This window comes from Zunongwangia mangrovi, assembly GCF_900112105.1.
In the GTDB taxonomy this organism is placed as follows: Bacteria; Bacteroidota; Bacteroidia; order Flavobacteriales; family Flavobacteriaceae; genus Zunongwangia; species Zunongwangia mangrovi.
In genome coordinates, this window is record NZ_FOKV01000006.1 from 57,672 (window position 1) to 115,342 (window position 57,671).

The window sequence follows — 57,671 nt, forward strand, 5'->3', positions numbered from 1 at the left end:
ATACCAAGGCGCGGTTCGATATGCTCTATAAAACTTACCATATTGCCCCGTAAAATCTTCGTGATGCAGATGCAACCAATCGTATAGAATTAGTGCATCGTTTAAAACTTCAGTATCATAAATGGTTTCATACGGAATTTCAGCATACGTAAGCGCCATTGTTACCGCATCATCCCAGGGCTTGTTCCCTTTTGGCGAATACACCGCAATCTTTGGGGCTTTTTCTAAAATTACGCTTTCCATATTTTTAGAAGGACTCGAAATTTCATCTAATATCGACTTCGCATCATTATCGGTTAAAATTTCAAAAGAAACACCTCTAATCTTACATTCTCGCTCTAAGCTTTCTTCAGCTTCAAAAAGAAAAGAGCCGCCACGATAATTTAATAACCATTGAGCTTTGATCTGATTTTCTAGCGCGAAATATGTAATTCCGTAGGCTTTTAAATGATTTTCCTGGGCTTCTGGATCCATTGGCACCAGAATTTTATTGGCAAAACCGGAAAAACCTAAAAAGAAAAAGACAGTAAAAAGCAAAGCTGCTTTAAACTGTCTTTCGTTATTTTTTAAAGTATTTCTGAATTTAGAAAGGAACGTCACTATCATCATCCTGATTAAAATCATTCATAGAACTTCCAAAAGCTTCATCTGCACTTGGACTTGGAAGATTTGAGCTTCCAAACTCGTTATCATCACCATCGTTCATTTTAGAATGAAATTCGAAAGGAGAATCAAAGTCTTCTAAGTTATCAAATTTACCAAGATGACCAATAAATTTAAGACGGATATTTTCTAAACCACCGTTACGGTGTTTTGCAACGATAAATTCACCTTGTCCTTCAGTTGGAGAACGCTCTTCATCATCCCATTCTTCAATTTTATAATATTCTGGACGGTAAATGAACGATACAATATCGGCATCCTGCTCGATCGCTCCAGATTCCCTAAGATCTGAAAGTAATGGTCTTTTACTACCTCCACGAGTTTCTACCGCACGCGATAGCTGAGAAAGTGCAATTACCGGTACATTTAATTCTTTTGCCAGCGCTTTAAGGTTACGTGAGATCGTCGAGATTTCCTGTTCACGATTTCCTCCTTTTTGCGTTCCTCCGGCCGTCATTAACTGAAGGTAATCGATCACGATCAATTTAATACCGAATTGCGATGCTAAACGACGTGCTTTTGCTCTAAGGTCGAAAATCGATAAAGACGGTGTATCATCTATAAAAAGTGGTGCTTTTTCAAGGTCTTTTACCTTCACATTAAGCTGTTCCCACTCGTGTTTTTCTAGATTCCCTGTTCTTAATTTTTCTGAAGAAAGCCCAGTTTCCGAAGAAATTAAACGCGTAATCAACTGTACCGAAGACATCTCTAGAGAGAAAAAAGCCACCGGTATTCCCTGGCCAACCGCAATGTTTCGTGCCATCGATAAGGTTAATGCGGTTTTACCCATACCAGGACGCGCTGCAACGATAATCAAATCTGAAGGCTGCCATCCTGAAGTTAGCTCATCTAATTTATCGAATCCTGAAGGAACACCACTTAATCCTTCTCGATTTGATATGTCCTGAATTCGTGCCTTTGCTTGAATAACCAAACTTTGGGCAGATTCGGTTGATTTTTTAATATTACCCTGGGTAACCTCGTATAATTTTGCTTCTGCTGAATCTAAAAGATCAAAAACATCTACACTTTCATCGTAGGCTTCTTCGATAATTTCCGCAGAAATTTTTATCAAACTACGCTGAATATATTTCTGAAGAATGATCCTTGCGTGAAACTCGATATGCGCAGAAGATGATACTCTTTGTGTTAGCTGGATAAGGTAATAGTCACCACCGGCTTTTTCGAAGTTCCCATCTTTCTTAAGTTGATTGGAAACCGTTAATAAGTCGATCGCCTCGGTATTTTCAAAAAGCTTGAAAATAGCTTCATAGATAAGCTTGTGCGAATTTTTATAAAACGCATCGGGGTGTAAGATATCAATAATTTCGTCTACCCCCTTTTTATCGATCATCATCGCACCAAGCACAACCTCCTCTAAATCAACAGCCTGCGGAGGTATCTTTCCTTTTTCCAGACTAATGACATTAGAATTTTGTTTGTTATATGCAGGTGATGTTGCGATTTTTTCCATAGCACGAATGTAACCAATTTGTTAACTAGCTCTTAAAAAAACAGAGATTTCTAGTTCACTAATAATAAACAATTTGGTTGTTGAAAACTTTATTTTTTTGTTGATAAGGCCAAAAAAATCCGAAACACAGGTTTCGGATTTCCGTTATATCGTATGATTTAGAACGGATTAATCTTTATAGACTCCCATATCTAAATATTTATCCATTCTAGAACTTATCAAATCTTCCTTTGATAAGTTTTTAAGCTCTTCAAAAGATTTTAAAATAGATTTTTCCACAGCTTTAAAGGTTCCTTCTCGATCGCTATGTGCTCCACCAAGTGGCTCTTTTACGATCTCGTCGATAAGCTTTTGTTTCTTCATATCTTCAGCAGTAAGCTTTAAAGCTTCAGCAGCGGTCTCTTTATATTCCCAGCTTCTCCATAAGATCGAAGAACAGGATTCTGGAGAGATCACAGAATACCAGGTATTCTCTAACATTAATACCTTATTTCCTACACCTATTCCTAAAGCACCACCACTGGCACCTTCACCAATAATTACCACAATAATTGGTACGCTAAGGCGAGTCATTTCCATAATGTTACGAGCGATCGCTTCACCTTGTCCTCTTTCCTCGGCCTCTAGTCCTGGGTAAGCTCCCGGAGTATCTACAAAACAAACTACAGGAAGATTAAATTTCTCTGCAGATTTCATTAAACGTAAAGCCTTGCGATATCCTTCTGGATTTGCCATCCCAAAGTTACGGTACTGTCGTGTTTTAGTGTTGAATCCTTTTTGTTGACCAACGAACATAAAACTTTGATCACCAATTTTTCCAAGACCACCAATCATGGCTTTATCGTCTTTTACACTACGATCCCCGTGTAATTCTAAAAATGTATCACCGCAAATCGCATTTATGTAATCGAGCGTGTAGGGACGGTTAGGATGTCTGGACAACTGTACGCGTTGCCATGCAGTAAGATTTTTGTAAATCTCTTTTTTCTTCTCCTTAAGTTTTTTCTCGATCTGTTTACAGGTGGCAGTTACATCAACTTCGCTTTCTTCCCCAATATTACAGGCGCGATCGTACTGCTCTTCCAGTTCTTTAATCGGTAATTCAAAGTCTAAATATTCCATAAGTAGCTATGGTTGTTTTTATTTGAGCCTACAAATATAACAAACTTTAAATCGAAGAATTAAAGCGAAAGCTCAATAATTTTTATTAACGTTTTGCTTTTAACAATAAAAAGACGGCCAGTATACCAAATGATATATTTGGGATCCATACTGCTAGTAGCGGCGAAAAGGTTGATTGCTCGGCAATTGTACCAAAAACCTTATCGAAAAATATAAAAATAAAAGCCAGCGAAATTCCTACAGCCAAATTAACTCCCATTCCTCCGCGACGCTTCATCGAGGAAACTGCAACTGCAATAATGGTAAGAATAAATGCTGAAACCGGAATGCTTACACGTTTATAAGCTGCTACCAGATACATATTCATATTCCCAGATCCACGGCGACTTTCTTTTTCTATAAATTCGTTTAATTCTGAAAAACTTAAAGTTTCAGCGATATAAGTCTCTGGAGTTAATTCATCAAATTCGAAAGGTAGAATTGTATCTAATCTTGTTTCTTTACTAATTTCATCCCCAAACTCACCTACAACCCTTCTATCGACATTCGATAAAGTGTAGGTAGAATCTTCAGTATTAAATTTTAACCTGGAAGCACTAATCTTGAATTTAAGTTCATTGCCTTCAAAATGCTCTAAGGTGAAATTACTAGCTGTATGTGTTTTTGGTCTAAAATGACTGGCATAAATAACCTCATTATCATTTACCTGGCGATATACATCTTTAGTTTCCTGAGTTTCGTGGCCTCTTTTTAAATATTCGTACTTAAATTCATTAAAACCTTTACTCGCTTTAGGCGCTAAGAACATACTTAATCCTAATGCAGCGATACAAACGATCGTTGCACCAATTATATAAGGCCTTAAAAATCGATAAAATGAAACGCCACTACTTAAAAATGCAATAACCTCTGTATTATTAGCCAGTTTAGATGTGAACCAAATTATAGAGAGGAAAAGAAAAAGCGGAAATAAAAGATTAGCGAAATAGATTGTAAAATTTAGATAGTATTCGGCTACCTCAACAAAAGGAACTTCATTTTCTAAAATCTTATCGATTTTTTCAGCAAGATTAACTGTAATCCCAATAGGAATAAACAGCAACAACATCATACTGAAGGTTCCTAAATAGCGCTTTAAAATGTACCAGTCTAAAATTTTCAAACTACGATTTTTTTATAGTCTTTTATCCATTTGCTTCACCATCATATCTTTCCAGGTTCTAAAATCTCCTGCTAAAATATGCTTTCTTGCTTCGCGTACCAACCAAAGATAAAATCCGAGGTTATGGATGGTTGCAATTTGCTTGCCAAGCATTTCATTAACGGTAAATAAATGACGAACGTATGCTTTAGAATATTGCGTATCTACAAAAGTGATACCCATATCATCGATTGGTGAAAAATCATCTGCCCACTTCTTATTTTTGATGTTAATGGTACCATGAGCGGTAAAAAGCATTCCGTTTCTTGCATTTCGGGTAGGCATTACACAATCGAACATATCGATACCTAGAGCGATATTCTCTAAAATATTGATAGGAGTTCCTACTCCCATTAGGTATCTTGGTTTTTCTTCAGGAAGAATTTCAGTAACCACCTCGGTCATTGCATACATTTCTTCTGCAGGTTCTCCAACAGATAAACCTCCAATAGCATTTCCTTCAGCATTTCTTGAAGCAATATATTCTGCAGATTGTCTTCTTAGATCTTTATACGTGCTTCCCTGAACGATTGGGAATAAGGTTTGATCGTATCCATAGAGCGGCGGAGTTTCAGCAAAATGTTTAATACATCTATCTAACCAGCGATGCGTCATATGCATCGATCTTTTTGCATAATTATAATCACATGGATAAGGAGTACATTCATCAAAAGCCATAATAATATCTGCACCTATCTCTCGCTGAATTTCCATTACATTCTCTGGAGTAAAAACGTGATAAGAACCATCAATATGAGATTTAAACTTTACCCCTTCTTCTTTAATTTTTCTTCTACCAGAAAGTGAATACACCTGGTAACCACCACTATCGGTTAAGATATTGCGATCCCAGTTCATAAATTTATGAAGACCACCTGCTTTTTTAAGAATCTCGGTTTTAGGGCGTAAATAAAGATGATACGTATTTCCTAAAATAATATCTGGATTGATCTCTTGCTTTAGCTCGGTTTGATGCACTCCTTTTACAGAAGCTACAGTGCCCACAGGCATAAAAATTGGTGTTTCTATTACTCCGTGATCTGTAGTTATCTTACCGGCTCTGGCTTTACTAGCGGGATCGGTCTTTAAAAGTTCGAATTCCATATAAAAAATTAATGGCTGCAAAGATACTTAACATTTCTGCAAATTAAAGTATTAAGATATTCCAAAAATAAAGTGTAACTTTAACACTTATATAAAATACTCACTCCTTTTCGTTTTGAGAAAGCATATTATTAGCTTATTTTAGCATTAAATATTCACAACAATAACTATATAATGGCAAACATTGAAGAATTAAAAAGTTTTGCTACCCAAGTACGCAGGGATATCGTAAGACAAGTTCATAAAGTTAGCTCTGGACACCCTGGAGGTTCTCTTGGTTGTACAGAATTTTTTGTAGCACTTTATCAGGAAATCATGGATCACGATCCTAGTTTTAATATGGATGGTGTAAATGAAGATCTTTTCTTCCTTTCTAATGGTCACATTTCTCCTGTATTTTATAGTGTACTTGCTCGTAGCGGATACTTTCCTGTTGAAGAATTAGGAACATTTAGAATGATCGATTCTCGCTTGCAAGGACACCCAACAACTCACGAAGGCCTTCCAGGAATACGAATTGCTTCTGGATCATTAGGTCAGGGAATGTCTGTAGCCTTAGGTGCTGCGCAGGCTAAAAAATTAAATAAAGATAGTAAACTGGTTTATACACTTCATGGTGATGGTGAATTACAGGAAGGACAAAACTGGGAAGCTATTATGTATGCTGGAGCTAAAGGAGTAGATAATATTATATCTACTGTAGATGTAAACGGCCAGCAGATCGATGGTAGTACAGATACAGTACTTAACATGGGAGACCTAAAAGCTAAATTCGAAGCTTTTGGTTGGGACGTTTTAGAAATTGCAGAAGGAAACGACATAGAAAAAGTAATCGAAGGATTAAACGAAGCTAAAGAGCACACTGGTAAAGGTAAACCTGTTTGTGTTCTTATGACTACCGTAATGGGTAACGGCGTAGACTTTATGATGCACACACACGAATGGCATGGTAAAGCTCCAAACGACGAACAACTAGAAAGTGCGCTTGCACAAAATCCGGAAACTTTAGGTGATTACTAAAACTCTTTTCCAAAAAAGAATACAATGAAAAAATACACTTATACTGAAAAACAAGATACAAGAAGTGGTTTTGGTGCAGGGCTTGCAGAGCTTGGTAAAACCAATGATAAAGTTGTAGCACTTTGTGCTGATCTTACCCCTTCTTTAAAAATGGCCGACTTTATCGAGGCTAATCCAGAGCGTTTTTTCCAAACAGGAATTGCTGAGGCAAACATGATGGGAATGGCAGCAGGATTAACTATTGGAGGCTACATTCCTTATACTGGTACTTTTGCAAACTTTTCTACAGGTCGTGTTTACGATCAGATTAGACAGTCTATCGCCTATTCTGGGAAAAACGTAAAAATTTGTGCTTCTCACGCCGGCTTAACCCTTGGAGAAGATGGTGCAACTCACCAGATTCTTGAAGATATTGGTCTTATGAAAATGTTACCAGGAATGACGGTTATCAATCCTTGTGACTATAACCAAACAAAAGCAGCCACTATTGCAATTGCAGAGCACGAAGGTCCTGTTTACCTACGTTTTGGGCGCCCAAAAGTGCCAATATTTACACCTGCCGATCAAAAATTTGAAATTGGTAAAGCTATTATGCTTAATGAAGGTACCGATGTTACTATTATCGCTACAGGTCACTTAGTATGGGAAGCCATCAAAGCCGGTGAAGCTTTAGAAGAAAAAGGAATTAGTGCTGAAATTATTAATATTCACACCATAAAACCTTTAGATGAAGAAGCTATCATTAAATCTGTAAAGAAAACTGGTTGTGTTGTTTCAGCTGAAGAGCATAACTTCCTTGGTGGTTTAGGAGAAAGTGTTTCCAGAACATTAGCTGAACATTTCCCAGCTCCACAAGAATTTGTAGCTACCAAAGACACTTTTGGTGAAAGTGGTACGCCAGAACAATTAATGGAAAAATACGGACTTAATGCTGAAGCTATAGTTGCTGCTTCAGAAAAAGTTATAAAACGTAAATAAAAGCTTAAAAAGCGTTAAAATACTGTAAAACAAAGCCTTTTAAATTCATTTTAAAAGGCTTTGTTATTTTTAGCTAAAATTTTACTTCTTAACTTGCGTTTAATTGCTAACTAATAATTATAATCATGAAAAAAGTTTTAATCATTATGCTTTGCCTGGCTTCTACAGGACTTTGGGCGCAATCTTCTGAATTTGGTATAAAAGGAGGTTTAAATTATGGATCTACTGGTGATATCGATGGCTTTCAGGATGCCGTAGATGATTTTCCAGACATTACAGAAGGAGAAGCAAAAGCGGGATATCACTTTGGTATCTTTGCAAAATTTGGGATTTCTTCAGTATTTATTCAGCCAGAGCTTGTGTACACCAAGCTTACTACAGATTACGGTGCTTTTGACTATAATCTAGACAAAATAGATTTACCTGTATTATTGGGAATCGATATTCTTGGACCTTTAAATATAAAAGCAGGTCCTTCATTTCAATATATTACCAATAACGAAATAGATAATGGTACTTTTGAAATTAACGATGTAGAAAACGATATTACAGTAGGTTATCAATTAGGCGCTGGCCTAAATTTGGGCAATCTTGGTATCGATGTAAGGTATGAAGGTGCTTTTACAGATAATACGGCATTCAGCGACACTGCAAGTGATAACTTCAGTATAGACTCAAGACCGTCACAATGGATTTTGAGTTTATCTCTGGCTCTTTAAAAGAATCTTTTACACCCCAAAAACAAAAAAGGCTCCTTAAAAAGGAGCCTTTTTTCATATAATCTTAGCTTAAATTTTATTCTTCTACAGGCTCAAAAGAATCTGCATCTAAATAATTAGGAGTTCCGTTATTGTTGGTATCCGGGAAAGTTAAACTACCATCGGCATTAATGATAATTTCCTGGCGTGTTGGTAATCCATCACCATCATCATCCGTATCTGAATGATCTGGTAACCCATCTTCATCTGAATCATCATCAAATAAACTTCCGTCACCATCTATATCTTCCATCCAACTTGGGATACCATCACCATCATGATCTGCTTCGTTTACATTCAACAAATGAAATGTAAAAATTAATGGACTATATCCATACCCAGGACTGGTACCATTAAAATATCCCAATCCAGATGGTGCAAATAAAGCACCTATTCCGTAATCATTAGACCATTCTACCGTATTATCTGGGTTAACGCTATAATTTGAAGCTCCTCTAAACTCGATCAATGCCTGTTGAAAAGCCTCTACAACACCACCTCTTCTTACTAAGCTTCCATCACTTTGAATTCCTACAAATCCTTCAAGATCAAACCAAACTGGTGAGTTAATACTATTGTCAAAAACTTCAGCATTAATTAATTCCCCCTTATATCTTACATATGTAGAGTCTGAAAAGTGTGGTTGGTCTCCTGCTCCTTCTCTAACCTCTAACAGGTATAGGTTATAATCTAACTCAGTTTCGTTAGCCTGATAGGTAACTGTTTTTGTTGAAAAATTTGGGGATTCCCAAATAGAGACTTTATCACTATTCTCACCAGCAATGGTATCAAAAACGATATTGTAATCGAAATCTGCTGCTGGATTTTCAAATTCTTCGTAATTATAAAAGTGAGTTTGTAAATATTCTACAAGACTATCATCATCGGCCGTTCTTTGCTCCTGCTCGTCCCTTAATTCTATCGGATCTACTGTACCGTCGTCATCGTCATTACAACTCGTAAAAATAAGGCCGGCCAAAGCAATTCCGGCTAAAAAATATTTGTTCAATCGCATTGTCTCGTTTTTTAAGGGCGCAAGATACAATAATCTTGTATTTTTGTTTATGATTATAGAACAGTTTTAAGGACCATTTATTATGAGAGTTGATAAATTTTTATGGAGTGTGCGGTACTTTAAAACCCGAAGCATTGCTACGAATGCCTGCAAGCAGGGTAAAGTAAAAATGAGCGGTAGTAACATGAAGCCTTCAAAAGAAGTTTTTCCTGGGGACAGGCTAGTAGTTAGAAAGAATCAAATAGACTATCAGTTAGAGGTATTAGACCTTCCTCCCAGCCGGGTGGGTGCCAAGCTTGTGAGTATTTACGTTCAGGACCATACCCCGAAAGAAGCTTTTGAGAAATTAGATCTTCTAAAATATTCAAAAGATTATTACCGTAAAAAAGGTACCGGAAGACCTACAAAAAAAGATCGCCGAGATATCGAAGATTGGTTTGATAATGCCAGCGATTCTGAAAATAAAGATCAAAACACTTAATAGAACTTAGATGAAAGAAAAGGTTCAAATTTTAAATCACGCTGAAATTGCTCAAAAAACCAAGCGAATCGCATTTCAGATCTACGAAAATAATATTAACGAAGAAGAAATCGTACTGGCAGGTATCGCTAGGAAAGGTTTTAAATTAGCGAAGAGAATCCAAACCGAATTAGAAAGGATCTCTCCGCTAAAAATCATTCTTTGTGAGGTGAAGATCGATAAGAAAAGTCCACTAAGTGAAATCACTACTTCTATCCCTTCACAGGACTATAGCGAAAAATCCATAGTTTTAGTGGACGACGTATTAAACTCTGGCACCACTCTAATCTACGGAGTACGCCATTTCTTAGACGTACCATTAAAACAATTTAAAACTGCGGTACTTGTAGACCGTAATCACAAAAAATATCCCGTAAAAGCCGATTTTAAAGGTATTTCTCTTTCTACTTCTTTAAATGAAATGGTAAAGATCACTTTTGAAGAAGGAAATGACAGAGCCGAGCTTATTTAATCAAGTTTAGATTTTATTTTTTCCACGATCGCTGTGGGTGTAGCCCCATCTACATCCACAATGATGTTGGATTGATTGTAATAAAAAGCTCTTTCAAACAAGTGCTTTCTAATAAATTCTTCTAATTGCTCTTTAGTATCTAAATGGCTAATCACCGGGCGATGCACTTTTTCTAAGAACAACCTACTGGTTAATTCTTCTACCGAAGCTTTTAAGTAAACAGTTTTATTATTTTCATCTGCCTTTAAAAGCTCAAAATTATTTCCGTAGCATGGAGTTCCGCCTCCAAGAGACACGATCATGTTATCATTCTTAGCTAAAATATCTTTTAAAACCTGATTTTCTAATTTTCTAAAATATAATTCTCCTTTTTTTTGAAAAATTTCATGGATGCTTCTTCCTTCCATCAATTCTATCTGATCGTCCATATCTACCAAAGGATAATCCATTGATTCAGAAAGTTTTTTACCTATAAGAGACTTCCCAGACCCCATGTAACCATTCAGGAAAATTTTCATATCGTAGCCGTTTTTTTCGAGTTAATTTCTACTGAAAGCAAATTTAATTTAAAATAAGCTTGAAAAATAAAAAATTGATTATATATTTGCACCCGCATTCGCAAAACGATGGATGCTGATTTAATGATCTGGTAGCTCAGTTGGTAGAGCATCTCCCTTTTAAGGAGAGGGTCCTGGGTTCGAGCCCCAGCCAGATCACTTTTTTGTTCTTATTTTTATTAAATATAAATTTGATCTGGTAGCTCAGTTGGTAGAGCATCTCCCTTTTAAGGAGAGGGTCCTGGGTTCGAGCCCCAGCCAGATCACTTTTTTATTTAGAGTTTCTCAAACTCATTTTTTAGCCCGTTTATTGCGGCGCATTTGCCCAGGTGCTGGAATTGGTAGACAGGCATGGTTGAGGGCCATGTGTCCATTAGGGCGTATGGGTTCGACTCCCATCCTGGGCACACAAACACTTTCCTCTTTCTTCATTATTTTTATTCAAATTAATTTAAATAAATATTAAAGCTGAGTCTTTTTATAGATTTCAGAAAAAATACTCTTTAAAATTCAACAATATTAGCAAGTATTTTAAACTTGATGATATTATTGTGAAGCCGAGATTTTCACGCTTCAGCTATAAATGTTGTAGGATAATGCAATGTTAAAGCATAGCGCGAATTTTATTGAGTGAGGTCATCTATACAATTCAGCTATCCGTTTTGACGGTTCAGTAAAAGAATTATAAATTTTATTCTATTTATATCCATCTTTAAATCAAATTCTTTAGAGATGCCACACGATATAATTGGATGGACACATACTATCTTCGCCATAATAGCTTTAATTACAGGAAGCTTAATATTAATTAATCCAAAAGGATCTTTATTTCATATAAGAACAGGAACAATTTATGTTATCTCCATGATTATAGTATGCGCATCGGCGTTTCTAATATACCGCGTTCACAAAACCTTTGGAATTCTTCATTTTTTCGCGATTATCAGTACAGCAACTTTAATTATGGGAATGACACCTATGTATATAAAGAATTTTAAACAACCTATCGTATCCCATTTATCCTGGATGTACTGGTCTGTCATTGGACTTTATTGCGCATTTGCAGCAGAACTTTTTACACGTTTACCTATAATTCTAAATATCAAAAACAACTATGGTGTTTTCTATTTAGTTGTTGGCCTATCTACTGGGATAGTTGGCATGACCGGAAGTTGGTTTTTTAAAAAGAAGAAGAGCTATTGGGAGGTCAAATTTAGGAAGCCACAAAATAAATTGAATGATAACTAAAGAGCTGTCATGAAATAGCTAATATCTACTTTCGAATTAAAAGGCGTTAATAGTTGAAAAACCAACCTATTAAATTAGGCACATATTTTCAAACATAGCATCAGCAAATCTTCATATTAACAACACTTCAAAATTCTTAATCATCAACATAAAAGGCTTATCTATTTGCTCATTTTTAATTTTGTTTAATTAATTAACCACTAGATTAAACATTTTAACTTTTTCCTATGGAAATTACAGATTCTATTTCTTTAGATTTGTTTAGCATCATAGGATTATATGGAATTAATTAAACAAAACTTCAGCATAAAAGATCTCGAGAATCTTAGTGGTATTAAAGCTCACACCATAAGAATGTGGGAAAAACGATACAATATTTTAAAGCCAGAGCGTACAGAAACTAATATTAGAATGTACGATAGCTCGAGTCTTCAAAAGATATTGAATATCGCCTTTCTTAACGAAAATGGTTATAAGATCTCTCGAATCTCGAAACTTAGCGAACAGGAAATTACCGCAATGGTTCATCGCATTACCTCTAGCATTAGCGAAGAGAATAGAGCTATCAATCAATTTAAGATGGCAATGATGAATTTCGACGAAGCACTTTTTGATAAGACATACAAAGCTTTGATCGAAAAAAAGAACTTCAAGCAGATCTTTAACGATATTTTCCTGCCGCTTCTAAATGAGGTTGGAATGCTATGGCAAACCGATACCATAAAACCTATACACGAGCATTATATTGTAGATCTAATAAAACAGAAATTATACCTTAATCTGGTTGAAATTAAAAGTTCGAAAACACCTACTAAGGATGATCTATTCATTCTATTTCTACCAGAAAATGAAATCCACGATATAGGAATTTTATACATTCAATACCTGCTTTTAAATGAGGGTTACCAAACCATCTTTTTAGGCCCAAGTTTACCACTTTCTAATATGAAGTTTTTATTAGAGCGTTATCCTAACGTTCGATTTTTGAGTTATTGTACCATCGCTCCTATTAATATGCCAGAATTTATTGAAGAATTTCAGGAAATTATCTGTGATGGACGCCAATATGAATTGAATCTTTTTGGTCATAAAGCGAATTCCATTAAAGACTCTTCATTACCAGAAAATATAAAAGTATATCGCGACTTAAATAATTTTATAAAAACGATTTAAAATGAAGCAAAAAATTAGCATCATAGGATCTGGATTTGCTTCGTTAGCAGCATCCTGTTATCTGGCTAAAGAAGGTTACGATATCACCATTTACGAAAAGAATGCTGAAGTTGGTGGTAGAGCAAGACAACTAAAAAAAGAAGGATTTACATTTGATATTGGCCCAACATGGTATTGGATGCCCGATGTTTTTGAACGCTTTTTTGCCGATTTTGGCAAAAAACCAGAAGATTTTTATACGCTTGTAAAACTAGATCCTGCTTACCGCGTTTACTTCGAGAAGGGTTATTACATAAGTATTGAAGACAGCTTGGATAAGATTTATGCTGCTTTTGAAAAAGAAGAACCAGGAAGCTCGAAACCTTTAAAGAAATTTATAAAAGAAGCTCAGGAAAACTATGACATCGCTATCAAAGATGTAGTATATCGCCCGGGCGTTTCTCCGCTAGAACTTGTAACCCCGCAAACCGCTGCAAGGATTGGTCAGTTTTTTAGTACAATTTCAAAAAAGGTTAGAAAAGAATTCAGCAATGAGAATTTAATCAAGATTCTTGAATTCCCGGTACTTTTTTTAGGAGCAAAACCAACCGCTACTCCGTCCTTTTATAGTTTTATGAATTATGCTGATTTTGGGCTTGGTACCTGGCATCCAAAAGGCGGAATGTACGAAGTTATTCGTGGCATTCAATCTTTAGCCGAAAATCTGGGAGTTAAAATAAAAACAAACAGCAATGTTTCTAAGATTGAAGTGGAAAATGGGACTGCAAAAGGTCTCTATGTGAACGATGAATTTATTGCTAGCGATATTGTACTTAGCGGCGCAGATTATCACCACAGCGAACAATTACTTCCGCAAAAGCATCGTCAATATTCAGAGAAATATTGGGAAAGCAGAACTTTTGCTCCTTCTTCTCTCCTTTTTTATGTTGGTTTTGATAAAAAATTAAAAGATACCGTGCATCACAGTTTATTCTTTGATACGGACTTTGATGTGCACGCTCAAAATATTTACGATACCCCACAGTGGCCAGAAAACCCGCTTTTCTACGCCAGTTTCCCTTCAGTAACCGATGATAATGTCGCTCCTGAAGGCAACGAAGCAGGGATTTTCTTAATTCCGCTTGCCCCAGACATCGAAGATACTCCAGAACTTAGAAATAAGTATTTCGAAAAAATCATTACCAGATTCGAGAATATCACCAATCAAAGTGTTAAAAATAATATTATATTTAAAGAGTCCTTTTGTGTGAACGATTTTAAAGAAGCTTATAATTCTTACAAAGGCAATGCATACGGACTCGCAAATACACTGCTTCAAACAGCTTTTTTACGACCTAAGCTTAAAAGCAAAAAAGTAAAGAATTTATTTTTTGCAGGACAATTAACGGTACCTGGCCCGGGAGTTCCACCATCATTGATCTCGGGAAAATTAACCGCCGGGCTAATTACAAAAAACAAAATTTAGTGCTATGAAATCTATTTTTGACGTTGTTTCGAGAACGTGCAGTAAAGAAGTTACCAATGCTTACAGTACTTCTTTCTCTTCTGCAACAAAAATGCTAGCTCCAAGCATACGACAGGATATCTATAACATTTACGGCTTTGTGCGATTTGCAGATGAAATCGTAGACAGTTTTCACGATTACGATAAAGAAAAATTATTCAACGATTTCGAGATCGATCTTTACAAAGCCTTAGAGGATAAGATTAGTTTAAATCCTATTCTAAACGCATTTCAAGAAACGGTACATAAATACAACATCGATAAAGATCTGTATGTAGCCTTTATGAAAAGCATGCGCTTAGATCTTCACAAATCAGATTACCTTACTATCAACGAGTACAAAGAATATATCTACGGAAGCGCAGATGTTGTAGGTCTTATGTGTTTAAAAGTATTTGTAAAAGGCGATCAAAAAAAGTATGACGAGCTTAAAGAATCTGCCATGAGCTTAGGTTCTGCTTTTCAAAAAGTGAATTTCTTGAGAGATCTTAAAGCCGATTTTGAAGATTTAAACCGAAGTTATTTCCCCAACACAAATCTGGATCAATTAGACGAAGCCAGTAAAAAACGTATTATTGCTGAAATTGAAGAGGATTTTAGAAAAGGCTTAAACGGAATTATACATTTACCGGTTGAAGCGAAATTCGGAGTTTACACGGCTTATATTTATTACAAAAAACTACTTTACAAACTAAAACAAACGCCTTCTTTAGAAATTAAGAAAAAGCGAATTAGAGTATCAGATTATCAAAAAGCAGGATTACTTGCAAAATCTTATATCTCTTGCCGTCTTAATCTTATATAATTTGTAAATTTAGACTATGACTACAATTCTTTGGATCGCTATATTTTTAGCCACCTTCGTTGGTATGGAAGGTATGGCCTGGTTTACACATAAATATATTATGCATGGTTTTTTATGGAGTCTGCATAAAGATCATCATCAAAAAGATCACAGCAGCTGGTGGGAGCGTAACGATCTGTTTTTTGTTTTTTACGCTGCCGTAAGTATTGGTTGCTTTCTTTTATGGCGCTACGAAAATGTTTGGTTCACGTTACCTATTGGCCTTGGAATTTTAGCTTACGGAATCGCTTATTTTAGCGTTCATGATATCTTTATACATCAGCGTTTCAAGATCTTTAGAAACGCAAATAGCACCTACGCAAAAGGAATTAGAAGAGCGCATAAAATGCACCACAAACATATTGGTAAAGAAGATGGCGAAAATTTTGGGATGCTATTTGTTCCTTTTAAATACTTCAAAAAATCTAAGTAAATATCCCGTATGCTAGGCCCTGTTTATTTTTATGTGATTGTTGGGGGCGGCCTTGCAGGACTTCAATTGGCTTTGCGTCTAAAAGACGATGTCTTTTTTAAAGGGAAGAAAATAGCCATTATCGACCCTTCTTTTAATATTTCTGAAGATAAAACCTGGTGCTTCTGGGAACAAGGAAAAGGACGATGGGATTCTTTAATTTCTGCGGAATGGAAAACTGGGAAATTTATATCTACTACTAATGAAGAAGATTTAGATTTACAGCCCTATTCCTATAAAATGCTGACTTCAGAAAAGTTCTTCGAATATGCTTTAGCTGAAATTCGTAAATCTGAAGACCTTTTTTTAATTGAAGACGAAATTTCAAAGATCGATCCCGTGACAATGAAAGCTGTAGGGAGAAAGAAAACCTACAACGCTACACATTTCTTTGATAGCAGAATCCCTTCAGAATATTTCGAAACTCAGGATTACACAAAGATCTATCAACATTTTAAAGGTTATCACGTAAAAACTGAAACACCTGTTTTTGATCCAGATCAATTTACAATGATGGATTTTAGACTGACTTATAAAAACAGTACGAGTTTTACCTATATTTTACCATTTTCAGCAACTGAAGCGCTTGTAGAATATACGTTTTTCACTCCCTTTCTTACGGAAGAAGAAATTTATGATGAGCAGCTGAAAAAATATCTTTCAGAATATTTGAATATAGATACTTACGAAATTTTAAATGAAGAGAAAGGAAATATCCCAATGACAGATTTTCCTTTCGAAAAAAATAATAGCTCCAAAATCACCAAAATCGGTACTGGTGGTGGTTGGGTAAAAGGTTCTACAGGATATTCTTTCAAGCATACAGAAAAAAAGATCACAAAGATCATCGAAAACATCAAATCTGGATACGAACCTTCAAAAGATCTCTTCCGAAGTAAATATAAATTTTATGACGCTATTTTCTTAGATGTTTTAGCTCGTAGAAATGAAAAAGGAGAGCAAATATTCAGCAAATTTTATCAGAAAAATTCAGTTGAAGAGATTTTCGCTTATTTAGACGAAGAAACATCATTTGCTGAAGATCTAAAGATCATGTTTAGTCTTTTTGACCCAGAATTTATTGTTTCTTTCTTTAAAAAATTCCGCCTCTAATTCGCCAAAAGCTCCTCCAAGGTATTCCTAAAGCCCGTGCTATTCCAATCGGCTGCGCCTTCTTTTTTAATCACAATTCGTCCCTTTTTATCAATAAGATAAGAAGTTGGTAGCTTATACCCTTCTAAAGGATCTGGATAATTAGTTTTCATGCGATAAACCGGTAGATCATATCCTTTGGCATTCATAAATCCCTGGCTGGTTTCGAATTCTTCTCCGCTTATAAAAAGGAAAACCACACGATCTTTATAATCTTGATAAACTTTGTTTAAACTGGGCATTTCTGCAATACACGGTGGGCACCATGTAGCCCAGTAATTTATTAAAATTACTTTGCCCTTAAATTGTCGAAAATCGACTTCATTTTTAAAACGATCTTCTAAGATCCAGTTATAAGATTCGATCTCTGGCCGTTCTTCTTCATCGGTAACACTTGGATTCGAAGCTATAATTTTATTAAAAACAATGGCGATTGGTTTTCGGGTTTGCGGCATCACCATCGCGATAATAATCACTACCAAAATGATATTGGTCCATTGATTTTTAAAAAGCTTTTTCATACCAGGCAATTTTTCAGCAAAAATAATTGAATCTATTTTATCGGCATAGGATTTATGTTGAAGTATAGACTGTACTAAAAACAAAAAACTCTCGCCAAAAGCGAGAGTTTTTAAAATCATCTATATAAATCTTAATTAAGCAGCGTTTTGCTTTTTGATTAAGTTTAACGCTGAACCATGCTTATACCATTCGATTTGTGGCTGGTTGTAAGTATGTTCAGCTTTGATTGTATCTTTAGAACCATCTGCATGAACGATTTCAATTGTAAGATCTTTATCTGGAGCAAACTCCTCTAGATCTATAAAGTTGAAGGTGTCATCTTCCTGAATTAGATCGTAATCTTCTTCATTTTTGAAAGTAAGTCCTAACATACCTTGTTTCTTAAGGTTAGTTTCGTGAATACGAGCAAAAGATTTTACTAGTACCACTTTAACACCTAAGTGACGAGGCTCCATAGCAGCATGCTCACGAGAAGACCCTTCACCGTAATTGTGATCACCTACTACTACTGTTGGAATTCCTTCTTTTTTATACTCTCTTTGTACCGCCGGCACACCATCATACTCCCCGGTGATTTGGCTTTTTACAAAGTTAGATTTCTTATTAAATGCATTAATTGCCCCGATAAGACAGTTATTAGAAATGTTATCTAAGTGACCACGGTAACGTAACCAAGGACCAGCCATAGAAATATGATCTGTAGTACATTTACCCCATGCTTTTATAAGAAGTTTTGCTCCTGTAAGGTTTTTACCATCCCAAGGCTCAAAAGGTGTAAGTAATTGTAAACGCTCGCTATCTTCAGCAACTTTTACTTCTACATCACTACCATCTTCCTTAGGTGCTACATAACCAGCATCTTCTACAGCAAAACCTTTTGTTGGAAGTTCGATACCTTGTGGCTCATCTAACATAACTTCCTCTCCATTTTCGTTGATCAATTTATCACGAGTTGGATCGAAATCTAAACGACCAGAAATTGCGATTGCAGCAACTATCTCTGGAGAACCAACAAAAGCGTGAGTATTTGGATTCCCATCTGCACGCTTAGAGAAGTTACGGTTAAAAGAATGCACGATAGTGTTTTTCTCTTCACCTTTACGATCACTACGATCCCATTGACCGATACATGGCCCACAGGCATTTGTAAATACAGTCGCATCTAGATCTTCAAAAATTTGAAGTAATCCATCACGCTCTGCAGTAAATCTAATTTGTTCAGATCCTGGGTTAATTCCAAAATCTGATTTTGATTTAATTTTCTTGTTAACCGCTTGCTGTGCGATAGAAGCAGCACGCGTTAAATCTTCGTAAGAAGAGTTAGTACAAGAACCTATTAATCCCCAATCTACATTGATTGGCCAGTCGTTTTCTTTAGCCTTCTCTCCCATTTCAGAAATTGGAGTCGCTAGATCTGGAGTAAATGGCCCATTTAAGTGAGGTTTTAATTCTGAAAGGTTGATCTCGATAACTTCATCGAAGTAAGTATCAGGATTAGCGTAAACCTCATCGTCGCCAGTTAAATGTTCTTTAACCGCGTTAGCAGCTTCAGCAACATCCTCACGGTTAGTCGCTTTTAAGTAACGCTCCATAGACTCGTCATAACCAAAAGTTGAAGTGGTTGCACCAACCTCAGCTCCCATGTTACAGATTGTACCTTTACCAGTACAAGACATAGAACGAGCACCTTCACCAAAATATTCGATAATTGCACCAGTACCACCTTTTACAGTCAAGATACCTGCAACCTTAAGAATCACATCTTTTGGAGCAGTCCATCCAGAAAGTTTACCAGTTAATTTAACACCGATAAGCTTAGGGAATTTAAGTTCCCAGGGCATACCTGCCATTACATCTACAGCATCGGCTCCACCAACACCAATAGCTACCATACCTAAACCACCTGCATTTACAGTGTGAGAATCGGTACCAATCATCATTCCTCCTGGGAATGCATAATTTTCTAATACTACCTGGTGAATGATCCCGGCTCCTGGTTTCCAGAAACCAATTCCGTATTTATTAGAAACAGATTCTAAGAAATCGAAAACTTCGCTACTAGATTTGTTGGCACTTTGAAGATCGATTGCAGCTCCCATTTTCGCCTGGATTAGGTGATCACAGTGTACTGTGGTAGGAACGGCTACTTTCTTTTTACCAGCCTGCATAAATTGCAATAAAGCCATTTGCGCAGTCGCATCCTGACAAGCAATTCTATCTGGAGAGAATTCTACGTAGTCTTTCGCTCTCTCGTAAGCTGTAGTTGCTTCACCATCCCATAAGTGAGAGTAAAGAATTTTTTCTGCAAGAGTTAAAGGTCTACCAACAACGTCACGTGCTTTTGTAACACGATCTGCCATCTGGTCGTACACCTTTTTGATCATATCAATATCGTATGCCATCGTTTTAAGAGTTTTTGTTCTAAAAAAGTCCGACAAAAATAAGAAATTTAAGCGGATTTTGAAAATGAAAAGCGCTTCTAAAAGGTTTGAGTAAATGGCTTTCCGAAGGTTGAGAGCTCAAAAAATTATTCAAGAATATCTATTTTCAAACCAACTAAAAAGCAAGGTTCGCAATTTTAGAAGGTAATTTATAAGAATTCGATAAATAAATAAAAGAATCGAGTGCTATTGGTTTTATTTATAGCCATTCTTAATTATCTATAATGCAAAAAATAGGGAGAATTGAAAGCTAAGCTACTTCCACTGAAAAATGTCAATGTAAAAACTGGATTATTAAAGAAGTTCCTTAATTAAAGTTTCTATGGTAAGACCTTCAGCCTCGGCTTTGTAGTTTTTGATAATTCGGTGACGCAAAATACCTATCGCTACCGCCTGAACATTTTCTTTATCTGGAGAGAATTTCCCGTTTACTGCAGCATGAGTTTTAGCCGCTAGGATAAGATTTTGCGAGGCTCTTGGACCAGCTCCCCAATCCAGATAATTCTTTACAACTTCTGGAGCTGCTTCTGAATTTGGTCTAGTTTTACCAACCAGTTTTACAGCATATTCGATCAAATTATCAGCCACCGGCATTTTTCTAATTACCTGCTGAATTTCACTAATTTCAGCTGAAGTAAATAGAGATTGTACATCGTACTGCTTATCTGTAGTAGTATTTTTAACCACGTTCACCTCTTCCTCGAAAGTTGGATATTCCAGGTTTATGGCAAACATAAAACGATCTAACTGTGCTTCAGGCAAGGGATAGGTTCCTTCTTGTTCTATCGGGTTTTGCGTAGCCAATACAAAATAAGGTGAATCTAAATGATAACGATGTCCCGCTACTGTTACAGATCGTTCTTGCATGGCCTCTAAAAGAGCCGCCTGGGTTTTTGGTGGGGTACGATTAATCTCGTCTGCCAGCAAAATATTGGTAAATACCGGCCCTTTTATAAACTGAAATTCGCGCTTTTCGTTAAGAATTTCAGATCCCAATATATCACTGGGCATTAGATCTGGTGTAAACTGAATGCGTTTAAAATCGAGTCCAAGCGCTTTTGAAATGGTATTTACCATTAAGGTCTTTGCCAAACCAGGAACCCCTATTAACAAAGAATGCCCTCCGGAAAATACGGAGAGCAGTATTTGATCTATTACTTTTTCCTGACCTACAATTACTTTGCTTATTTCACTTTTTAAGCTTTTATGCTTTGCTACAAAATTCTCTAGTAATCTAACGTCAGACATTCAATAATCTATTTTATTTTTTTAACCAGTTGCTAGTATACTCACAATCTCTGTATTTTCCACTAATTTTAACGTAAGTATCCTGGATTTTTTCTTTTTGCCATTCCTGAATGGCTTTAATTCTTTTATCCTGAAGTGCAAGATCCTTGATCTTCATATAATCTGTACCGTAATCTGCAGTATGCTCTGGAATCCTTTTATCGATTTTTACAATCTTAAAAATTGGTCGTCCCATATCGTCCTGCTCGGTAAGTCGGTAAGAAATTTCTCCTTCATCCAAATCCTGAATCTGGCTATAAAGTCTTGGAGGTAAATTCTTTTGATCGAAACCTAGATCTCCCGTAGTTGGATTTCTCATTTTACCACCGTCAGATTTTGTTTCATCTCTATCTGAAACTTCTCTTGCTGCCTGCGCAAATTCTACTTCGCCATTTTCGATCTTTTCTCTTACAGCATCGATTTCTTCTTTAGCTTTTTCTACAGCTGCATTATTAACATCTGGAATTAAAAGTATATGACGAACATCGATTTCCTGACCTCTAATTTTAACCAATTGCACAATATGATACCCGTACATAGTTTCGAAAGGCTCACTAATCTCTCCTTCTCTTAAAGAGAAAGCTACATCCTTAAATTCTTTTACGAAAGCATCTTTTCTTCCTAAGCTTAAAATATCTCCACCAGTTTGAGTATCATCTGAATAAAGGATCGCTTTTGTTGCAAACTTAGATCCGTTTTCTAGCACATCTGCTCTAAACTGGTTTAAACGATCGATCGTTTTTTGCTTTTCTTCTTCGGGAACTTCAGGTTTTACTACAATTTCTGAAATCTCAACTTCATCACCAAAAACTGGTAATGAATCCTTAGGAATATCGTTGAAATAAGCTCTCACTTCTTCCGGAGTAACCTCAATATTTTCAACGATCTTTTGTCTCATTTGCTGAGCCAGCTGGCTTTGTTTATTCAGCTCGAACAATTCGTTTCTAAATTCAGCTTCAGAATCTCTTTTATAAAATTCTAATACATCTTCTATAGTTCCCAACTGTCTTACCATACCAGCAATTTGCTGATCGATATAATTATTGATCTGTGCATCTGGCACAATAATACTATCCTGAATTGCCTGGTGAGCGTATAGCTTATTTTCCATAAGCGATCCTGCCAACTGGCAATCGGTCACATTTGCAGTACTACCTCCCTGAGACTGGATATCTTTTCTAGTTAGATCTACATCACTATCTAAAATGATATAATCACCAATAACAGCAGCAATACCATCTACCTTTCTGCGCGCTCCTTCTTCTTCAGCTACAGGTTGGTTTTGTACCAATTCGTCTTCCATTTGTATAGAAGTGCTATCTGTAACAATGATCTCCTGCGCACCTGCATTAATACCAAGCAGTAAAGCTGCCAGCATCAAACCTCTTTTAATTGTAAATCTCAAATTGATTGTTTTTAATTGCATCTTTTGTAATATCCTTTTCTAATTGCTTCACCAACTCTAATTTCTGCTTGTTGAGCAAAATCTGTTCCACCGTTGGTTTTGCATATTCTAACGGCGCCTGATCGTTTTTCTTTAGCGCATCGTTTACATAGATCAAATAAGTTTCTATAGAATCCTTTAACTCTATGTAATTATCTTTTCGTAACAACTTAGCTCTATCTTCTACACTAAGTGGAGTTACTTTATCGTAAACCGTTGCTGTTTTTATCCAAACAGAATCATTAAACGAATAATTTTTGAATTGCAATGCATTTTCCTGCAATTTTACTTTATCCTCTTCATTAAAACGAACAAACCAATCTTTAATTTTATCAAGATTGGTATTATTTGCTTCTAAATTTATGTACCTAAGCTTCACAAGATCCTGGCTAAGCTTAAAATTCTCTTTATTTTGCTCGTAATAACTGGCAATTATAGTATCTGTAAAGACCGAATCCAACTCTTTAGATACTACCGCATCTGTGTAAGCATTGGTATATAATTCGTTCTTATAATTCTCTACAAGCTCATTAAATTCCTTTTGCCTGGCTTCTGGAAGATTTAGTTTTGCACGGTCGATCAATAATTGCTGTGTTGCCCATCGATTAATGTAGCTATTTACAATGATCGTGCTATCTTCAGCAGAAATCCCGTCTCCAACAAGACTTTTAATATCTTCTTCATACAAATAAGAATTATTTACCCGAACAACAACTTTTCGGTTATCCTGAGATTTAAAAAGATCACAGGAAATAACCAAAATCGGCACGAAGCCAATTAAAATTGCCTTAAATATTTTCTTCAAACCTGGTAAACAATTCTATTAATCTCAGTAAAAACGCCGTTTTCTGAAATTTCTTATTAAGTGCAGCAAAAATAAGAATTCCTAAAGGTTCTGCAAGCTATAACCTTACTGATTATCAAGCACTGTTTGTATTTTATCGAAAATAGACTGGTAATACCAATCGCCGAAAATGAAAAACTATCATTTTCCTAAAAAATCCTATGTTTAATTGATACTCACTGTTATATTTGCGCAAAACAAGAGATAAAAAATGAAGAAATTTAGCGTATTAATTACATTTTTATTTTTCGCAATTGCAGCGAATGCACAAAGTAAGATAGGAACGATAGATGCCGAATACATTATTAACAAAATGCCAGAGATTAATGATGTGAATAATGGTGTACAGGCTTACAACGAATCTTTACAGGCAGATGTAGAACAGGCAATTAACACTTACGAAGGATTAATTAAAAATTACCAGGACAGTACTGCTGTTTTTACTGAAGATGTAAAGAAACAACGCGAAAACCAGATTCTTGGATTAGAAAACGAAATTAAACAATTTCGCCAGCGTTCGCAGGTAATGATGCAAATGAAGCGTAATGAACTTACGCAGCCATTATATCAAAAAATAGATGCTGCCATGCAGGAAGTAATTAAAGAAGAAGGATATACACAGATCTTTCATGCAGGTGGTGGCGCTTTAGCATACTCACAACCTGGAAGTGATATTACTGAAAAAGTGATGGAGAAATTAGGAATCTCGATCGAAGAAGTAAATACCACTCAGCCTTCAGCAGATAGTAACAATACAAACTCAAACTAAGTTAGCTAAAGAGTTTGAAAAATATAAAATAAAAAAGCCCGCGTTTGCGGGCTTTTTTATTGATCAAAATTCGTCGATTATCGACTATAATTTGGTGATTCTTTAGTGATCGTTACATCGTGAGGATGACTCTCATGAATACCTGAAGAAGTAATTTTCACGAATTTAGCATGTTCTTTAAGTGCTTCGATATCTTGCGCACCACAATACCCCATACCAGCTCTTAAACCTCCAACAAATTGGTGAATGCTTTCTTCTAATTCTCCTTTGTAAGGCACACGACCAACGATTCCTTCTGGAACCAATTTCTTAATATCATCTTCTACATCCTGGAAATAACGATCTTTAGAACCTTTTTTCATCGCTTCTACAGATCCCATTCCGCGATAAGATTTGAATTTTCTTCCTTCGTATATAATGGTTTCACCAGGAGATTCTTTTGTTCCTGCTAAAAGAGATCCTAGCATCACACAATCTGCTCCTGCAGCAAGTGCTTTAGGAATATCACCGGTATAACGAATTCCACCATCTGCGATAACCGGCACACCGGTTCCTTTTATTGCAGCCGCCACTTCTAAAACTGCTGAAAATTGTGGAAATCCAACTCCTGCTACAACTCTTGTTGTACAAATAGAACCTGGCCCAATTCCTACCTTTACAGCATCTGCACCTGCTTCTACTAAATACTTTGCAGCTTCACCGGTTGCGATATTACCTACAACCACTTCAAGGTCTGGAAATTTAGCTTTAACTTCTTTAAGTACATAAACCACTCCTTTGGTATGGCCATGTGCAGTATCTATGATAATAGCATCTACGCCGGCATTGTGCAATGCTTCTGCTCTTTGTACTGCATCTGCAGTAACGCCAATAGCAGCCGCTACTCTTAATCTTCCGTAGCTATCTTTATTTGCATTAGGCTTTTGGGTAAGCTTAGTGATATCTCTAAAGGTAATTAAACCAACAAGTTTATCTTCTTTATTTACTACCGGAAGTTTCTCGATTTTATTTTCCTGAAGAATATCTTCTGCCTGATCTAAAGAGGTTCCTTCCGCAACAGTTACAAGATTTTCTGAAGTCATCACTTCTGAAATAGGGCGTTGATTGTTCTTTTCGAATCTTAGATCACGATTAGTTACAATTCCTATCAATTTCCCTTCATCATCAACAATTGGAATTCCGCCGATGCTATGCTCTCTCATTTGATCTTTAGCATCCTGAACGGTAGAAGAAATTGGCAAAGTAACAGGATCGATAATCATTCCGCTTTCTGCACGTTTTACTTTACGCACTTTTAAAGCCTGCTGCTCTATCGTCATGTTTTTATGAAGAACACCTATACCTCCCTCTCTGGCCATGGCAATTGCCATACGAGATTCTGTTACGGTATCCATCGCTGCTGAAACAATAGGAACGTTAATCGTAATGTTTTTGGTAAATTTTGTCTGGATATTTACTTCGCGTGGTAAAACCTCAGAGAAGGCAGGGACTAAAAGAACATCATCGTAAGTAAGCCCTTCTCCCAGAATTTTGGATTCGTGTGCAACCATAGCAATTAAGAATTTAATTGCATGCAAATATACACAGTTTTCGGTAGAATGCGTTAGGTTTAGGTGAATAAATCCTTAATCATTGTTTTTTCTGAAACAAACGATAAATTCAGATCCTTCCCCCGGATAACTTTTAATTTCCAGACGTGCGTTATTCAGCGTTAAAAATTGTTTCACCAGCAACAAACCAATCCCTGTACCGGTCTCCATTTCCGTTCCCAGTTCAGACATGATCTGTGTATTAAAATTCTTAATCTGCTCGATGCGCGCTTCAGAAATTCCATCACCACCATCCCTTATCTTGAAAAGCACACATTTAGGTTCTTCAGCATAATGAATTTTAATTTCGCTACCTGGATGCGTAAACTTAATGGCATTACTAATTAGGTTATGAAGTATGATCGAAAGATGCCCATTATCAACAAAAATCGGACTCAAATTTGAAGGAATTTCGTGGGTAATCTGAATATTTTTTGACTTCGCAACCAGATAATGCGCCTCCATAATCTCTTTAACTCGCTTTGCCAGTATCACCTCTTCGATGTACATTTTAGCACCTTCTAGCTGCGAATTGGCCCATTGCAATAAATTTTGAAGCATAGTTGACGTTGCTGATACCTGCTTAAGCATTTCATCCAAAAGCTCGGCCTGCTCTTTCTCGGTAAACTCGCCAGTTTTTATAAGCTCTAATAACTTTTGAATAGAACCAATTGGCGATTTTAAGTCATGCGATAAAATAGAAAATAATCGATCTTTACTTTTATTGATCTTCGCAAGTTCTTCGTTACGCTCTGTGATCACATCATTTTTCTGAAGTATAAGTCGGTTTTTCTCTTCAAGTGTTTTTCTAAACTTTTCTTTTTGGCGATAACTTTTAATTCTGAAAAATAAAACTAACAATAGGACAAATCCGGCGAATAAGAGAATGGCAATAATGAGCTTATTTTTAGAAAGCTCTTTATCTTTCTCCATCTTCTCTGAACGCAAACGTCGATTATCTGCTTCCTTTTGTTCCAGGTTCAGAAGATTTATGGCTCTAATTCTTTTTTGATCGTAAAGGGAATCTCTATACGCTTTGTTTTCTTTCGAAAATAGTACTGCATTTTCCAATTCTCCTTGTGCTTCATAGATATCGAATAAAACCCCGGTAATTCGTTCTAATTCAAAAAAAGAAGCATTAGTTTTTCCAAACCCAAGTGCTTTTAACCCATATCCTTCGGCGGTATCCAGATTATTTAAAGCAAGGTTGGTTCTTGCCAGGCCGTAATAAGAAAACGCTTTTTCCCAATTATTGGGTGCTACCGTATCATTTAAAACGCGTTGATAGTAATTTTGTGCTGTTTTGATCTGGTCTTTTTCGTAAGCTAAATTTCCTAACTGATTTAAAGTAAGATGCTCGATATCTTTCCTTTTCGATGCAACAGCCAAAGTAAGCGCACTATCCAAGGTCACTTTAGCACTTTCTAACTCTCCAGATTGAAGTTCTGATACCCCAAGATTAATTATAGCAGGAGCTGCAGCATATTCATCTTCGGCTAAATTATAATAATCGATGGCCTGTTTAAAATATTCAATCGCTTCATTGTGACGATCGATTCCTTGCTGAATAAGCCCAAGACCATTTAGACATTTACCAATTCCTTCCCAGTTTTCGGCTTCTCGAAAAAGTTTTTCTGCTTCAAGAAAATGAGACAAAGAAAGATAGTATTCCCCTTTTACATAAAATGCAACTGCATATCTATGCTGAAGTTTGCCCTTTAGGTTCGCGTCATCACTCTGAGTTACAAAAGTTTTGGCTTTATCTAGTTTGCTTTCAGCAAGTTTAAAATCATTGAATATGAATTCGTTGGCTTCTTTCAAATAAAAAGAAGCCGAATCGGCTATTTGCTCTTGTGAAAAATCTGACTGAGCCAATGCCAATTTTGTAAGAAAAAGAAAGAAAATTCCTAAAAACCTGATTCGCAAAACTTAAAGCTATTAATCCTGCACAATAATAAGAAGAAAACTAAAAATTCTCCTAATGATAAGCCTTGAAGATTTCACTAGCTTTATTAAAAGCCGCCTCAAAACTTCCCATTCTAAGATTTGTGTTCTGTTTTTTGGTGTTGAAATAGGAGTACATTTTTTCTGTAGGCATATTTCCTGTAAGCTCATCTTTCGCCATCGGGCAACCACCAAATCCCTGAATGGCCCCATCAAATCGAGTACAACCCGATGTAAATGCCGCGTCTACTTTTTCGAACCAGGTTCCCGGCGTGGTGTGTAAGTGCGCACCAAACTCGATATTGGAAAATTTTGGGATTAATTCTGAAAAAAGGTACGTAATCACTTCTGGTGTTGAAGTTCCAACGGTATCAGACAGTGATAAGATCTTTACTCCCATTGCCGATAACTTTTCGGTCCATTCTCCAACAATTTCAACGTTCCAGGGATCACCGTAGGGATTTCCAAATCCCATAGAAAGATATGCTACGACTTCTTTATTAGCTTGACCTGCGATGTCTAGAATTTCCTTCAAGATTTCTACCGATTCATCAATGGTTTTATGCGTATTACGCATCTGGAAATTTTCTGAAATTGAAAATGGATATCCTAAATAAGCAATTTCAGGAAATTGAGCAGCATCTTCAGCGCCGCGCGTATTTGCTACGATCGCCAAAAGCTTACTTTTTGTCTTACTAAGATCGAGCATCGAAAGCACCTCAGCCGTATCGCGCATTTGAGGAATTGCCTTTGGAGAAACAAAGCTACCAAAATCGATAGTATCGAAACCGCATTGTAATAAAGACTGAATATATCTTGCTTTAGCCTGTGTTGGAATAAAATCTTTAATTCCCTGCATGGCATCACGCGGACATTCGATAAGTTTTATTTCTCCCATGCTTCCAAAGATAGTTTTTTAGATTTTGATAATAAAATCTAATGTTTATTCAGAAATAGATAATTGGTTCTGAAAAAATTGGTGCTATCTAGCAGATCGAAATTGTATAAATTCTGGCGTCATTTTTATACAATCATGGCAAATAAAGAACCTCTGGGAATTAAATAAGAATAAAAACTCCAATTCCTATAAACACTAAAACCTGAGTCCATTTTAAAACCACACCCGAATTTCGGTGTTTTTGAAGATATTTTGAAATACTTCCGGCAAGGATCGCAACCAATACAAAGATCAAAAACCCCTGAAGCATAAAAATGAGTCCTAAAATATAGAATTGCAGCACCGTATTTCCTTCAGGTTCCCATAAAAATCCGGGGAAAAGCGCTAAAAAAAAGATCGTCACTTTCGGGTTTAAAACATTCATTATAAATCCCTGTCTATATAATCCAAACAGACTTTTTTGTTTAATTCCTTCCGTAGAAAAAGCTATTTCAGGATCACTTTTAAAGACTTTGTAAGCCAAAAAGAACAAATAAGCCGCACCAAGACATTTTATAACCAAATAAATAGTTTCCGACTGTTTTATTATTGCTGAAACGCCAAAAGCCACCAAAGTGGTATGCACTGTTACTCCAGAAACTAGTCCCAAAGCCGTAATAATAGCATGCTTTTTCCCATTCGCCATTCCCTGTACCAAAACATAAATAATATCTGGTCCCGGGGCAAGCGTAAGTAAGATCGTTGCGGTTAAAAATGGAATGATCTGTTCTAACAAAAGCTCTTTAAATTATGATTTTGGATAATTTTCGAGGATCTTTTTATTGATCGCTTTAATTAGCGCAGGACCTTCGTAAATAAAACCAGTGTATAATTGCACCAAACTTGCGCCGGCTTCTAACTTTTCGATAGCATCCTCTGCGGTATGAATTCCGCCCACACCAATGATTGGAAAAGCTTTATTACTTTTTTCTGAAAGAAATTTAATCACCTCGGTAGATCTTTTGGTAAGTGGTTTTCCGCTAAGACCACCGGTTTCATTTTTATCTTCAGATTGTAAACCTTCTCGAGAGATTGTGGTGTTTGTTGCAATTACTCCGTCGATCTTAGTTTCCTGAACAATATCGATAATATCTAAAAGCTGAGAATCGGTAAGATCTGGTGCGATTTTTAACAATATTGGCTTTTGTTTTGTCTTCGCATTATTTAGCTCCATCAAAGTTTTCAGCAGATGCGTTAAGGGTTCTTTATCCTGAAGCGCACGTAAATTTGGTGTATTTGGCGAACTTACATTTACCACAAAATAATCTACATAATCAAATAAAGCTTCAAAACAGATCTTATAATCTTCTACAGCTTCTTCATTTGGCGTCACTTTATTTTTACCAATGTTCCCTCCAATTAAAACATCGGTATTTTTCTTAAGTTCTTCAACCATTTGCTCAACACCCCCATTATTAAAACCCATTCGGTTAATGATTGCCTGATCTGCTTTCAATCTAAACAAGCGCTTTTTATCATTACCGGGCTGTGGTTTTGGCGTAACCGTACCAACTTCAATAAACCCGAAACCAAGATTCGATAATTCCTTATATAATTTTGCATCTTTATCGAATCCAGCTGCCAATCCAACCGGATTTTTGAACTTGAGCCCAAAAACCTCCCGACTTAAACGCGGATCGTTATTGCTGAATTTTGATCTTAAAATTGCGGATACACCCGGAATTTTATTTAATTTCTTTAAACTATTAAATGTGAAATGATGAATTGCCTCTGGATCGTATTTAAAAAGTATCGGGCGAATTAAAGACTTGTACATATTCGGCTGGTTTGTGCAAAAATAAATGAATTGTAAAAATGAACATACTAAATCTTAAAAGGTTTTGTACCCGAATGTCAATTCGCTAATTTTGATTTGATAAACGAGATTTATTTCAGGGAAAAATCCTTTAGAGAATCAAGTAATTTTAGACAACTAACACCAACAAACATGATCAATAAACAAGAAGTTTTAGATCGATTTATAAGCTATATAAGCATTGACACCCAAAGTGACCCCGAAAGCAAAAGCACGCCTAGCACAGAAAAACAATGGATTCTTGCCAATAAACTGGCCAAAGAACTGGAAGAAATGGGAATGCAGGAAGTAAGTATCGACGAGAATGCTTATGTAATGGCCACTTTGCCTGCTAATGTCGATAAAGAATGCCCCGTGATTGGTTTTGTATCACATTTTGATACATCACCAGATTTTAATGGCGCAAATATTAATCCGCAGATCATCGAAAATTACGATGGTGGCGATATCGTTCTTAATGCTGAAAAAAATATTATGCTGTCTTCGGAATATTTTGACGATTTGAAACAGTACGAAGGGCAAACTATTATTACCACCGATGGAACTAGCCTTTTAGGCGCCGATGATAAAGCCGGAATTACTGAAATCATGTCGGCCATGAGATATCTTTTAGAGCATCCAGAAATTAAACACGGCAAGATTAAAGTTTGCTTTACACCAGATGAAGAAATTGGTCGTGGAGCACATAAATTTGATGTTGCAAAGTTTGGAGCAGACTGGGCATACACAATGGATGGTAGCCAGATTGGCGAATTAGAGTACGAAAACTTTAATGCCGCCAGCGCTAAAGTGACCGTTACCGGAAAAAGCGTACATCCCGGTTATGCCAAAGATAAAATGGTAAACAGCATGTATATTGCTCAGGATTTTATCAATTCGCTGCCAAGATTAGAAACCCCAGAACATACAGAGGGCAGACAGGGTTTTTTCCACTTAAGCAATATCAATGGTGATGTTGAAGAAACGGTGCTTCAATACATTATTCGAGATCATGATAAAAAGCATTTTGAAGCTCGTAAACAAATGATCCAGGATCTAGGTTTAGAGATTTGCAAACAGTACGATAGCGAATGTGTAAAGGTTGAAGTTAAAGATCAATATCGCAATATGCGCGAAAAGATCGAACCAATGATGCATATTGTGGATCTGGCAAAAGAAGCGATGGAAGCGGTTGAGGTAACACCAATCATTAAACCTATTCGTGGCGGAACAGATGGTTCTCAACTAAGTTTTATGGGACTTCCCTGCCCTAATATTTTTGCCGGCGGACATAATTTCCACGGAAAATATGAATATGTACCATTAGAAAGTATGCTAAAAGCTACTGAAGTTATCATAAAAATTGCCGAACTTAATGCCAGGTAATTCTTTAATAAATCAAGATTGGTGATTTGAGACACTGATTTTTTTATTTCGCGGAATCCTGATAATTATTGGAACTAGAGCATTTAATCTCGATTATCGAGTAAAATTGATCACTATGGCAGTAAAAGACGTAGATGAATACATTGAAGTTCACGAGTATTGGCAAACCGAATTAAGACAGATTAGAGAGATGCTTCAGGAAACCATTTTAGAAGAAACTATAAAATGGGGAGCGCCAACTTATACGCTAAAAAATAAAAATGTTGCAGGACTTGCGGCCTTTAAAAATCATATTGCATTGTGGTTTTTTAACGGAGCTTTACTTCAGCAGAACACAGGATTGCTTGCAAATGCCCAAGAAAACAAAACCAAAGCTTTACGGCAAATTCGATTTGAAAAAGGCGAAAAAATTAATACTGAAATTTTGCTTCCGTATGTTTTAGAAGCGATCGAAAACCAGAAGCTTGGAAAAACGATAAAAGCTTCAAGAAAAAAAGATCTTATCATTCCGCCTGAATTGAAATTGGCTTTAAAAAATGATGCCGAATTAAACGAATCTTACTGCCAGCTCACTTCAGGAAAACAAAGAGAATATGCCGATCACATTAGCGAAGCCAAAAGAGAAACTACACGAGCAAAGCGATTAGAAAAAATTATCCCAATGATAAAACAAGGCGTAGGATTACACGATAAGTATAAAAATTGCTGATTTATATTATTGTAACTTCTGCTTTTTAATGCTCCAGACATTCTTAAAAATCTTATCAAAAAATTAGATTATATTAGCTATATGAATCTGAAAGAATCAATTAAATATAGGATGTCTGATTTTTTGACGTTATGTAAAACTCATAACGTTAAAACATTATACGCTTTTGGTTCTTCTACAACAGATCATTTTAACGAAGATACAAGTGATATCGATCTTTTAATTGAAATTGAAAATAACGACCCTATTGAAAGAGGCGAAAATCTTATAAATATTTGGGACAAACTCGAACAGTTTTTTCAAAGAAAAGTTGATTTACTTACCAACAACTCCATTAAAAATCCAATTCTTAGACAGGAAATCGAGTCTACCAAAATTTTAATCTATGATGGACAAAAGCAGGAAATATCTATCTGATATTTTAATCGCTATTGATTTAATAGAAGATTTTATCATAGACATTTCAGATTTTAATGACTATGAGAAGGACCTAAAAACACAAAGTGCTGTAGAAAGGCAGTTGGCTATTATAGGTGAAGCTCTAAATAAATTTAAAAAAGTTGCTCCTGGTATAAATATCGAAAATGATAAAAGAATAATTTCATTTAGAAATCGACTAATTCATGCTTACGACAGCATCGATAATTCCATCGTTTGGGCAATAATTAATAGAAATCTGAAACCGTTAAAAAAGGAGATTAAAGATTTTTTAAACTAAACATTGCTTTATATCTATAAAAAAATCCCTTTAGAAATTCTAAAGGGATTTTTTTATTATTAAAAGAAAAAGTTACTTTTTCTCTTCTTTTAGCTTTTTATCTTCCTTAGCAGGTTTAGCCGGCTCGTTAAGCTTTTGGCTCATTTCAAGAGATATTGAAGATTTGTCGAAAGTGATCTTTCCAGCACCGGTTTCAATAATTACCGCGTTGTTTTTCTCACTAAAATCGACAATTTTACCATGCATTCCGCTTTTGGTAACTACTCGATCTCCTTTTTTTAATTCAGCAATAAAGCTTTTCTCCTGTTTAGCCTTTTTCATTTGCGGGCGTATCATAAAAAAATACACTACGGCAAACATTAAGATTAAAGGAAGAAACTGTTGTATTTGATCCATATAAATTTAATTCTCGCTATTTAGCTTGCGTTCTCTGCTTCTACAAAAGCTTTAATTTTTATTTGCTCTTGCCCATTTTCTGTATTTGCAGAAATGGTTACTGTTTTTTGAACCTGTCCTCTACCAGAACCATTGTATTTTACAAGCATTTCACCTGTTTCTCCTGGCTGGATAGATTCGTTTTTATGATATTCTGGCACAGTACATCCACAAGTACTTTTTGCATTAGTAATTACTAATGGCGCTCTACCAGTATTTGTAAAAGTAAATACATGTTCTACTGGCTCTCCTTGAGGAATGTTCCCAAAATCGAACTCAGTTTCATCGAATGATAGCTCTGGATATACAGTTGCTTTAGAATCACGTGCTGCTGCTGCATCTACGTTTTCAGCTTTCACTTTTTCTGAAGCGCTGCTTCCAGCATCTTTGCAAGAAGTAAAGAACATTGTTCCCACTGCTGCTATTAATAAAATTCCTTTTTTCATAATATGTATAAATTTGAGGTTTAAAATTAAGAAAAAATCTAGACTACATAAGGCCGCGCCCTATTTTATTTAATTTCCCGTCGGTTTTATATTCTTTTGAAAGCTTATCCAAAATACCGTTTATAAAAATACTACTTTTTGGGGTACTGTATTCTTTACTGATCTCCAGATATTCGTTAATTGTAACTTTCACCGGAATCGATGGAAATTCTAAGAACTCGCAGATCGCCATTTTAATAAGCACTGTATCTATCTCGGCAATCCTGTCTTTATCCCAGTTTGGTGTTTTTCCCTGCATTTCTTCAGAAAGCTTCGCATCTTTTAAATATGTTTTTCTGAAAAGATTCACTGCAAACTCTTTATCATCTATAGATTTAAAAAGCTTAGGAAGTTTATCCTCTGGCGAAGCTGTTTCCTTCAATTTCTGAAGCATTTTTACCACCGCCGTATTTACTAAAGGAAGATCATCTAACCAGGTTAGTTTTTTATCTTCAAAATAATCGTAAATCTTGTCGTTTGGCGCAATTACCTTTTTAAAGATGGCAAGAATAAAATCTTTATCCTCTTTAAACGAGTTATCTCTCGTTTCCATATAATCTGCAAACGCATCGCTTTCTTTGATCTCGTTCCATAAAATAGCAACATACTCATCGTCAAACTTCCAGTGATTAAGTTTACGATCGTCGACAATTTGCTCTAATTGGGTGTTTTGCTCTAAGATTTCAAAAACTGAATTCTGAACAAACTTCCTGTTAGGATCTTTATCTTCCTGTGTTGCGAGATGTTTTTGTTGGGAACGTTCTAAAAAAGTTTCGGCATGCGCTTTAATTTCGGTTAACAAACTTAGCTGAAGCACAAAAAGATCGTACATCTCTTCCATGCTTTTTAGCAGGAATTTCTCCTCGCTCGCAAGATTGTCATTTTCACTTTGGTTGAATGCGTATAAGGACTGCATTACCTTAACTCGAATATGTCTTCTTGTCAACATAACTGTAAAAGAACTTTTTTAGAATTTAAAAAGGGCGAAAGATTATTCTTTCGCCCTGCAAAAATACCAATATTTTGATTCTGGCTACTTCAAACTTGATTTTTTTCTATCTTCAATTCTTTGCTTGGCAATTTTAAGCGCTGCAAAGTGAGTTGTCATGTCCTCTCTTGCCGCAGTTTCAAGGATTTGCAAAGTAGTATTGTAGATATTTTCAGTCTTCGTCATAATATCCTGTCTGCTGTATTTTTCTAATTCAGCATACACATTTATAATTCCACCGGCATTAATTAGAAAATCTGGTGCATAAACGATCCCACGTTCACGTAAAATTTGCCCATGTTTTACCTCATCGTATAATTGATTATTGGCAGCACCGGCCACAACTTTACAGTTTAAACGGTTCACGGTATCATCGTTAATCGTTGCCCCTAACGCACAAGGAGCATAAATATCTACATGAGCGCTATAAACATCTGCTTCATCAAAAATAATCGCACCATATTTATTGCGAACTTCCTGTAAACGCTCCTCGCTAATATCACTAATATATACTTTAGCTCCGTCGTTAGTTAAGTATTCTACTAAGGTTTCGCCAACATGACCAATTCCCTGTACCAACACAGAACGACCTTCTAGCTCATCTGTACCAAACTGATATTTGGCAGCAGCCTTAATTCCCATAAAAACACCATAAGCAGTAACTGGCGATGGATTTCCTGATCCTCCTCTTTCTTCAGAAATTCCGGTTACATAAGGAGTTACATCTCTTACCAAATCCATGTCTGCAGTTTCCATCCCAACATCTTCAGCAGTAATATATTTTCCTCCAAGAGAATCTACATACTCACCAAACTTCATCATTAACTCTGGAGTCTTTTGGGTTTTAGCATCACCAATAATCACTGCTTTACCTCCACCAAGGTTTAAACCTGTGATCGCACTTTTAAACGTCATCCCACGAGATAAACGCAATACATCATTTAATGCTTCCCACTCGCTGGTATAATTCCACATTCTGGTACCACCTAAAGCTGGTCCCAAAACTGTATTATGAATACCTATTATTGCTTTTAATCCTGTATCTTTGTCGTTACAAAAAACAACCTGTTCATGATTATCGAACGAAAGCTGTCCAAAAACTGGTGCAGCTTTTTTAAGTTCTTTAGCATTTAAAACATCAACTTGCATAATTTGCTGGTTTTATATTAATGTCATTTTTTTAATTATCCTTAAAATGACGGCACAAAAATAAGAATATTTTAATTTTACACCATTAAAATTTGGTTAAAATATCATATCCTTAAAATTAGAGATCTTTTTTAAGAATGAAACATTTAAGAACGCTCAATAAATTCTTTCTAAAATATAAGTGGAAACTGCTTCTGGGATTGGTAGTAACGATCATCTCCCGGATATTTGGTTTGTACTTTATACCGCTTGTAGGAAATTCTACAGATGCTATACAACAATACCTGAATGGAGAACTCACCAATTATGATGCTTTTAAAGCAGAATTGATTCAGAATATCCTGCTGTTGGTAGGAACCACCTTGATCTCGGCATTTTTCACTTTTCTTATGCGACAAACATTTATTGTGGTTTCTCGTCATATCGAATATGATCTTAAAAATGTAGTGTATAAACACTACCAGGAATTGTCGCTTAACTTTTACAAAAAGAATCGTACCGGTGATCTAATGAACCGTATTAGTGAAGATGTCACTAAAGTAAGAATGTATTTAGGGCCGGCAATTATGTACACGGTTACTACATTAACTTCTACAGTTGTGGTATTGATCTTTATGATACAGGCAGCACCAGTGCTTACACTGTATACTGTAATCCCACTACCTATTTTAAGTTTTGCGATCTATAAGTTGAGTGTTGCAATACAGAAGAGAAGCACAATTGTTCAGCAATACTTATCTAAATTAAACACTTTTACCCAGGAAAGTTTCAGCGGAATTGCTGTTATAAAATCTTATGGTTTAGAACAACAAACCGATAACAACTTTACAGAACTTTCGAATTCGAGCAGGGATAAAAATATTGATCTTGTAAAAGTTCAGGCATTTTTCTTTCCGCTTATGGTTTTGCTTATCGGGATAAGTAATGTTCTTGTAATTTATGTTGGTGGTCGCCAGTATATCACCGGCCAGATCGATAACCTTGGTGTTATTGTAGAGTTTCTACTTTATGTAAATATGCTTACCTGGCCTGTGGCTTCTATTGGATGGGTTACTTCTTTAGTAAAACAGGCAGAAGCTTCACAAGAACGTATCAATGAATTTTTAGATAGTGATCCAGAAATTAAAAATCATAAAGAAACTGAAGACCAGATAAAAGGTAAAGTCACATTTAAGAATGTAAATTTTACTTATGAAGACACCAATATCACGGCTTTAAAAAATATCTCTTTTGAAGTAAATCAAGGAGAAACTTTAGCCATTATCGGTAAAACCGGATCTGGTAAATCTACGGTTCTCGATCTTATTGGCCGACTTTATGATGTGGAAGAAGGTGCTATAGAAGTTGATGGTAAAAATGTAAAAAACCTGAATCTTGATAGCCTTAGAAGAAATATTGGATACGTGCCGCAAGATGCCTTCTTATTTAGCGATTCGATTAGAAACAACATCAAATTCGGTAAAGAAAACGCGACAGATCAAGATGTGATCGAAGCCGCTAAAACAGCTTCTGTACACAAAAATATCCAGAGTTTTAGCAAAGGTTACGACACCGTTCTTGGTGAACGAGGAATCACCTTATCTGGCGGGCAAAAACAGCGAGTTTCTATTGCCAGGGCGATTATCCAAAATCCGCAAATCCTGCTTTTCGACGATTGTCTTTCAGCTGTAGATACTGAAACCGAAGAAGCAATTCTTAGCAATCTTTTCAAAATATCTCGTGATAAAACGACTATTATTGTGAGTCACAGAATTTCTTCAGCAAAAAATGCAGATAAAATAATTATTCTTGAAGACGGAAATATCGTACAACAGGGAACTCACGAAGAATTAATCAAAACAGACGGATATTATAAAGAACTGTACGCAAAACAGTTAAATGAGAAAGAAATGTGAAAATTTCTTGTAAGATGTTAATTTTTTTTAGATTTTTGAGGGCAACTTTACTAAACCATTTAAAGAATTATATTTTATGAGCGACAAGGGATTGATGGAGAAAGAAGAAATATTCTCTAAAGTACTAAGAGCGGGAAGAAGAACTTATTTCTTTGATGTGAGAGCGACTCGTGCCAACGACTATTACCTAACCATCACAGAAAGTAAAAAATTCACCAACGACGACGGATCTTTCTATTACAAAAAACACAAAATTTACCTTTACAAAGAAGATTTTGCTGGTTTTACAGAAATCCTACAGGAAATGACAGATTTTATTCTGGACGAAAAAGGTGAAGAAGTGATAAGCGAACGTCATCAAAAAGACTTTAAACCTTCTTACGAAGGTACCGGTGCAGTAGAAACCAAAACTGCTCCAGAAAATTTTACTGATGTAAGCTTTGACGATATCTAAAAAATTACTCTTAAATTGTTAACCGCCTCTCAACCAGAGGCGGTTTTTTTATTTTATACCTCAAAATTTTAAACTATGAAGAAAATTTTTATTCTCTTTTTTCTTATTTCAAGCATTAGTTTTCAGGCTCAGGATTTCGATACCTTAAGCTTGGATTACTATTTACCAAAAAACATTACCTACAATGCCGATATTCCAAAACCACAGGATGTTATTGGATTTGTGCCAGGGCAATATCACATTAGCCACGATAGATTAGTAAATTATATGAATAAACTTGCTGAAGTTTCCCCCCGCATCAGCATAGAAAATCGTGGTACTACTTACGAAGGAAGACCGCTTTTACTGCTTACCATTTCTTCTGAAGAAAATATTCAGAATATCGACCAAATTCAGCAAGATCATAAAGCTTTAGTTGAAGAAGGCTCTGCAAATATAAATACTGAGAACATGCCAATTGTGGTAAACCAGGGATTCTCGATTCATGGGAACGAACCCAGCGGAACCAATGCCGCGCTACTTGCCGCCTACTATTTAGCTGCAGCTGAAGGTGATGAAATCGAAGAATTATTAGACAATACCATTATTCTTTTTGATCCTTCTTTTAATCCAGATGGATTGCAACGTTTCGCCTATTGGGCAAACACCAATCGTAGCGCGAATATCAACGCAGATCCACAAGATCGCGAATACGATGAAGTTTGGCCAGGCGGAAGAACCAATCACTACTGGTTTGACTTAAACCGTGACTGGCTACCGGCACAATTACCAGAATCCAGAGCGAGAATTAAAACCTTCCATAAATGGTATCCTAATATTCTTACAGATCACCATGAAATGGGTTCTAATTCGTCGTTTTTCTTTCAACCTGGGATTCCGTCGAGAACGCATCCTTTAACGCCAGACCTTAACCAGGAATTAACTCAGGAGATCGGAAAATACCACGCAGCAGCTTTCGATAAATTAGGTAGCTTTTATTTTACTGAAGAAAGCTACGATGACTTTTACTACGGAAAAGGTTCTACCTTCCCCGATATTAACGGAAGTATTGGAATCTTGTTCGAGCAGGCCAGTTCTCGCGGGCATGCACAGGAAACCGATAATGGATTATTAACTTTTCCTTTCACTATTAGAAATCAATTCACCGCAGCACTTTCTACTTTAGAAGCCGCAAAGAACATGAGGGTAAAATTGTTGAATTATCAGCGTGATTTTTATAAAAACGCTCGAAACTCTGCCGCTAAAGGTGCCTGGGCTTTTGGAAGTGAAAAAGATGCCACTTCTGCTTATCATTTAGCTGAAATTATGAAAAGGCATCAAATTGAAATTCATCCGGTAGACAAGGAATTCAGCGAAAATGGCAAAACCTATAAGCCCGGTTCAGCATATATTATTCCGAAGAATCAAAGACAACATCGCCTGGTCGAAGCTATGTTAGAGAAAAGAACCACGTTTGAAGACAGCTTATTTTATGATATTTCAGCATGGACGTTTCCGCTTGCTTTCAATGTAGATTATACCAGCAATGCCTCTTTAAGTAATGCAGGAGATGCGATTGATAAACTGGAAAAACCTGCGGTTCCTTCCGTAGAAAAAAGCTCCTACGCTTACGTGATGGAATGGCATGATTACAATGCACCAAAAGCACTGAATATGATCTTGGACAAAGGTTTAAGAGCCAGCGTTGCCATGAAAAAATTTGGCACTAAAATTAAAGAATATGACTACGGAAGTATCATGATCCCGGTTCAGAATCAAAAACTAGATAAAGATGAACTTTTTGATTTTATAAAAAATGTTTCTGAAACTGCTAATATCGAGATTGATGCCGTGGGCACTGGTTTAACTTCAGGAATTAATCTTGGTAGCCGCTTTTTTCTTCCGTTAGAAAAACAAGAAATCGCTCTTTTAGTTGGCGAAGGTATTACTCCTTATGATGCCGGAGAAATTTGGCATTTATTCGACCAGCGCTACGATATTAAAGTTACAAAATTGAATACACGCAATTTTGGCCGTGCCGATCTTAGCCACTATACCGATATTATTATGGTGAATAGCTGGGGATCTGCACTGGATAAAAATGATACCGAAAAACTTAAAACCTGGATAAGAAATGGCGGAACTTTGATCGCCTATAGAAATGCTTCGCGCTACCTGAGTGCTAATGACCTGTTGGATATCAAAACAATCAATAACCGAATCGACGCTAAAAACATTAGTTTTGAACAGCGAAGAGATTTCTACGGAGCACAGGGAATTAACGGTGCTATTTTTGAAGCCGAGTTAGATCGTTCTCATCCTATTAATTTTGGATATAAAAATGATAAGCTGGCGCTTTTTAGAAATACAAGCATTTTTGTTGAAGCAGACGAGCAGAGTTATAACAATCCCATCCAGTATACCAACGATCCTTTGCTTAGTGGCTATATAAGCGAAGAAAAAAGCGAGGATATTAAAAATACAGTGCCTTTTAAAACCGGCGGTTTTGGTAGAGGAAACGTGATCTATTTTACAGATAATACAAATTTTAGAGCATTTTGGTACGGCACCAATAAGCTTTTAATGAATGCTATTTTCTTTGGCGATCACATGTAATTATGTTCTAGAAAACCTACTTTATAGCTAACTGATATTCGATAAAAAAGGCAGTTGTTTTTTTAAAACAGCTGCCTTTTTTATTCGGTCAATTTTTAAATCTCTGATGTTCTAATTTCTATTTTCATTAGTTTAAAAGAGCTTAAAACAAAATGACCAATTTGATTTGAGACCCGATTATCGTGTAAATTTTGGGTTTTATTTAAAATAATCTTTCTCCTAGTCTATGCTTTTCTCTTTATCTTGCGCTATATTTTAGCGTGTAGCGTAACTTCGATCTACACCCAACGGAACTGAATTTTACTACAACTTCAGTAGTGTATGAGTAAATATACGATTTTAAAGTACCTAAGAAGATTCTCTTTTTGGCTAAGTTTTTTTGCAGTAATTGCAATTATTTTCGATTTAGGTTTTTCTCACGAAAAATTTGTCGAAATTGAAATTAGAACTTTTTATTTTATTACACTTCTCATTGGTATTCCTTCTATCGCTTTACGATATTTTATTGCCAATGAGCGTTTTCCAAAAAAAGTACGAGTCTTTGATACGATCATATTTTCTCTTTTTATACTTTTAGCTGTTGCACAGATCGATACGATTAGGGAAAGTTTCGCTATTTTCGAGTTCTTTAATAAAATGGGCTGGATCTACCTGGCCATCATCATTTACTTTATACGAGAATTTTCGAGATTCGAATTGAAAATAAATCGCGAAATTCTAAATCCTGCTCAGCTGTTTATCATAAGTTTTCTAATCCTTATTCTTTTAGGAACGCTGTGCCTTATGCTTCCAAAAGCGACTCATGACGGAATATCATTTTTAGATGCCCTATTTACTTCAACAAGTGCTGTGTGTGTAACCGGTCTTATCGTAGTAGACACCGGTAGCTATTTTACGCTTTTTGGGCAAACGATCCTATTGGTTTTGATTCAACTTGGTGGACTTGGGATTATGACCTTTGCCAGTTATTTCAGTTATTTTTTCCGCGGAAGCACTTCCTACGAAAATCAATTAATGATGAAAAATGTCACTGATTCTGAAACTCTAGGTGAAGTTTTTTCAGCATTAAAAAAAATCTTGTTCATCACTTTTGTATTTGAGTTCATAGGCGCTCTTTTAATTTATCTAAGCTTAGATCCAAAATTATTTGAAACCGTAGGGGATCAAATTTTCTTTTCGATTTTCCATACGATCTCAGGATTTTGTAATGCAGGATTTTCTACTTTAGAATACAGCATGTATCAGCCAGAATATCGCTTTAATTTCCCGCTTCATATCATTCTTTCAGTATTATTTATACTTGGTGGTTTAGGATTTCCTATTGTACTGAACATTTACAAATATTGTAGATACTTCATTAAAAAGAATTTACTAATTTTTAAACGTCCCGACCAACCGGTAAATATGCCTTGGGTTTTAAACCTGAATTCTAGAATTGTTTTGGTAACCACGGCAGTTTTACTCTTTGGGGGAATGCTTTTCTTTATGTTCTTTGAATGGAATAATACGTTACAGGATTACAATTTCTTCGGAAAACTAGCTACCTCCTTTTTTGGATCATCTACACCAAGAACCGCAGGTTTTAATTCGGTCGACATGAGCGCTCTTAACTTTTCGACCATTATGGTCATTATGTTTTTGATGTGGGTTGGTGCTTCTCCAGGATCTACAGGTGGCGGTATTAAAACTAGTACCATTGCAATTGCTACACTCAATTTTTTAAGCTTAGCTAAAGGGAAGGACCGTGTAGAAGTTTACAATCGTGAAATCGCAAATAATTCGTTGCGTAGAGCTTTTTCTATCATGAGTTTATCGATGCTTTTTGTAGGTTTATCAATTTTAATGATCTCTTATTTTGATCCTAATATGCACTTACTGGATGTCGCTTTCGAATGTATTTCGGCTTACAGTACCGTTGGATTAAGTTTGGGAATTACTCCAGATTTTTCCAGCGCATCTAAGATCGTAATAATTATTACCATGTTTGCGGGAAGAGTAAGTATGCTTACCGTTATGGCCGCCTTTTTAGCAGATGTAAAACATTTGAATTACAAATTCCCTACAGAGGAAGTTTTAATAAACTAATAGCATTATGAAATATATCATTATTGGATTAGGAAACTTTGGTTCTTCGTTAGCACAAAAGCTAACCGCCCTAAACAACGAGGTTATTGGAGTAGATCTTCGCATGGACCGTATCGAAGCCATTAAAGATAAAATTACGCATGCCATTAATCTTGATGCGACAGAATCTGCCGCAGTATCTAATCTACCCCTAAGAGATACAGATGTTGTCGTCGTAGCCATTGGTGAAAATCAGGGAGCCAATGTAATGACAACGGCATTAATGAAAAAACTGAATGTAAAGCGCTTAATTAGCCGTGCGCAACAGGGCTTACAGGAAATGGTTCTGGAAGCAATGGGCGTAGATGAAATTATTCATCCTGAAGAAGAAACTGCCGAGCGTTGGGCAAAAAAACTGAATATGCGTGGCGTGGTAGATAGTTTTGAGCTTAATGAAGATTACAGCATTGTTGAAGTTCAGGTGCCCGATGAATACCACGATCGAACATTACAAGAAATACGCTTTAGGGAAGATTATGACCTGATCATTTTAACAACCATGAAGGTCACCGAAGGTAAAAACGATCTGGGCTGCGCTAAAAAGATCACGAATATAAAAGGTGTAGCTTCTGCAGATACCAAGCTTTACAAAGGTGATATTATGGTAATCTACGGAAATAAAAAAGACATAAGAAAGCTGCTTGAAGATCAGGAAAAGAATGATCGATGATTGATAGTTGTTAGGCCGCAGAAAGAAGCAGATATGAAAAAATTATCTTCCTGTTTTAAATTACAAATTTTACAGTTCTAGGACAAAATCCAGGCTTAAAATCCATTGATGAATTAATTGATAAAAAAACACGCTCACCAGTGGGAGCGATAATTTATGAAACTGGTGAAATTTTAATCGTTATTGCAGAAAAGCGTATCTTAAGCTCTATAAACAAAACTATTATTGATTATATTAGTAACTGTTTCAAAACTATATGAAGAATATATATTTTTACTATTTCGCAATTATCGCTCCCTTAGCGCTATTAATTTATCTGGTTCGACAGGAGTTCATAAATTCTGTCATTTTTAGTATTCTAATAGTATCGTATAGTTTGATATACCGCACTTACGTTGATGGCAAAAGGCTTGTGGATAAAAAGATTATTACTAATTCTGAAATATGGAATTTGGCATTGCCAGGCAGGAAAATACAATATTTTAAAGCTCTATATTTTTCAAAATAATCTTCATAATGAATGCCAGTAGTAAGTTTTTAAAAAGTGAGCCTCTAATTCTAAAGCTATTGTACTTCGTTGGTTTTCTATGCTTGACAGTTAGGATAACCTCTGCCTTAATCAATAAATATGTTGAGATCAGCAGTCATATTTCGTTAATTGGAAACTTAATAATTCTAGTCTTATTCGCAAGGCTTGTATATAGAAGAAAACACTTATCGTGAACTGAGATATCAAACAAAAATTGAAAGTTTATATCTTTGATTACTCTACAATACTTAATGAATTTTGGACTATTCCAGATAAGTATATTCTAAATTATTATAATGAGAAAAATAAGCTGGTTATAATTAATATCTGCTTACCAAAACAATGAAGATTATCTTCCATTTAATAATATTTATCTTTCTTACAATCCTAACACAGGTTGGGGGAATTATCTATTTAGCATCAATTACACTAATAAGAAGAAATAAAAGAATACTTCAACTATTTGTGTTTCTTATTCTTTACGCTCTTTCAACATTTCTAATAATTCCAACTATTGCTCCACACTTCGGTAGAGAAAAAATAAAAGAATCTCAGAATGTCGAATTACATTCGGTTTTCTATAAAATAGCGAATAGAAATTACGTTCGTCCAGAGTTAAATGGCATTATAGAGAATATCGGCAATTCAATTTCTAGAAAACATCCAGGTCTAAAATTAACTATTCTAGATGCAAATTTCCCATTCAAAGATGGATTCCCATTGTTACCACATTTAAGTCATAACGATGGAAAAAAAGTAGATATTTCATTAATGTATAAAACTAAAGAAGGGGTATTAACCAATGAGAAACCTTCAAATAGTGGATATGGTGTTTTTGAAAATCCGCTAAAAAATGAAATGAACCAAACTACCATATGCAAAAATAATGGAGCTTGGCAATATGATTACCCCAAATACCTTACGCTTGGAAAAAATTTAGATTTAGAGTTTTCAGCAAACGCTACTAAAGACCTAATAAGTTCGATTTTAAAGAATAATGAAATTCAAAAAATATTCTTAGAACCTCATCTAAAGCATCGTCTAAATATAAATAGCGAAAAAATGAGATTTCATGGATGTAGAGCAGTTAGACATGATGATCATCTGCATCTAGAAATTTAATGAGATAGAAAGAGATAATCCTTAAGAATGCTGTGCTCAATTTATCCAGAAAAGTAATTTGCAATTTCTAGAGTAGATCATTCACCCATTACTTAACAGATCTTAATCCGTCCCTCCGACAGTTTTATATGATCTACTCCTTTATTTTAGCTCATTTTCCGTAGAAAACTATCCAATTCTTAAACCATTCTCTATATGTAAACCGGGTTCGATAAGCGTAATATCATTGTGGTCGCCAACTGCTCCCATCACCAGGCATTCACTCATAAAATTAGCGATCTGTTTATCTGGGAAATTAACAACCGCAATTACCTGTTTTCCTAACAAGTCTTTTGGTTTATAATTTTTGGTGATTTGCGCTGATGTTTTTTTGAAACCAATATGTTTTCCAAAATCAATTTTCAGCTTGTAAGCAGGCTTTCTGGCTTCAGGGAACTCGTTCACCTCGATGATGGTTCCTACCCGCATTTCAACTTTTTCAAAGTCTTTCCAACTTATTTCCATAGCATTTGTATTTCTACGGAAATTTAGATATTCTAGAGTACAAATTTGTAAATTTATAGTAAAAAATTATGGCACGTACACCGTCAAATATGTTGGCTTTAGGAACTAAAGCACCAGAGTTTGAATTATACGATACAGTTACCGATAAAACCTTTGATCTTGAAGCTCTAAAAGGACCAAAAGGAATATTAATCATGTTCATTTGCAACCACTGCCCTTTTGTAAAACATGTAAATCCAGAGATCGCTAGATTAGGTGAAGAATACCAGGCAAAAGGTTTCGGGATCGTTGCAATTTCAAGTAACGATGTAGAAAATTATCCTGATGATAGTCCAGAATTAATGAAAGAAACCGCAAAATCTGAAGCTTATACCTTCCCTTATTTGTATGACGAAGATCAAAGCGTAGCAAAAGCTTACGATGCTGCCTGCACACCAGATTTCTTTCTTTTTGATGAAAATTTAGAGCTGGCTTATCGCGGGCAATTAGATGACTCTCGCCCGGGCAATGAAAAACCGGTTACCGGGAAAGATCTAAGAGATGCTATGAACGCTATTCTTGCAGGAGAAAAGGTTTCTGAAGATCAAAAACCAAGTATTGGATGTAATATTAAGTGGAAAACCGCATAGATCATCTGTTAAAATGAGCATATTAAGTTTTTATCAGATATTTTCAAAGGAGGCGAAACCCCAATCATGGAATAAAAATTAATGCTGAAATAGTATAAAATCGGCTGCTATTTTTCTGTGAAAAAACAGACTTCAGGTTAAATTTTTCATAAAACATAATTATCCTATCGATTTACTAGGTTAATTAATTCGATTTTCTTTAATTTTGGCTTCAAATTAAAAAAAGATCAGTTATGAGCAATATAAGATTAGGAGATACAGCACCAAATTTTGATGCTGAAACTACCGAAGGAAAAATTAACTTTTACGACTATCTTGGTGAAAGCTGGGGAGTTTTATTCTCTCACCCATCAGATTATACTCCGGTTTGTACTACAGAGTTAGGAACTGTTGCTAATTACAAACCAGAATTTGATAAGCGTAACACTAAAGTGATTGCTTTAAGTATCGACGATCTTGAATCTCACAAAGGCTGGGTAAAAGATATCGAGGAAACTCAGGAAGTAAAGCTTAATTATCCAATTATTGCTGATGAAGATAAAAATGTTTCTTCTTTATACGGAATGATTCATCCAAATGAAGATAATAAAGCAACCGTAAGATCTGTATTTATTATTAGTCCAGACAAAAAAGTAAAGTTAACGCTAACCTATCCACCAAGTACGGGTAGAAATTTTGAAGAAATTCTTCGTGTTATCGATTCTTTACAATTAACGGCTTATCATAAAGTAGCTACTCCGGCAAACTGGAAACATGGCGAAGAAGTTGTTATTAGTCCAGCTGTTTCTAACGAAGATGCTAAAGATCTTTTCCCAAAGGGATATAACGAAGTTAAGCCTTATTTAAGATTAACACCACAACCAAATGTGGACTAATTTGGTAATAAACTACCTCAGGGCAAGCCCACGAGGCATTGGTTGGAAACAATTTTTTAATTTCTAGGCAACCTCGGGGTATTATACCCTTTGGCGGCGCCAATAAGAATTTGAGATAAAAAAAAGCTGCTCGGTCGAGCAGCTTTTTTTATGCTTAATTTTTCAGACTATTTTACGTCCATCAATTCTACATCAAAGATCAATGTTGCATTTGGAGGAATTACTCCACCAGCACCACGCTCACCGTATCCAAGATGAGAAGGAATTACAAATCTTGCCTGGTCTCCAACTTTCAGTTTTAGAATACCTTCGTCCCAACCAGCAATTACATGCCCTACTCCTACTGGAAATTCTAATGGCTGATTTCTTTTATAAGAAGAATCGAAAACAGTACCATCAGCTAAACGTCCTTTGTAATGTACAGAAACTGTTTTTCCTTTTTCTGCCTGCTTACCGTCTCCCTCCTGCTCGATCTTATAACGTAAACCGCTTTCTGTTTTCTCAAATCCCTGAGCTAATTCTCCTAGCAATTCTTCCTGTTGTTTTCTTGCAGCAGCTTCACGCTCGGCTTTAGCACCATTAAACTGACGAAAAGTTTCAACCGCATTCCAATTTTTAGCTGCTTCGCCTTCGCGAATAATTTCTAACTTCTCGATCTTATCGCCCTGTGCGATGCTATCTACGATATCCTGACCTTTAACAACACTTCCAAAAACAGTATGCTTTCCGTCTAACCATGGAGTTTCTACGTGCGTAATAAAAAACTGACTTCCGTTAGTTCCAGGACCTGCGTTTGCCATAGATAATTTACCCGGCGCATCGTGCTTTAGCTCTGGATGAATTTCATCATCAAACTTATATCCAGGACCACCAACACCGGTTCCCTGAGGATCACCACCCTGTACCATAAAATCTGGGATTACACGGTGAAATTTTAATCCGTCATAATAAGGTGTTCCCTGTGGTTTTGCTTCGTTTTCTAAATTCCCTTCAGCAAGACCTACAAAATTCCCCACTGTTCCCGGAGCCTTTTCATATTCTAATGCTACTAAAATCTCACCTTTTGTGGTGTGAAACTTAGCGTATATTCCGTTATCCATTTTTTAATTTTTAATTTTAGCAAAGATAATCTTTTCTGTTTCTTAAAACACTTTTTCTCCATTCAGGTAAGTAGCCAAAACTTTTAGATTCGGAATTTCGCTTTCTTCTACTTCCATAATATCATTATCTAACATGATAAAATCTGCAAATTTGCCTTTCTCAATACTTCCTTTTTCGCTCTCTTCAAAGTTGGCATAAGCTGCCCAAATGGTCATTCCTTTTAAAGTTTCTTCTCGAGATAAAGCTTCTTCTTTCATAAAACCTCCTTCAGGATAATCTTCAGTATCTTTTCTTGCTACAGCCGCATAAAAGGTGAAAAAAGTACTCACCTGCTCTACCGGAAAATCGGTTCCCAAAGCAACCAATCCTGCCTGATCTAATAATTTCTTGTACGCATAAGCGCCTTCTTGTAAACGTTCTTCTCCCAAACGATCTTCAGCCCAATACATATCGCTAGTTGCGTGAGTTGGCTGTACAGAGGGAATAATATTTTTGCTGAAATATTTAAAATCTCCTTCATCTACAATTTGTGCGTGCTCTACTCGCCATCTTCTATCGGCTTCATTTTTCAGTAAAGAATCATAAGTTTTAAGCACGACGTAATTCGCCGAATCTCCAATAGCATGAGTATTTAATTGATACTTCGATTTTGCCACTTTAGCCGCTACCTCCTTGAAAGTTTCTACCGGAGAAAGCAAAGCTCCAAAATGACCGTGGCGATCGCTATATTCTTCTTTTAAAGCCGCACCACGAGACCCCAAAGCACCATCGCCATAAAACTTCACCGAACGCACATTTAAACGATCTGTTTTATAAGGATCTTTGTCCAGGTAAAAATTCAGGTTTTCTTCAGTATTACTAATCATCGCATAGATTCTCATTTTAAAATCATTATGCTGTTGTAAACTATCCATAAGTTCGATCACTTTACGATCGATCCCCGCGTCTACCACTGTAGTTAAACCGTACTCAAAACACATTTTTTGGGCAGTCATTAAAGCTTCTGTCATTTCATCTTCGGTTGGTTTTGGCTGCGAATCAAAAATTAACTGCATTGGATTATCCACTAGAATACCGGTTAATTCTCCGTTTTTCTGCTCGATATCACCACCTTCAAAGGGAGTTTCTGTAGTAATTCCTGCTTTATCTAAAGCCGCCTGATTTACAAGCAGTGCATGACCGTCTATTCGGCTTAAAGCAATTGGTGTATCCGGGAATAATCGATCTAAGGTATCTTTGGTAGGAAACTCTTTATCTTCCCAATCATTTTGATCCCAACCACCACCAGTGATGTAAGATTTATTATTTTTTTGCTGAAATTCAACGATTCTCGCCACTATATCTTCGTAGCTTTTTGTTCCTACCAGGTTTACCATTTGCTGCTGAAGCCCTAAGCGATAAAAATGGGCATGAGCATCGATAAAACCGGGATAAACTGCTTTACCCTCGGCATCCACAGTTTCCTTAGCTTCATAAGCTGAAGTAATTTCTGAAGTTGTTCCAATAGCTTCAAATTTACCGTCTTTTACGGCAAAAGCTTCAGCCATAGAGAAACCTTCATCTACGGTATAAATCTTTGCATTGGTTACAATTAGATCCACTTTCTGTTTAGAATCACAGGAAAATAAAATAACCGATACAAATAGCATTGTAAAAATCTTACGCATAGTTCACTTTTTAAGATAAGTTGTAAAAATAAAAAATGCACCTTAGCTAAGGTGCATTTGATTGAAATTATATATTTTCTGAAGAAATTCTATAAAAACTACCCGATAAAACTTGCAAAGATAGCATCACGGATACTCTTGTTTGCAGCAGCAGCTAAGGCTACAGAAATAATTAATCCTAAGAATGCATAAGCAAAATCTCTGGCGATTAATTTAAAAGCTTTCTTTCGATGTTTTTTACCTTTTTTCTTACGGGCAAGACTTATAGCGATCTCACGACCTCCAATTACCCCAAGGAAAACCCATGTAGTACTCATTGGTACGGTGCTAATAAACAACTTATAGATCAATAATAACACATAGGTTAGATCTACTAAAGTTGCTGCGCGTATATCTGAAATTCTGGATTTTTCACTTACTACTTCCTGGATACGATCACCACGTAAATAGAATAATAATCCTAAGCCTAAAAAGATGGTTGTCGCAAAAATGATAAACTGAAATAAGCTTTGATGTCGTGGTAAGAATACTGCGATATTTGCGCCGTCCTGCATTACCCAAACTGCCCAAAGCGATCCACTTACGATCCATTGCACAGCCATCCAACCGGTATGTGCTTTTCTACTTTTAAAGAATTTTCGAATCGCATTATAAGATAAATACCACACCGCGAACGACAATACAAAAGCCATCACATAACCCGATAAACTTTTACCAATTACCGAGGTTATTCCAGAGGTATCTGCACTAAAAACACTAAGAATAAGGAATGTTGTAGAAACCGGCATTCGCATTCTGGTAAGAATCAATAATACCAGTGGTGCAATGATCTGGAAAAAGCTAAATTTCTCTGGATGCGGATAATCTGATGTCCCATCTGGATTTAAAAGCCGTTGATAGGTTACATCTCCATCGTAATGAAAGAAACTCCACGCGACGGTCACCAGGAAAATAGAACCAACAAAAAGCCATAAGATCCACCACTTTTTAGCTTTATTACTTTCAATAAAAGTACCTAAAGACTGGATACTATCATTGGCTACGGTTGCGTAAGCGGCAAAAAAGAAACCAACCCACATTGCTGCTCTTCCATAACCTGTAGAAATACCGGCAACGATAATCCCAACCATAATGATTCCCAGGAAGGTTCTTTCTTTTACAAGAAAATCCAGGATGTTTAAATAAGGACGATCCCGGTTAATACGTTTAAATTTTTTAGCCATTAAAACCTGTTACGTTATTGACGATTTTGGATACAAATTAACATACTAAACTTATTAATTTTAATGATCCAATGTTTTGTTATTGTTATCAAATTAGTTCGGCAAAACTAAGAAGTTTTTAAATTGAATATAAAAAATAGATAGGATTTTTATGGATTAATAAAGTAAAATACCTGGGAGCAAGCCCTCGAGTTATGAATAGGTAAATCGTTTTTAATTTCGAAGCGAGCCTTGGGAGAATTAAACCCTCAATGAGGGAGCAAAACAAAAAAGGCGACCTGTTTGCCAGATCGCCTTTTGTTAATGATATAAAACTTATTAATTATAATCGAATTTATAAGTTACTCCTCCTAAAACCTGAATTCCCTGCACCTGGAAGTCACTCCATTGCTGATAATCATTATTTAAAAGGTTACTTCCTTTTACAAATGCAGAAAGCTGATCGTTAAAGCGGTATCCAACATGTGCATTAGCATCAAAATAGCTATCTAAAGTTGTTGGTTCTAGCTCGATACCACCATCTGAAGGGCGATAATCCATGATGGCCATTGCTTCTCTTTCTCCCACTAAAAACAGGTTAGCACCGGCATACCATTTTTCGGTGATTTGATAATCTGCGGTAAGCTCAGCATTAAAGTTTGGTAAATTCCATGCTTCCTGCTGCACATCAGTATCATAATCAAAATATTCTCCTGTAATTCCTAATCTAAAGTTATCACTTACGTCTACACTAAGATTCGCGAAAAAAGACAATGTTTTTAAATTATCGTAAACCACTCCAAAAGAGTTTCCGTAGGCGTAACCTTCCATAATTGTTGGTTGGTACGCGTTTCTAAGGAAAAGTGGTTTCATATCTTCAGCATTATAACCTCCTCTAAAGTTATAAGAAACTGTGTTGGTTAATTTCCCTTTTGCTCCTAAATAAAAATTATACAAATTGTCTGTTGGCGCTACCATAGCAGTTGGCGAAACATAAGGATTTTGTTGCACAAAACCGTAATATGAATTTTGTTGCAGTCCGCCCTCTAAACCAGCATAAGGAGTAAAATAATCACCCGCTAATTTATAGCTTGCGGTAACTTTTGGATATAGATAGAAATTGCTTTCGCTATTTTCTGTATCTAAACCATAGAAAAATGCAGCGCCGATATTAAGCGTTAAGTTATTTCTTAGAATCAATAAACTAGGATTTACACCAACATTTAAAAATGTGTATTTATTTTCTACATTTTCAGCATACATTCTATCCATAGAACCATTTACAAAATTCGCCTGAACATCTGTAGTGATTAGCTCGTCTGCGATATTAAACTCTAAGGTACTGTTTAGGTCTACTTTTTGCTCTGAAGTTCCAAATGCATCACCAGTTTGTCTAATTTCAAGATCTGCAGTTTTAAAGAACGAATCGTAAAGTTCGATATTTCCTCCTCCAAAAACCGAATAGTAGTTTTGCTGAGAATCTATAGAAAGTATTTCAGCATCTGTCATTGGTACATTTTCAGAAACTCCATACCAGTTATATAACTGATGTTGCACACCAAGCTCGGTATTCCATGAATAATCACGGTCTTTACTTCCGTAGTTAAGATTCAATGAAGTATCATAGAATTTATTGTCTAGCAATACTCCGTCTATACCTCCCTGGGAAGAATTATGTAGCAAATACACTCCAAAATTCTGATCGCGGTTTACTTCGATATTGCTATAAAATTCGGCCAAAACATTTGTGTAATTTCCTAATCCTAAACTTGCATAATTATCGTAAGCTTTTGGTGGCCTTACACGCTCTACTCTTGTTGCCCTACCTTTTACCGGAGTAAAAGTTGAAGCTACCGGAACCGAGAAAATATTATATTTAACCGCCTTTTTTGTAGTGCTTACAGAATCTGCTTTTCCCGGCACTGCTTTTATTTTAGAGGCCTCTCTAACCGATGGCGAATAGGGCTTTACCACCGTTACCGTTTCACTGTCTATTGGATCTTGCGCAAAAGCAAAGCCACTTACTAAAAACAGACATAAAAACAAGCTCCTTTTTATTGAAACAAATTTCATATATGATCTCTTAAATTGTTGTTAGGTTGAATTCCTTTTAAGGATTAATTATTTCCGGTTTGTACTGAAGAATTCGTTTTTGCTTCTTCAGCTTTAATTCTGGAAAGTTCCTGTTGCGCTTCCTGAACCACTTCTGGATATTTACTGAAATTTTTGATCACGTTATCCAAAACATAGGTTGCCTGATACGCATCCCCTAGTTCATAGAAGTTTTTAGCCATTAAGACCAATCCTTTTGCTCCCCATTTTTTATATCCTGAAAAATCTTTCGCCAAGATTTGTACTGCCGCATTTGAAGCTTCATAGTTATTGCTCTTATTTTTAAAATAAGCATCATAATACAATGCCTCTGCCGCTAATTCTCCGGTTGCAGTTTTCTGAACTTCAGCATAAGCCGCTTTTGCTTTGGCTTCATTTCCAGATTTAATCGCAGATCTTGCTACGATCAATTGTGCATCGGTTCTGGCTTGTTTATCAGCTTCAGGGTTTGCCAACACCTTATCTGCATAAGCTGCTGCCTGTCCCGGCTGATTCATCTCGTCAAAAGACTTCATCAGGTTAGATTGTGCATAAATCGTATTCTGTGCATCGCCAGCTACTTGCTCTAAACGCTGTAACAATGGTACCGCTTCCTGATATTGTGAATTTTCAAGATAAATTTCAGAAAGTCTAGCTAAAGATTGTTCGGTGAACTCGTTATTTGGTTTATCGATCACATATTTATAATTAGGGATCGATGCTTCCCTATTGCCTTCACGATACTGTAGTTGGGCTAAATAGAAATTAGCATTGATCGCATGGATTCCGTTAGGGAAACTTTTCAGATATTTCTGGAAATTCGATTTTGCCTGTGCGGTATTGTTCGCTAAATATTGATTTTCGGCTGCTTCGTAAGTTGTATTATCTAAATCGGCATCACTAACTTCAACAAAGTCGATATTTTTCACCCAGCTTGCATATTCATCTGTTCTACCAAGATCTACGTAAACATTTCTTGCTGTAGAAACTGCTTCCATTGCTTCAGGTGTATTAGGATAATCGCTTACTACTTTTCTAAATTTTGAAAGGGCTTTTTCTCCTTGGTTTCCGTTGTAATAAATTAATCCCTGTCTCAGCATCGCTTTAGGAACCAAAGCACTTCCCGGCACTTCTCTAATTAAACGATCGTATGTAGAAATTGCCTGCGAGGTATTATTGGTCGCTACATAAGTATTTCCTAGTTCGTAAAGCGCATCATCACGAAAAGCCGATCTTGGATATTTATTATTGAACCCTGAAAGATCTTCGATCTTACGTTCGTTACGATCTACAAAACCATAGCTTATCGCTTTTTGAAAAGCTGCATAATCTGCATTACCAACACCGTTTGCAATAGCCGAATTATAGGATTCCATTGCTGGCCAGTACTGACTGTTCACAAAGTAACTATCTCCTAATCTTAAATAAGCATCGTTTCTTTTGGCCGACTCATTTTGGCTATTTTCAGCGTATCTTTTAAAATATTCGATCGCACGATCATATTCATTTTTCTTAAAATATGCGTAACCAATATTATAATCCAGATCTGCTTTTTCATCGGTTCCCGCAGCAGCGGTCATCCCGCCAAATTCCTTATAACCAATAATTGCATCGTCAATTCTATTTACATTGAATTCACTTTCTGCTTTCCAATAAGTTGCTTTTGCTGTAATTTTTGGGTCACGAGGTTCTTTTAAAGCTTTATCAAAATTCTTGATCGCTTCATAATAATCACCTTCTTCATAAAGTTGAATTCCGTAGAAATAAGCCACCTTTTGATATGCTACTTTATCTGCAAAATTTCTATTACTTTCTAAAAGCTGCATCGCTTCTTCAAAATTCCCCGAAGTAATAAAAGAGTTGATCAATAATTCTTCAGCTTCAGCTTTATTCGCAGAATTTGGATAAGTTTCTAAAAACGTAATTAAAACCTTAGAAGGACTCTCGTAGCTATTCCCAATTTCATAACCAAGTTTAGCATAATTAAGCATCGCATCTTCTTTGATCTTTGCATCAAAATCCATTTCACTGGCATTTTTAAACGCATTTAATGCCTGCTGCTTTTGTCCAGATTCTAAATAGGATTGCGCTAAATGATAGTAAGCATTTTGAGCGATCGCATTTTTTCCGTCGATTATTTTATTGAATTCTGAAATTGCGTTTACATAATCTCCCTGCTGGTAGTAAGCATATCCTAACTGGTAATAATCGGTGTTATTCCACTTCCTTCTTACGCCCTGATATTCTTTTAAATAAGGAATAGCCTGGTCGTATTGTTTTAAATTGAAATAACTCTCTCCAATAATCTTATTTAATTGTGATTTTTCCATCACATTAGATTTTGGCAGTTGCTCTTTTCCAAGCTGAATCGCTTTTTCAAAATTTCCAAGCTTAAAGTTCATATCGGCCTGATAATACGAAAGATCCTGGCCATAACGCTCGTCTCCTTTTACTTCATCAAAATACTGGTTCGCCTGGTCGTAATCGTTAGATTCGTACGCCATATAACCAATATAATATTTTGCCTGCGCACCATACTGTTCAGAATCCATTACACGGTTAAAGTAGTTTTTCGCCTGCCCCATATCGTTGGTCTGAAAATAAACGTATCCCTTATTGAAGTAATACTTTTCTAATTCGGCACGACTCATACTTTTCTCATCTACCATATCGTACCACTTACGGGCCTGCGGATATTTACCTGTATTAAAATAGTAAGTTGCTACATCGTGGTAAGCAGAATTAGTTTTGGTACTGGTTGGATATCGGGACACAAAACGCTCCATAAGCTCATCTGCTCCTGGCTGGTTTAGTCTCACCGCGGCGTTGGCAACATAATATGCACAATCGCCTTTTATTTTCTCGTCTGTTGCTTCTTCTTTAACATCTGCAAAAAGTTTTTGGGCCGCCAGATATTGCTCATTATTATACAATTCTAAGGCCTTGTTAAATTTTACAAGATCATTGGTATAAATGGCAGACTGTTGGGAAAATCCAATACTCGCCACTAATAGAAAAACAACAATTAGGTAAGGTTTGCCGGTTGTCATTTATAGTTTTTTAGGTTTGGTAATCAAAGATAATTTAATGCTTTAATTCTAAACGCGAATTAAACACTATAATTATGTTAATGTGAAAAAAAGTAGTACAGCACCGCACTAAAACTGTATATTTAGCCTTAGTTTTATAGCTTGAAGTGTTTTATAATCCCTCTAAAAATTAAGCCTGAAATTGTATAATTTTGGCCTCAGTTTTTAGTCTGTTTATAAGGATATCCAAGTATTGGTCTTGGACGATTAGCTTTAAAAGCTTTTATACTGAAAAGAATTTTGATTTATGGCCAACGTTGTTCTCGAACTTAAAAATGCTGCAATTTACCAGCGTGAAAATCTTATACTTTCTGAAGTTGATGTTACGGTAAATAAAGGTGATTTTGTATACCTGATAGGAAAGACCGGTACCGGAAAAAGTAGTTTTATGAAAACGCTTTACGG

General features: G+C 36.0%; 52 protein-coding genes and 3 tRNA genes (2 of these 55 cut by a window edge). 28 read left to right on the forward strand and 27 right to left on the reverse strand.

Annotated elements, in window-relative coordinates:
• The 5 genes from BM201_RS13155 to tgt form a co-directional block, all read right to left on the reverse strand.
• Positions 1-606 carry the beginning of an asparagine synthetase B gene (locus BM201_RS13155; RefSeq protein ID WP_394333748.1) on the reverse strand. It extends 711 nt beyond the left edge of the window, so only the first 606 of its 1,317 coding nucleotides appear in the window; the start codon lies at positions 604-606; its stop codon lies off the left edge, out of view.
• On the reverse strand, positions 584-2,137 hold the full coding sequence (dnaB, locus tag BM201_RS13160) for a replicative DNA helicase (RefSeq protein ID WP_092543381.1): 1,554 nt from the start codon (positions 2,135-2,137) through the stop codon (positions 584-586). The genes BM201_RS13155 and dnaB overlap by 23 nt, the downstream gene beginning before the upstream one ends.
• A gap of 168 nt (positions 2,138-2,305) precedes the next feature.
• Positions 2,306-3,259 (reverse strand): acetyl-CoA carboxylase carboxyltransferase subunit alpha, encoded by a 954-nt coding sequence (locus BM201_RS13165; protein ID WP_092543383.1) that lies wholly within the window; start codon positions 3,257-3,259, stop codon positions 2,306-2,308.
• Between the two features lie 85 nt (positions 3,260-3,344).
• Positions 3,345-4,421, reverse strand: coding sequence for an LptF/LptG family permease (locus tag BM201_RS13170; protein ID WP_092543385.1), 1,077 nt, complete (start codon positions 4,419-4,421; stop codon positions 3,345-3,347).
• 12 nt (positions 4,422-4,433) lie between these two features.
• On the reverse strand, positions 4,434-5,564 hold the full coding sequence (tgt, locus tag BM201_RS13175) for a tRNA guanosine(34) transglycosylase Tgt (RefSeq protein ID WP_092543387.1): 1,131 nt from the start codon (positions 5,562-5,564) through the stop codon (positions 4,434-4,436).
• Positions 5,565-5,738: 174 nt separating this feature from the next.
• On the opposite strand from tgt, the gene BM201_RS13180 reads away from it, so the two are divergent.
• The 3 genes from BM201_RS13180 (at position 5,739) to BM201_RS13190 (ending at position 8,281) form a co-directional block, all read left to right on the forward strand.
• On the forward strand, positions 5,739-6,584 hold the full coding sequence (locus tag BM201_RS13180; RefSeq protein ID WP_084840931.1) for a transketolase: 846 nt from the start codon (positions 5,739-5,741) through the stop codon (positions 6,582-6,584).
• A gap of 24 nt (positions 6,585-6,608) precedes the next feature.
• The gene (locus BM201_RS13185; RefSeq protein ID WP_092543389.1) at positions 6,609-7,562 is read left to right on the forward strand and encodes a transketolase family protein; all 954 of its coding nucleotides are present in this window, start codon (positions 6,609-6,611) and stop codon (positions 7,560-7,562) included.
• A 125-nt stretch (positions 7,563-7,687) separates the two neighbouring features.
• Complete coding sequence (locus BM201_RS13190) at positions 7,688-8,281, forward strand: porin family protein (RefSeq protein ID WP_092543391.1); 594 nt, start codon at positions 7,688-7,690, stop codon at positions 8,279-8,281.
• A gap of 76 nt (positions 8,282-8,357) precedes the next feature.
• Here the strand turns inward: BM201_RS13190 and BM201_RS13195 are convergent, their stop codons facing one another.
• Positions 8,358-9,335 (reverse strand): FKBP-type peptidyl-prolyl cis-trans isomerase, encoded by a 978-nt coding sequence (locus BM201_RS13195; protein ID WP_092543393.1) that lies wholly within the window; start codon positions 9,333-9,335, stop codon positions 8,358-8,360.
• Positions 9,336-9,417: 82 nt separating this feature from the next.
• On the opposite strand from BM201_RS13195, the gene BM201_RS13200 reads away from it, so the two are divergent.
• Entirely contained in the window at positions 9,418-9,816 is a 399-nt protein-coding gene (locus BM201_RS13200) for an RNA-binding S4 domain-containing protein (protein ID WP_092543395.1), read from the forward strand.
• A gap of 10 nt (positions 9,817-9,826) precedes the next feature.
• The gene (locus tag BM201_RS13205) at positions 9,827-10,327 is read left to right on the forward strand and encodes a phosphoribosyltransferase family protein (protein WP_092543397.1); all 501 of its coding nucleotides are present in this window, start codon (positions 9,827-9,829) and stop codon (positions 10,325-10,327) included.
• On the opposite strand, the gene BM201_RS13210 is transcribed toward BM201_RS13205, so the two are convergent.
• Entirely contained in the window at positions 10,324-10,845 is a 522-nt protein-coding gene (locus BM201_RS13210) for a shikimate kinase (protein ID WP_092543399.1), read from the reverse strand. The two genes, BM201_RS13205 and BM201_RS13210, sit on opposite strands and share 4 nt — an antisense overlap.
• Before the next feature lie 125 nt (positions 10,846-10,970).
• Here BM201_RS13210 and BM201_RS13215 point away from each other — a divergent pair.
• The 9 genes from BM201_RS13215 (at position 10,971) to BM201_RS13255 (ending at position 17,238) form a co-directional block, all read left to right on the forward strand.
• Positions 10,971-11,043 (forward strand) — tRNA-Lys (locus BM201_RS13215).
• A 34-nt stretch (positions 11,044-11,077) separates the two neighbouring features.
• Positions 11,078-11,150 (forward strand) — tRNA-Lys (locus BM201_RS13220).
• Positions 11,151-11,207: 57 nt separating this feature from the next.
• A tRNA-Leu gene (locus BM201_RS13225) sits at positions 11,208-11,291 on the forward strand.
• A 325-nt stretch (positions 11,292-11,616) separates the two neighbouring features.
• Positions 11,617-12,132 carry a DUF2306 domain-containing protein gene (locus tag BM201_RS13230; protein WP_092543401.1) on the forward strand — a complete coding sequence of 172 codons (516 nt, stop codon included), beginning with the start codon at positions 11,617-11,619 and terminating at the stop codon, positions 12,130-12,132.
• Positions 12,133-12,411: 279 nt separating this feature from the next.
• On the forward strand, positions 12,412-13,305 hold the full coding sequence (locus tag BM201_RS13235; RefSeq protein ID WP_092543403.1) for a MerR family transcriptional regulator: 894 nt from the start codon (positions 12,412-12,414) through the stop codon (positions 13,303-13,305).
• Position 13,306: 1 nt separating this feature from the next.
• Positions 13,307-14,770: a phytoene desaturase family protein gene (locus tag BM201_RS13240; RefSeq protein WP_092543405.1), complete on the forward strand. Its 1,464-nt coding sequence runs from the start codon at positions 13,307-13,309 to the stop codon at positions 14,768-14,770.
• A 4-nt stretch (positions 14,771-14,774) separates the two neighbouring features.
• Entirely contained in the window at positions 14,775-15,614 is an 840-nt protein-coding gene (locus tag BM201_RS13245) for a phytoene/squalene synthase family protein (protein WP_092543407.1), read from the forward strand.
• Between the two features lie 16 nt (positions 15,615-15,630).
• A complete protein-coding gene (locus BM201_RS13250) occupies positions 15,631-16,086 on the forward strand; it encodes a sterol desaturase family protein (protein WP_092543409.1) in 456 nt (151 codons plus the stop codon).
• Positions 16,087-16,095: 9 nt separating this feature from the next.
• Positions 16,096-17,238, forward strand: a complete 1,143-nt coding sequence (locus BM201_RS13255) for a lycopene cyclase family protein (protein ID WP_092543411.1) — start codon at positions 16,096-16,098, stop codon at positions 17,236-17,238.
• Here BM201_RS13255 and BM201_RS13260 read toward each other — a convergent pair.
• The 5 genes from BM201_RS13260 to BM201_RS13280 all read right to left on the reverse strand — a co-directional run bounded on the left by BM201_RS13260 (position 17,235) and on the right by BM201_RS13280 (position 23,776).
• On the reverse strand, positions 17,235-17,798 hold the full coding sequence (locus BM201_RS13260) for a TlpA family protein disulfide reductase (protein ID WP_092543648.1): 564 nt from the start codon (positions 17,796-17,798) through the stop codon (positions 17,235-17,237). The genes BM201_RS13255 and BM201_RS13260 overlap by 4 nt on opposite strands.
• A 135-nt stretch (positions 17,799-17,933) precedes the next feature.
• Complete coding sequence (locus BM201_RS13265; RefSeq protein WP_092543413.1) at positions 17,934-20,201, reverse strand: aconitate hydratase; 2,268 nt, start codon at positions 20,199-20,201, stop codon at positions 17,934-17,936.
• A 333-nt stretch (positions 20,202-20,534) separates the two neighbouring features.
• Positions 20,535-21,488, reverse strand: a complete 954-nt coding sequence (locus tag BM201_RS13270) for an AAA family ATPase (RefSeq protein WP_092543415.1) — start codon at positions 21,486-21,488, stop codon at positions 20,535-20,537.
• 13 nt (positions 21,489-21,501) lie between these two features.
• Positions 21,502-22,953 carry a peptidylprolyl isomerase gene (locus BM201_RS13275; protein WP_175487040.1) on the reverse strand — a complete coding sequence of 484 codons (1,452 nt, stop codon included), beginning with the start codon at positions 22,951-22,953 and terminating at the stop codon, positions 21,502-21,504.
• Entirely contained in the window at positions 22,916-23,776 is an 861-nt protein-coding gene (locus BM201_RS13280) for a peptidyl-prolyl cis-trans isomerase (RefSeq protein WP_245758640.1), read from the reverse strand. Before BM201_RS13280 ends, BM201_RS13275 begins: the two co-directional genes overlap by 38 nt.
• 250 nt (positions 23,777-24,026) lie before the next feature.
• Here BM201_RS13280 and BM201_RS13285 point away from each other — a divergent pair, with 250 nt between their 5' ends.
• Complete coding sequence (locus BM201_RS13285) at positions 24,027-24,584, forward strand: OmpH/Skp family outer membrane protein (protein ID WP_092543417.1); 558 nt, start codon at positions 24,027-24,029, stop codon at positions 24,582-24,584.
• Positions 24,585-24,661: 77 nt separating this feature from the next.
• Here the strand turns inward: BM201_RS13285 and guaB are convergent, their stop codons facing one another.
• From guaB to BM201_RS13310, 5 genes are all read right to left on the reverse strand, one after another.
• Positions 24,662-26,134: an IMP dehydrogenase gene (guaB, locus tag BM201_RS13290; RefSeq protein WP_092543419.1), complete on the reverse strand. Its 1,473-nt coding sequence runs from the start codon at positions 26,132-26,134 to the stop codon at positions 24,662-24,664.
• A 75-nt stretch (positions 26,135-26,209) separates the two neighbouring features.
• Positions 26,210-28,054 (reverse strand): tetratricopeptide repeat-containing sensor histidine kinase, encoded by a 1,845-nt coding sequence (locus BM201_RS13295; RefSeq protein ID WP_175487041.1) that lies wholly within the window; start codon positions 28,052-28,054, stop codon positions 26,210-26,212.
• Positions 28,055-28,151: 97 nt separating this feature from the next.
• A complete protein-coding gene (locus BM201_RS13300; protein WP_092543423.1) occupies positions 28,152-29,015 on the reverse strand; it encodes a hydroxymethylglutaryl-CoA lyase in 864 nt (287 codons plus the stop codon).
• A 160-nt stretch (positions 29,016-29,175) separates the two neighbouring features.
• The gene (locus tag BM201_RS13305; protein ID WP_092543425.1) at positions 29,176-29,790 is read right to left on the reverse strand and encodes a LysE family translocator; all 615 of its coding nucleotides are present in this window, start codon (positions 29,788-29,790) and stop codon (positions 29,176-29,178) included.
• A 12-nt stretch (positions 29,791-29,802) separates the two neighbouring features.
• Positions 29,803-30,831 carry a quinone-dependent dihydroorotate dehydrogenase gene (locus BM201_RS13310; RefSeq protein WP_092543427.1) on the reverse strand — a complete coding sequence of 343 codons (1,029 nt, stop codon included), beginning with the start codon at positions 30,829-30,831 and terminating at the stop codon, positions 29,803-29,805.
• 171 nt (positions 30,832-31,002) lie between these two features.
• Here BM201_RS13310 and pepT point away from each other — a divergent pair, with 171 nt between their 5' ends.
• From pepT to BM201_RS13330, 4 genes are all read left to right on the forward strand, one after another.
• Entirely contained in the window at positions 31,003-32,235 is a 1,233-nt protein-coding gene (gene pepT / locus BM201_RS13315) for a peptidase T (protein ID WP_092543429.1), read from the forward strand.
• 115 nt (positions 32,236-32,350) lie between these two features.
• Positions 32,351-32,944 (forward strand): YdeI/OmpD-associated family protein, encoded by a 594-nt coding sequence (locus BM201_RS13320; protein WP_092543431.1) that lies wholly within the window; start codon positions 32,351-32,353, stop codon positions 32,942-32,944.
• A gap of 111 nt (positions 32,945-33,055) precedes the next feature.
• Entirely contained in the window at positions 33,056-33,361 is a 306-nt protein-coding gene (locus tag BM201_RS13325; protein WP_092543654.1) for a nucleotidyltransferase family protein, read from the forward strand.
• Positions 33,330-33,662: a HepT-like ribonuclease domain-containing protein gene (locus BM201_RS13330; protein ID WP_092543433.1), complete on the forward strand. Its 333-nt coding sequence runs from the start codon at positions 33,330-33,332 to the stop codon at positions 33,660-33,662. Before BM201_RS13325 ends, BM201_RS13330 begins: the two co-directional genes overlap by 32 nt.
• A gap of 72 nt (positions 33,663-33,734) precedes the next feature.
• Here BM201_RS13330 and yajC read toward each other — a convergent pair whose 3' ends face one another.
• The 4 genes from yajC to BM201_RS13350 all read right to left on the reverse strand — a co-directional run bounded on the left by yajC (position 33,735) and on the right by BM201_RS13350 (position 36,719).
• Entirely contained in the window at positions 33,735-34,058 is a 324-nt protein-coding gene (yajC, locus tag BM201_RS13335) for a preprotein translocase subunit YajC (protein WP_084840957.1), read from the reverse strand.
• A gap of 20 nt (positions 34,059-34,078) precedes the next feature.
• Positions 34,079-34,543: a DUF1573 domain-containing protein gene (locus tag BM201_RS13340; RefSeq protein WP_092543435.1), complete on the reverse strand. Its 465-nt coding sequence runs from the start codon at positions 34,541-34,543 to the stop codon at positions 34,079-34,081.
• A gap of 43 nt (positions 34,544-34,586) precedes the next feature.
• On the reverse strand, positions 34,587-35,531 hold the full coding sequence (locus BM201_RS13345; protein ID WP_092543437.1) for a transcription antitermination protein NusB: 945 nt from the start codon (positions 35,529-35,531) through the stop codon (positions 34,587-34,589).
• Between the two features lie 84 nt (positions 35,532-35,615).
• On the reverse strand, positions 35,616-36,719 hold the full coding sequence (locus BM201_RS13350; protein ID WP_092543439.1) for a Glu/Leu/Phe/Val family dehydrogenase: 1,104 nt from the start codon (positions 36,717-36,719) through the stop codon (positions 35,616-35,618).
• 137 nt (positions 36,720-36,856) lie between these two features.
• On the opposite strand from BM201_RS13350, the gene BM201_RS13355 reads away from it, so the two are divergent.
• The 6 genes from BM201_RS13355 to BM201_RS13385 all read left to right on the forward strand — a co-directional run bounded on the left by BM201_RS13355 (position 36,857) and on the right by BM201_RS13385 (position 46,108).
• Positions 36,857-38,614 carry an ABC transporter ATP-binding protein gene (locus BM201_RS13355; protein ID WP_092543441.1) on the forward strand — a complete coding sequence of 586 codons (1,758 nt, stop codon included), beginning with the start codon at positions 36,857-36,859 and terminating at the stop codon, positions 38,612-38,614.
• A 76-nt stretch (positions 38,615-38,690) separates the two neighbouring features.
• The gene (locus BM201_RS13360; protein WP_092543443.1) at positions 38,691-39,068 is read left to right on the forward strand and encodes a PUR family DNA/RNA-binding protein; all 378 of its coding nucleotides are present in this window, start codon (positions 38,691-38,693) and stop codon (positions 39,066-39,068) included.
• Positions 39,069-39,143: 75 nt separating this feature from the next.
• Positions 39,144-41,663 carry a M14 family zinc carboxypeptidase gene (locus BM201_RS13365; RefSeq protein WP_092543445.1) on the forward strand — a complete coding sequence of 840 codons (2,520 nt, stop codon included), beginning with the start codon at positions 39,144-39,146 and terminating at the stop codon, positions 41,661-41,663.
• A gap of 321 nt (positions 41,664-41,984) precedes the next feature.
• Entirely contained in the window at positions 41,985-43,748 is a 1,764-nt protein-coding gene (locus tag BM201_RS13370) for a TrkH family potassium uptake protein (RefSeq protein WP_092543447.1), read from the forward strand.
• A gap of 7 nt (positions 43,749-43,755) precedes the next feature.
• Entirely contained in the window at positions 43,756-44,457 is a 702-nt protein-coding gene (locus BM201_RS13375) for a potassium channel family protein (protein ID WP_092543449.1), read from the forward strand.
• A gap of 871 nt (positions 44,458-45,328) precedes the next feature.
• Positions 45,329-46,108: a hypothetical protein gene (locus BM201_RS13385; RefSeq protein ID WP_092543453.1), complete on the forward strand. Its 780-nt coding sequence runs from the start codon at positions 45,329-45,331 to the stop codon at positions 46,106-46,108.
• 168 nt (positions 46,109-46,276) lie between these two features.
• On the opposite strand, the gene BM201_RS13390 is transcribed toward BM201_RS13385, so the two are convergent.
• The gene (locus tag BM201_RS13390; protein ID WP_092543455.1) at positions 46,277-46,612 is read right to left on the reverse strand and encodes a tRNA-binding protein; all 336 of its coding nucleotides are present in this window, start codon (positions 46,610-46,612) and stop codon (positions 46,277-46,279) included.
• Positions 46,613-46,680: 68 nt separating this feature from the next.
• On the opposite strand from BM201_RS13390, the gene BM201_RS13395 reads away from it, so the two are divergent.
• Both BM201_RS13395 and BM201_RS13400 read left to right on the forward strand, forming a co-directional pair.
• Positions 46,681-47,241, forward strand: a complete 561-nt coding sequence (locus tag BM201_RS13395; RefSeq protein WP_175487042.1) for a thioredoxin family protein — start codon at positions 46,681-46,683, stop codon at positions 47,239-47,241.
• Positions 47,242-47,474: 233 nt separating this feature from the next.
• A complete protein-coding gene (locus tag BM201_RS13400) occupies positions 47,475-48,116 on the forward strand; it encodes a peroxiredoxin (protein ID WP_084840969.1) in 642 nt (213 codons plus the stop codon).
• Between the two features lie 167 nt (positions 48,117-48,283).
• Here BM201_RS13400 and BM201_RS13405 read toward each other — a convergent pair whose 3' ends face one another.
• The 5 genes from BM201_RS13405 to BM201_RS13425 all read right to left on the reverse strand — a co-directional run bounded on the left by BM201_RS13405 (position 48,284) and on the right by BM201_RS13425 (position 57,227).
• Positions 48,284-49,216 (reverse strand): peptidylprolyl isomerase, encoded by a 933-nt coding sequence (locus tag BM201_RS13405; RefSeq protein WP_092543457.1) that lies wholly within the window; start codon positions 49,214-49,216, stop codon positions 48,284-48,286.
• 42 nt (positions 49,217-49,258) lie between these two features.
• Entirely contained in the window at positions 49,259-50,884 is a 1,626-nt protein-coding gene (locus tag BM201_RS13410; protein WP_092543459.1) for an amidohydrolase, read from the reverse strand.
• Between the two features lie 98 nt (positions 50,885-50,982).
• Complete coding sequence (locus BM201_RS13415) at positions 50,983-52,107, reverse strand: hypothetical protein (RefSeq protein ID WP_092543461.1); 1,125 nt, start codon at positions 52,105-52,107, stop codon at positions 50,983-50,985.
• A gap of 318 nt (positions 52,108-52,425) precedes the next feature.
• On the reverse strand, positions 52,426-54,159 hold the full coding sequence (locus BM201_RS13420) for a TonB-dependent receptor (protein WP_092543463.1): 1,734 nt from the start codon (positions 54,157-54,159) through the stop codon (positions 52,426-52,428).
• Positions 54,160-54,203: 44 nt separating this feature from the next.
• Positions 54,204-57,227, reverse strand: coding sequence for a tetratricopeptide repeat protein (locus BM201_RS13425; protein WP_092543465.1), 3,024 nt, complete (start codon positions 57,225-57,227; stop codon positions 54,204-54,206).
• Positions 57,228-57,513: 286 nt separating this feature from the next.
• Here BM201_RS13425 and BM201_RS13430 point away from each other — a divergent pair, with 286 nt between their 5' ends.
• Positions 57,514-57,671, forward strand: the beginning of a protein-coding gene (locus BM201_RS13430; protein ID WP_084840975.1) for a cell division ATP-binding protein FtsE. 526 nt of this gene lie beyond the right edge of the window; the window shows 158 of its 684 coding nt (coding positions 1-158); it begins with the start codon at positions 57,514-57,516; its stop codon lies beyond the right edge, outside the window.

What these genes read in the sequence shown, in the direction of transcription:
- dnaB (WP_092543381.1), bottom strand. Translation starts at nt 2,137, where the DNA reads ATGGAAAAAATCGCAACATCACCTGCATATAACAAACAAAATTCTAAT.
- BM201_RS13165 (WP_092543383.1), bottom strand. Translation starts at nt 3,259, where the DNA reads ATGGAATATTTAGACTTTGAATTACCGATTAAAGAACTGGAAGAGCAG.
- tgt (WP_092543387.1), bottom strand. Translation starts at nt 5,564, where the DNA reads ATGGAATTCGAACTTTTAAAGACCGATCCCGCTAGTAAAGCCAGAGCC.
- BM201_RS13180 (WP_084840931.1), top strand. Translation starts at nt 5,739, where the DNA reads ATGGCAAACATTGAAGAATTAAAAAGTTTTGCTACCCAAGTACGCAGG.
- BM201_RS13185 (WP_092543389.1), top strand. Translation starts at nt 6,609, where the DNA reads ATGAAAAAATACACTTATACTGAAAAACAAGATACAAGAAGTGGTTTT.
- BM201_RS13190 (WP_092543391.1), top strand. Translation starts at nt 7,688, where the DNA reads ATGAAAAAAGTTTTAATCATTATGCTTTGCCTGGCTTCTACAGGACTT.
- BM201_RS13195 (WP_092543393.1), bottom strand. Translation starts at nt 9,335, where the DNA reads ATGCGATTGAACAAATATTTTTTAGCCGGAATTGCTTTGGCCGGCCTT.
- BM201_RS13200 (WP_092543395.1), top strand. Translation starts at nt 9,418, where the DNA reads ATGAGAGTTGATAAATTTTTATGGAGTGTGCGGTACTTTAAAACCCGA.
- BM201_RS13205 (WP_092543397.1), top strand. Translation starts at nt 9,827, where the DNA reads ATGAAAGAAAAGGTTCAAATTTTAAATCACGCTGAAATTGCTCAAAAA.
- BM201_RS13210 (WP_092543399.1), bottom strand. Translation starts at nt 10,845, where the DNA reads ATGAAAATTTTCCTGAATGGTTACATGGGGTCTGGGAAGTCTCTTATA.
- BM201_RS13230 (WP_092543401.1), top strand. Translation starts at nt 11,617, where the DNA reads ATGCCACACGATATAATTGGATGGACACATACTATCTTCGCCATAATA.
- BM201_RS13235 (WP_092543403.1), top strand. Translation starts at nt 12,412, where the DNA reads ATGGAATTAATTAAACAAAACTTCAGCATAAAAGATCTCGAGAATCTT.
- BM201_RS13240 (WP_092543405.1), top strand. Translation starts at nt 13,307, where the DNA reads ATGAAGCAAAAAATTAGCATCATAGGATCTGGATTTGCTTCGTTAGCA.
- BM201_RS13245 (WP_092543407.1), top strand. Translation starts at nt 14,775, where the DNA reads ATGAAATCTATTTTTGACGTTGTTTCGAGAACGTGCAGTAAAGAAGTT.
- BM201_RS13250 (WP_092543409.1), top strand. Translation starts at nt 15,631, where the DNA reads ATGACTACAATTCTTTGGATCGCTATATTTTTAGCCACCTTCGTTGGT.
- BM201_RS13255 (WP_092543411.1), top strand. Translation starts at nt 16,096, where the DNA reads ATGCTAGGCCCTGTTTATTTTTATGTGATTGTTGGGGGCGGCCTTGCA.
- BM201_RS13260 (WP_092543648.1), bottom strand. Translation starts at nt 17,798, where the DNA reads ATGAAAAAGCTTTTTAAAAATCAATGGACCAATATCATTTTGGTAGTG.
- BM201_RS13265 (WP_092543413.1), bottom strand. Translation starts at nt 20,201, where the DNA reads ATGGCATACGATATTGATATGATCAAAAAGGTGTACGACCAGATGGCA.
- BM201_RS13270 (WP_092543415.1), bottom strand. Translation starts at nt 21,488, where the DNA reads ATGTCTGACGTTAGATTACTAGAGAATTTTGTAGCAAAGCATAAAAGC.
- BM201_RS13275 (WP_175487040.1), bottom strand. Translation starts at nt 22,953, where the DNA reads ATGCAATTAAAAACAATCAATTTGAGATTTACAATTAAAAGAGGTTTG.
- BM201_RS13285 (WP_092543417.1), top strand. Translation starts at nt 24,027, where the DNA reads ATGAAGAAATTTAGCGTATTAATTACATTTTTATTTTTCGCAATTGCA.
- guaB (WP_092543419.1), bottom strand. Translation starts at nt 26,134, where the DNA reads ATGGTTGCACACGAATCCAAAATTCTGGGAGAAGGGCTTACTTACGAT.
- BM201_RS13300 (WP_092543423.1), bottom strand. Translation starts at nt 29,015, where the DNA reads ATGGGAGAAATAAAACTTATCGAATGTCCGCGTGATGCCATGCAGGGA.
- BM201_RS13310 (WP_092543427.1), bottom strand. Translation starts at nt 30,831, where the DNA reads ATGTACAAGTCTTTAATTCGCCCGATACTTTTTAAATACGATCCAGAG.
- pepT (WP_092543429.1), top strand. Translation starts at nt 31,003, where the DNA reads ATGATCAATAAACAAGAAGTTTTAGATCGATTTATAAGCTATATAAGC.
- BM201_RS13320 (WP_092543431.1), top strand. Translation starts at nt 32,351, where the DNA reads ATGGCAGTAAAAGACGTAGATGAATACATTGAAGTTCACGAGTATTGG.
- BM201_RS13325 (WP_092543654.1), top strand. Translation starts at nt 33,056, where the DNA reads ATGTCTGATTTTTTGACGTTATGTAAAACTCATAACGTTAAAACATTA.
- BM201_RS13330 (WP_092543433.1), top strand. Translation starts at nt 33,330, where the DNA reads ATGATGGACAAAAGCAGGAAATATCTATCTGATATTTTAATCGCTATT.
- yajC (WP_084840957.1), bottom strand. Translation starts at nt 34,058, where the DNA reads ATGGATCAAATACAACAGTTTCTTCCTTTAATCTTAATGTTTGCCGTA.
- BM201_RS13340 (WP_092543435.1), bottom strand. Translation starts at nt 34,543, where the DNA reads ATGAAAAAAGGAATTTTATTAATAGCAGCAGTGGGAACAATGTTCTTT.
- BM201_RS13345 (WP_092543437.1), bottom strand. Translation starts at nt 35,531, where the DNA reads ATGTTGACAAGAAGACATATTCGAGTTAAGGTAATGCAGTCCTTATAC.
- BM201_RS13350 (WP_092543439.1), bottom strand. Translation starts at nt 36,719, where the DNA reads ATGCAAGTTGATGTTTTAAATGCTAAAGAACTTAAAAAAGCTGCACCA.
- BM201_RS13355 (WP_092543441.1), top strand. Translation starts at nt 36,857, where the DNA reads ATGAAACATTTAAGAACGCTCAATAAATTCTTTCTAAAATATAAGTGG.
- BM201_RS13360 (WP_092543443.1), top strand. Translation starts at nt 38,691, where the DNA reads ATGAGCGACAAGGGATTGATGGAGAAAGAAGAAATATTCTCTAAAGTA.
- BM201_RS13365 (WP_092543445.1), top strand. Translation starts at nt 39,144, where the DNA reads ATGAAGAAAATTTTTATTCTCTTTTTTCTTATTTCAAGCATTAGTTTT.
- BM201_RS13370 (WP_092543447.1), top strand. Translation starts at nt 41,985, where the DNA reads ATGAGTAAATATACGATTTTAAAGTACCTAAGAAGATTCTCTTTTTGG.
- BM201_RS13375 (WP_092543449.1), top strand. Translation starts at nt 43,756, where the DNA reads ATGAAATATATCATTATTGGATTAGGAAACTTTGGTTCTTCGTTAGCA.
- BM201_RS13385 (WP_092543453.1), top strand. Translation starts at nt 45,329, where the DNA reads ATGAAGATTATCTTCCATTTAATAATATTTATCTTTCTTACAATCCTA.
- BM201_RS13390 (WP_092543455.1), bottom strand. Translation starts at nt 46,612, where the DNA reads ATGGAAATAAGTTGGAAAGACTTTGAAAAAGTTGAAATGCGGGTAGGA.
- BM201_RS13395 (WP_175487042.1), top strand. Translation starts at nt 46,681, where the DNA reads ATGGCACGTACACCGTCAAATATGTTGGCTTTAGGAACTAAAGCACCA.
- BM201_RS13400 (WP_084840969.1), top strand. Translation starts at nt 47,475, where the DNA reads ATGAGCAATATAAGATTAGGAGATACAGCACCAAATTTTGATGCTGAA.
- BM201_RS13405 (WP_092543457.1), bottom strand. Translation starts at nt 49,216, where the DNA reads ATGGATAACGGAATATACGCTAAGTTTCACACCACAAAAGGTGAGATT.
- BM201_RS13410 (WP_092543459.1), bottom strand. Translation starts at nt 50,884, where the DNA reads ATGCGTAAGATTTTTACAATGCTATTTGTATCGGTTATTTTATTTTCC.
- BM201_RS13415 (WP_092543461.1), bottom strand. Translation starts at nt 52,107, where the DNA reads ATGGCTAAAAAATTTAAACGTATTAACCGGGATCGTCCTTATTTAAAC.
- BM201_RS13420 (WP_092543463.1), bottom strand. Translation starts at nt 54,159, where the DNA reads ATGAAATTTGTTTCAATAAAAAGGAGCTTGTTTTTATGTCTGTTTTTA.
- BM201_RS13425 (WP_092543465.1), bottom strand. Translation starts at nt 57,227, where the DNA reads ATGACAACCGGCAAACCTTACCTAATTGTTGTTTTTCTATTAGTGGCG.